We start from the raw sequence: 56,143 nt of genomic DNA, 5'->3' as shown, positions 1-56,143 counted from the left end.
AACCTTCAGGTGCCTTGGCATCCGGGCTCAACAGGCCGTGACTGATGGCTTTGGTACACATGAAATCGTGGTCGACATAGCCGCCCCACAAATCTTCCGGCCCTCTGACGTTAAGCTGCAATGCCGAGGCCGGCCCGACCAGGGTTTGAGTGGGCAGCAAATACAGCTCGCGACCGGCATGGACCTGAGGGTCGTAACTGCCACCAAACTTGAGCCCCAATATCTGCGCCAGCCAGCGGGCCAAAGCGCGGTTGGTTTCAACTTCGTGCTGGGGTGCACCTGCACGCGTGGAGTGTGCGATCACCAGTTTCTTGCGATTTGTCGGGGTCATGCGTTCCCCTTGGCTATCCCACCTTGTGTGTAGCGGGAAAGCTGCAGGGATCAGGCCAACGCCGCTTTGGGATGGTTGGTATTTAAATCAATACGTTGCGCGAAAGGCGATGGCAGTTAGCCTGTTTTATTCTGCACGACGAGGGGTTAAACCCACGGCGTTCTGCACGATTCAAACGCCAAACCGGGCACGGTAGTCGCTGGGGGCCAGGCCGGTAATCTTCTTGAAGATTGCGCGAAAAGCGCTGGGGTCCTGATAACCCACGGTCCAGGCGATGTGGTCGATCGTGCTGTTGGTGAACTCCAGCATCTGCCGGGCCTTGCCGACCCGCAGATGCTGGCAGTACTCGGTGGGTTTGAGCCCCGTCGCACTGCGAAAACGCCGTAAAAACGTGCGTTCTTCCAGGTTCGCCTCCTGCGCCATCGCCGCCACCGAAACATCCACGGCGCCGCTGGCTTGCAACCAATGTTGGATCTTGAGGATCGCACTGTCACCGTGCCTTAAAATCGGCGCAAAGTTGCTGCCGCACTGGCTGGCGCTGTCACTGTGTTCGATCACCAGAAACCGCGCAGTGTCGGCTGCGACACTGGGGCCCATCAGCCGGTCGACCAGGCGCAGGCCCAGTTCGGACCAGGCCATCAGCCCGGCGGTGGTGATCAGGTCGCCGTCATCGACGATGGGTTTATCCGCTTCCAGACGCACTGCCGGGTAACTGGCCGCAAAGGCTTGCGAGGACGACCAGTGAGCGGTGGCGCAGCGCCCGTCCAACAGGCCGCTGCGCGCCAGCATGATTGAGCCGATGCACACACCGCCAAGCACCGTACCGGCGCCATGCTGCCGGCGGATCCACTCCAGCAGCGCGGGCGGCGCCTGGTCTTCGGTGAACTCGCCAATCGACGGCGGTACCAGCAGAGCCATCATCGGTTGGTCCGGCCCTGGGTGGCTGTCGAACACACGCGCAGGCGTGCCGTGGGCGTCCACCTGCCAGTGACTGACCCGCAGCAGCGGCAGTTGCGCAGCTTGATGCTCGGCGGCGATGCGATTGGCGACCCCGAACAGGTCGGTCAGCCCATGCACTGCAGCCAGTTGCGCGCCCTGATAGATCAATACACCCAGTTCGAGCGTCGCGCGTTCCACGGCCATTGTCAGTTTTCCCCCTGTTATTGTCGGTGCGGCCAATTCTCAACCTTGGCGCCAGCTAAGATACTGGGCCCATCAACCCATCACGAGGCAATACACATGGCCAAGCAAGCGCTCATCCTAATCGATATCCAGAACGACTACTTCCCCCAGGGCAAGTGGCCGCTTGACGGTGTGGAAGCCGCAGCGGACAAGGCGGCGCAGGTGCTACAGGCCTTTCGACAGGCTGGCGATGCGGTGATTCATGTACGCCATGAGTTTGAAGGCGACGATGCGCCGTTCTTCACACCCGGCTCCGAAGGTGCTCGCCTGCATGACAAGGTGTTGAACCAGGGTGACGAACCGGTAGTGCTCAAGCATTTTGTGAATGCGTTTCGCCAAACCAACCTGCGCGAGTTGCTGGAGCAGCGCAGCATCACCGATCTGGTGGTGGTCGGCAGCATGAGTCATATGTGTGTGGATGCTGTGGTGCGGGCGGCGGCGGACCTGGGCTATAAGGTCACGGTGATCCATGACGCTTGCGCTACCCGCGATCAGGAATTCAACGGCCAGGTGATCCCGGCGGCGCAGGTGCATGGGGCGTACATGGCGTCGTTGGCATTTGGCTATGCCGGTGTAGTGTCGGCGCAGGAATATTTGCAGGCTTAAGCGGCGGCCGCGTGACCGCCACTTAAGCCGATTGCGTTAGCGTGTGGCGATGATGAACAGGCGCGGAAAGGGCAGCAACACCGTGCCATCGGCCAGGGCTGGATAAGCCTGGGCAATTCGCGCCTGGTATTGCTGCAGGAAGGCGGCCTTTTCGTCGTCGGTCAACGGCGCAAGAAACGGCCGCAATGCCGACGCCTTGAACCACTCCACCACCGCCGCATGATCCGCCAACGGGTGCTGGTAGGTGGTGCGCCACACATCCACCGTGCTGCAATGCTTGCTCAGCAACTCATAGTAGTAACTGGCGGTGTGCCGCTCATTGTGTTTGACCGCGCCGATCTTCGCCGACCATGGCCCGTCGCCCGCCACTTCGCGGGCCAACCGGTGGGCGGGTTCGTCGAGATTGTCCGGCGTTTGCACCGCCAGCGTACCGCCGGGGTTCAATTGTTTGACCAGGTGCGGATAGAGCACGGCGTGGTCTGGCAGCCATTGCAGGGACGCGTTTGCCAGGATTACGTCGAATGTTTGCGCGGGGTTCCAGGCGCCGATATCTGCCAGCTCAAAGCTCAGCGCCGGCAGGCGTTTGCGGGCATCGGCCAACATATCATCGGAGCTGTCCAGCCCGGTGACGCGCGCCTGGGGGAAACGCTCGGCCAACACCGCCGTGGAGTTGCCCGGCCCGCAGCCCAGGTCGACGGCTGTGCGCACGTTGGTTTCGGGAATCGCCGCTACCAGGTCGCGGACCGGGCGAGTGCGCTGTTGTTCGAACAGGGTGTACTGCTTGGCGGACCAGGTCATCGCGGCGTTCCTTCTTCTTAAAGAGGGCTACAGCCTAAATCGTGTGACCCCTGAGAACAAATGCCGCCGAGTGAGCACACAGCCACTTAAAACCCAGAGGGCTGAGGCTGCCATTGTTGCGTGGTGAGGGGGTTGTCCAACTCCATCTGTATCAACTGGCCAACGGTTTGCCCGACCTTTTGCACGGCTATCTCAACCTTGCGTGTGGGAGGGTTGGCGAAGTTCAGCCGGATGCAATTACGGTACTTTCCAGCTGCCGAGAAAATATTACCGTTGGCCACCTGAACATCCTGTGCTTCCAACAGCCGATTAAGCGCGTAGGTATCGAACTCCCCGGGCAGCTCGACCCACAGCGTAAAGCCACCCTGAGGCTGGCTGACCCGGGTCCCCGCCGGGAAGTAGCGGTTGACCCACTCACTCATCAAATCGCCGTTGCGCTTGTACTGCTTGCGCATACGCCGCAGGTGCAGTTGGTAGTTACCCTTGGCGATAAATTCGGCGACGGCCAGTTGCGGTTGGGTGACGGTGGCACCCGAACCGATGAATTTCATATGCAGCACCTGGGGCAGATAGCGCCCCGGGGCGATCCAGCCGACGCGCAGGCCAGGGGCCACGGTCTTGGAAAACGAACTGCACAACACCACACGGTTGTCTTCATCGAAGGATTTGAGTGAGCGTGGCCGCGGATAGCGATGCGACAGGTCACCGTAAATATCGTCTTCGATGATCGGGATGTCGAAGCGCTGGGCCATGCGGATCAGCTTGAGCTTGCGCTCGTCGGGCATGATGTAGCCCATCGGGTTGTTACAGTTGGCGGTCAACTGGATCACCTTGATCGGCCACTGCTCCAGGGCCATCTCCAGGGCTTCCAGGTTGATGCCGGTCACCGGGTCGCTGGGGATCTCCAGCGCCTTGAGTCCGGCCGCCTTGAGGATCTGCATCATCCCGTAGTAGCTCGGCGAGGCGATCGCGACGATATCGCCGGGTGCGCAAATCGCACGAATTGCGGTGGAAAGTGCTTCCTGACAGCCGCTGGTGACAACCAGGTCGGCCGGGGTCAGGCGGACACCCGCATCGATGGACAGCCGGGCGATCTGTTCGCGCAACGCCAATACACCCTGAATGTGGCTGTATTGCAGGCTGGCATTATCACTGCGCCGACTGATACGGGCCATGGTGGTCAGCAGTGGCTTGAGGGTCGGCACGCTGATGTCCGGCATTCCGCAGCCCAGTTGTACGATATCGGCGCTTTGATCCAGGCGTATCAGCTCCTGAACCATGTCCCACTGGGAAATATCCACCGGACGCAGGACGGGTCGCCCCATCTGCGGCAAAGGCGCCACACGCCGGTCCGACGGCACGAAATAGCCCGACTTGGGGCGCGACACCGCCAACCCCGAACATTCCAATACACGGTAAGCCTGTTGCACGGTGGTCAGGCTGACGCCGTGCTCATGGCTGAGGGTGCGTACAGATGGCAAACGCTCACCGGGCCCATACAGGCCTTGTTCGATGCGGCTGCTGATGAATTCGGCGAGGTTCAGATAAAGAGTCATAGGCCCGACTGTAGCTTCTGATCTGTCGCTTAAGAAGGTACAGATTGGCCTTTTTTTGAAAAATTTTTAGCGTGAAAACCTAATCTGTATTCAAAATATTGAGTTCTGCTGTATCTGCAATACACATCGACGCCTTGGGATGATAGGTCCCATAACAGTGCACGAGACCTTGGACAAGGTTGATACAAAGTAGTCACAAAATAGAAAAGCAGCACTGTACGTACCAAATTTTCAGAAATGCCCTACAAAACAAACGCCTGACAAACCCACAGGTGTTTGAATCTGCCCAGCGAATAATGGATCAAGCGCTATGACGACAAGGATGACGCTCACACCGCAGATGGCCGAGTACGAACAGAAATTCACCGATGCCGGTGAGGTTCGATGGCTACCCTACTTGATGTACTTCCATCCTACTGATCATGCTTCCCCCGTGGTCAATACCGATTCATCCGGCTTTCGCTACTCCGAGTCATTGGGCACCCGCTACTCGGTGGTCGATGGCGTCAAGGGCAATGGCCCGGTACGCCTGTTGGCGGGCAGTTCCACCGTCTTCGGCATTGGCGCAAGCGCCGACAACTGGACCCTGGCTTCACGCCTCACGCACAACGATTCCCGCGGCCAGCGCTGGATCAATTTCGGCGGCCGCAGTTTCAACTCTACCCAGGAACTGGTGCTGTTTACCCTGAACCGGCATCACCTGCCCAAGGTCGATGAAATCGTGTTGTTTTCCGGTTTCAACAACCTTGGCCTGGCACGTCAGCCTCACCACTATCGGGGCGAGCACGGCGCGTTTTTCAACTGCCATCAATTTTTCGATGCCTTGACGCCCCAGCAGCCGGCCGCCAGCAACTGGAGCCTGTCGAATCTGTTCGGCAAGCCTCAAGAGCCCGAGCAGCCCGCACCGCCGTCGATGCAGGAACAGATCGACTACGCCGCCAACCTGACCTTGCAGCACCTGGATATCTGGCGCGCCCTGGCCGCCGACATGGGTGCGAAACTGACGTTCATCCTGCAACCGCTCGCCGGCTGGGTGCGCGAGACCGGCAGCCATGAGGAAGAGCAACTGTTTGCCGAACTCGACCAGCTCGGCAATTTCACCGAGGTGTATGGCGACATCCTGCAAACCTCGGTTCGCGAAGCCTACGCCCAGCGCCTGCGCGACGGGGCCCGGGCCATGGGCGTGGGGTTTGTCGATATCACACCGTTGTTGGCAGAGGCACTGAAGCCGCAGGACTGGCAGTTCGTTGATCGCATCCACTTCACCGATGCCGGCAATGACCTGGTTTCAAAACTTATTCTCGATGTCACCCGCTAAAAGGACTTGCACATGAAATCCATCAAGAAGTTTTTCCAGCGCCTGTTTGGAAAAAAGAAGAAGAAACCTGACTCCTCCATTTATCCGATGTTCTGACGCAGCACTGGAAGGTAATGGCTATGGATGGCTCGATTCCAACACGCATCGCCGCGCACGACAGGTGGCGCGAACTCTATCGTTTGGCGCTGGACCCTGAATGTTTTCTGGATGCGGAGTATCTCGACAACCTGCTGGGTGACGATGTCGAGCCGGTGCAGTTGCCGCTGCTGTCCCAGCGGATCGACGCGTGGCAGTCGCAGCAAGCGTCGGCGTACGCCGGTGCCGCCACCGCTGCCGTCGAACAGCACAACGCCCGCGCTTTTGCCCAGGCGTTGGCGGTGTATTCGGCACCGATGGCCTCGGTGCTGGGCTGCTGGCTGCAGGGCCTGAGCGCGCCTGGTGTATTTGAAGACCCCGCGCAATTGCGCCTGATGCAACTGTTTGCCCATGACATCGGCGTCGGCTACCCGAACGCGTCGCGCGCCCATCACTTCAACGCACTGCTGGGCCAGCTACAACTGACCGCCTACGCCTTGGCCCCGGCGCAACTGGCGACCCTGCCGGACCTGCATGACGACGCGTTCGAACTGCCCGCGGTGCTGCTGGCCCTGAGCCGACGCAGCGATGCCTATGGTGATGAACTCTGCGGTGTCGATTGGGCCCTGCGCACCGTCGGTTTATGCCCGGGCTGGGCCGCCATGGGCCAGCTTGAGGAGTTGGCGCTGGAACCGGGTCGGCTGGACCTGAGTGCGTCATTCCCCGGCCTGGAGCCGGCTTCGTTGCGCCATATCAGCCAATGGGTCGCGCACCGCATCATCGAGCAGGGCGAAGAGCGCCAGGCCCGTCTGCTGCGTGGCGCCAATTGGTTGTTCGGTGCGCTGCAACGCTGGAATGCGCAGCTGTATAACGCCTCGCTGACCGCCACCTCGCCCCGGCAAGCCATGGCGCATTTGATGCAACGCCTGGCCCGGGTGGGCGCGGTGTATCACCAGAATTATTTGATTGAAGGGCGCAGCCTGGCGCTGTGGATCGAAGAAGCGCAGCACGACCCGTTGCCCCTGCTGGATGTGCTGTCACGCAGCCGCCTGATCGTGCCTGGCAACTCGAAAAAAAGCCTGCTGGTCACCAGCCTGGTGGCACCGACCGGGCGCATGTTCCGTATCTTCAGCGAGGCAGACCTGGGCGTGATTCGCCAGTGGATCGACTGGTTGCCCCAGGCCGGCGCCACACCGCAACTGCCACGCCAGCCAATCGACAGTGCCACCACTGAGCCCCGCCCGCACACAGCCAGCCCCGCCGACACCGGCCACTGGCCCAAGAACCTGCGCGAGGCCTATTTTGTCTTGCAGGGGCGCGCACTGCAGCCGGCCACCCGCCAGTTTGCCCAGGCCTATGTGAGCCGTTGGCTTGAGCGTTCGCGCCAATCGCTGAAGACGTCCGAGCGCCAGTTGCCGGAGCAGTGGGGTCCCAATGTGCTGCGCGCCTGGTTGCTGGACAAGCATGACCAGAACGGCCAGCAGTTCGATGACAGTGACCCGGCGCAAATGCCCAGCCGCGAAGAAATTATCGAGTCGACCCTGCAACTGGCGCCGCTGACGCTGATCGACGGTGCCTGGCTGCAAGGCTTTACCGACCTGGGGCTGGCGTCTTCCCATGTGGGCTACACCCTGTTCCAAACCTACTGGGATGAATTGGGCAACGGCATCGAGGCGCTCAATCACCCGAAAATTTATCGCGACGGCCTGCGCGACATGGATTTCGAACTGGCGCCCACCGGTAGCCGTGAATTTGCCGACGACCCGCGCCTGGATGAGGACTCCTTCCGCCTGCCGGTGTATTGGCTGTGCCTGGGCAAACTGCCGGTGACGTTCATGCCTGAAGTACTCGGCATGAACCTGGCGATGGAGCTCTCCGGCGTGGGCGGCAGCTATCGCTCGGCGCGGCGCTTTTTACGGCACTACGGGTTCAGCACGGCGTTCGTCGACCTGCACAACACCATCGATAACGTCTCGACCGGGCATTCGGCCTGGGCTGCCGACGCCATTGATGCGTACATGCGCGCGTTGACCAGTGCCGAGCAGGTCGCTGCGCAATGGCAGCGCGTGCGCGTGGGCTATGAGTCCCTGGCGCCGATGCCGGGCAAGTGGAGTTCGATGTTGCGGCGCTTGCGCCTCTCATCGGCCGGCAATGTACTCCCGCGCCCGACCCGCACAGCGGCTTCAAAAGGCTATCTGCATCACTTGCCGATCACGCGGCAGGTGTTGCTGCAAACCCACGAACAATAACGCCACGAGGAGCAATTATGTCTTTGGTAGAAGTGCATAACGAATGGGACCCCCTCGAGGAAATGATCGTGGGTATCGCCCATGGCGCACGCGTGCCGCGGCCGGACAAGGGCCTGTTCGCCCTCGACTACAGCGAGCACCACGACTCGCCCAATGAGATTCCGTCAGGACCTTACCCCGAACAACTGGTTGAAGAAGCACAGGAAGACCTGGACGCCTTTGCCGCGTTCCTGGTCGGCCATGGCGTGACCGTGCGCCGGCCCAAAGAGACTTATCACGCGGCACTGTTCGGCACCAGCGACTGGAAAACCGACGGCGAATACAACTACTGCCCAAGGGATGTGCTGCTGCCGATCGGCAAAACCATCATTGAAGCGCCGATGGCCTTGCGCAGCCGTTACTTCGAACCTTTTGCCTACCGCGAACACCTGCAGGCGTACTTCGCCAGCGGCGCCAACTGGATTTCTGCGCCCAAGCCGGAACTGCCCGACAGCACCTACCGGGTCAACCCCCGTGAAGGCTCGATCATCGCCAACGATGAGCCGATTTTCGATGCCGCCAACGTGCTGCGCATGGGCCGCGACATTCTTTACCTGGTCTCACGCAGCGGCAATCGCATGGGCTACGAGTGGCTCAAGCGCGTGCTGGGCGACCAATATCGCGTGCACGCCCTCAGCGGGTTCTACGACGGTACGCACCTGGACACCACCATCACCCTGGTGCGCCCGGGGCTGGTGGTGTTGAACCCCGAGCGCATCGGCAAGGATCAGGTACCCGAAGTGTTCAAACACTGGGACATCATCTGGGCCCCCGACATGGTGGACACCGGTTACTGCTGGTCGTACCCGCGTGCCTCTATTTGGCAGGGCATGAACTTCATCATGGTCAACCCGTCGCTGGCGGTGATCAATGACCAGCAAGTCCCGCTGATTCGCGCACTGGAAAAACACGGCATCGATGTGGCACCGCTGAAGATGCGCCACGCGCGCAGTTTGAGCGGCGGTTTCCATTGTGTGTCCGTGGACATTCGTCGACAGGGCACGCTGGAAGATTACCGTTGAGCAGGGCATGACCATGCAGGCACTGGATTACTACTCGATCGTGCTGTTCGTGATCGCTACCTGCGTCACGCCAGGCCCGAACAACGTGATGTTGATGTCGTCCGGCGCCAATTTCGGCATTGGCCGTACCCTGCGCCATGTGGCGGGTATCAACATCGGTTTTCCGCTGATGCTGGTGGCAGTCGGGTTGGGGGCCGGGGCGGTGTTCCGCCAGTACCCGTGGTTGCATGATGGCTTGCAGGTGGTCGGCGCTTTGTACTTGTTATTCCTGGCGTATCAGATTGCCAGTGCCCCCACCACCGACCTGGGTGACCAATCAGGCAAGCCTTTGGGGTTCACCGCCGCGGCACTGTTTCAGTGGGTCAACCCCAAAGCCTGGGTGATGGCGGTGGGCGCAGTGCTGGCCTACACCTCGCCCCTGGGCTCATACACGGTGCAGGTGTTTCTGATTGCGCTGCTGTTTTTTGTATTCGGTTCACCGTGTTCGATGGTTTGGGTGTTTTTCGGGCAGTACCTGCGGCGCTTCCTGACCCAGCCGCAACGTTTGAAGGCGTTCAATATCACCATGAGCCTGGTGCTCGTGGTGTCTTTGATCCCGGTTCTACGAAGCCTGCCATTCGCGCAATGGTGGTCTTGATACGCAGAGAAAGGTTGCCCACACGCCAGCAGTTCGATTGGCGGGCGACTCCATGGATTGGCGAAATGTGACGAGGATGCACAGTTAAATGGCTAATTATGTTTTAGGGATTTCTGCCTTCTACCACGACAGTGCTGCCGCCCTGGTCAAGGACGGCGTGCCCGTCGCTGCCGCCCAGGAAGAGCGCTTCACCCGCGTGCGCCACGACCCGGCGTTCCCGGCCCAGGCGATTGCCTATTGCCTGGACGCCGAGGGCATCAGCCTGGATGACCTGCAGGCGGTGGTTTACTACGAAGACCCCCAGGAAAAATTCTCTCGGGTGATTTCGTCGTTTGCCAGCGGTGGTATCGGCGGCGCACGTACGTTCATCAATGCGATGCCAGAATGGATTCGCTGGAAGTGGAACGTGCTTAAGTTCGTCGACGAGCAATTGGACATTCTGGGCCGGGGCAAGGCGCCACGCACCCAGGCCTCCCAGCATCACCGTTCCCACGCGGCGGCGGCGTTTTACCCGTCACCGTTCAAGAACGCGGCGGTATTGTGCATCGACGGCATCGGCGAATGGCATTCGACCACCATCTGGCACGGTCAGGGCTCCAGCCTTGAGCTGAAAAACTCGATTTCCTACCCTCATTCCGTGGGTTTGCTGTATTCGGCCATGACCTACTATTGCGGGTTCAAGGTCGACTCCGGGGAATACAAACTGATGGGCCTGGCGCCCTACGGCCGACCGATCTATGCCGACAAGATTCGCGACGAGCTGATCAATATCCGCGAGGACGGTTCGTTCACCCTGAACATGAAGTACTTCGAGTACCTGCGCGGTGAGCGCATGGTCGGCGAAGCGTTTGAAGAACTGTTCGGCGGGCCGATCCGACAACCCGAAAGCCCGATCTCACAGCGCGAGTGCGACCTGGCCGCGTCGATTCAAAAAGTCACCGAGGAAGTGGTGCTGGGCCTGGCCACTGCCGCGGTCAAACAGACCGGCGAGCGCAATCTGTGCCTGGCCGGTGGCGTGGCCTTGAACTGCGTGGCCAACGGCGTGCTCAGCCGCTCGGGGCGTTTTGATTCGATCTGGATTCAGCCGGCGGCCGGTGATGCCGGTTGCGCCCTGGGGGCGGCGCTGGACTTTGCCGTCAAGCACAGCGGGCGCCCGCACCTGGAAGGTGGCAAGTCTGATGCCATGAGCGGCAGCCTGCTGGGCCCGGGCTTTGGCGACGAAGAAATCGCCCGGTTTCTGCTGGAAAACCACTACCCCTTCACCCGCTATGACGACGCCGGTTTGTATGACCAGGTTGCCAGTCGCCTGGCCGAGGGCGCGGTGGTGGGTTGGTTCCAGGGCCGCATGGAGTTTGGCCCACGGGCCCTGGGCGCGCGTTCCATTCTGGGTGATGCGCGCAACCCAGAGATGCAGCGCACCATGAACCTGAAGATCAAATACCGCGAGTCGTTCCGCCCGTTTGCCCCGGCCGTGCTGGCCGAGGACGCCGGTAACTATTTCGACATCTGCGAAAAAAGCCCTTACATGCTGATGGTCGCGCCGGTCACCGACTCGATCAAATCCCAGCAGTCGCGGCAAGAAGGCGGCCCGGAGCGCGGCCTGGGCAGCATCAACAACATTCGCTCGCAATTGCCGGCGGTGACCCACGTCGACCTGTCGGCACGGGTGCAAACGGTGACCGAGGAAAACAACGCACCGTTCACCTACCTGCTGCGCAGTTTCAAGGAGCGCACGGGCTGCTCGGTGCTGGTTAACACCTCGTTCAACGTGCGCGGTGAGCCGATCGTGTGCAAGCCCGAGGAAGCGTACGCCTGCTTCATGCGCACCGAAATGGACGTACTGGTTTTGGGCCGTTACGTGCTGGAGCGCCCCGGCCAACCGGCCTTCGTCGAGGCTGTGGATTGGCGCAGCGAGATCCCGCTGGATTGACCCTTACCTTTAACTCAATGGAGCTTTTACCGTGCTGAGATTTCTTGCGTTTCTGATGTTTATCGTCGTGTTGCTGCCCATCGGGCTGACGCGTTCGGTGTTCCATTCCTCACGTTTCGGGCGGCGCTTTCATCAGGCTCCGACGGCTTGGGATCACGCTGTGAGTAAACGCTAACGCCCATCGCCTGAGGAACTGCGTCCATGTCAAAAGTGATCTATAAAAACCTCAACAGCTCACCGATCCTGGCGGTCGGCGGGAGCGGGGTTTGGCTTGAGGATGCAACCGGCAAACGCTACCTGGACACCTGCGGCGGTGTCGCAGTGTCGAGCCTGGGCCACGGGCATCCGCGCATCGCCGCAGCATTGGAGCGCGAAGCGAAGAAACTGGCCTGGGCCCATGCGGGCAGCTTCACCACCGCTGCCGCCGAGGAGCTCGCCGAGCGCCTGGTGGCAGCCAGTGGCGGCCTGGCGCGTGCGCAGTTCCTGTCCGGCGGCTCGGAGGTGATGGAGCTGGCGATGAAAATCGCTTACCAGTACCAGTGCGAGCGCGGCTTGCCCGACAAGTCAGTGTTCATCTCCCGCCAACAGAGCTATCACGGCAGCACGCTGGGTACTTTGAGCATCTCCGGCAACCCGCAGCGCCAGTCGGTGTTCGGTCGACTGTTTGCACCCGCCGAGTTCGTCTCGCCCTGCTACGCCTATCGTGATCAACAGCCCGACGAGAGCCAGGAGCAGTACGCCACGCGCCTGGCCGATGAGCTGGACGCCAGGATTCGTAGCCTGGGCAGTGAAAATGTAGCCGCGTTTTTTGCCGAGACCGTGGTGGGCTCCACCAACGGCGCGGTGCCTGCGGTGCCCGGTTATTTTCGCAAGATCAAAGCGGTGTGCGAGCGTCACGACGTGCTGCTGATCCTCGATGAGGTGATGGCCGGCATGGGGCGTACCGGGCAGCTGTTCGCCTATGCCGACGACGGCATCGTGCCGGACATGGTTGCGGTCGGCAAAGGCCTGGCGGCGGGCTATATGCCGATCTCGGCGTTGTTGATCAGTGACCGGATACATTCAGTGATGGCCCGTGGCTCGGGTGTGCTGGGCAACGGCCAAACCCATGTCAACCACCCGCTGGCCTGTGCCATTGCCCTGGAAGTGCAGCAAGTCATCGTCGAAGAAGATCTGCTGAAACAAGTGCGCCAACGCGGTGAGCAACTACGCGCCTGGCTCAGGGAAAGCCTGGCTGACCTGGATATTGTCGGCGATGTGCGCGGGCGCGGATTGTTCGTGGGCGTCGAGTTTGTCGAGAGCCGAGCCACCAAGGCCCCGTTCAGGAGCGGCGGCGCGTATGCCGCGGCCCTCAAGCAAGAGGCGCTGCAACGCGGCCTGCTGATTTATCCCGGCAGCGGCACAGTGCAAGGCACACAAGGCAATCATGTGCTGTTCGCACCGCCGTTTATCACCAGCGAAGGTGAGCTGGGGCAAATGGTCGAGCGCTTCAGTGCAGTGGTCAGGGCTGTCGCGTACTAACGATCGAGCGGGCTTACCGGGGGACGGTCGTTGTCACCCACATTCGCTGGAAAGGGAGAAATGAAGATGCAGACGATCGAACCATCCAAGGACAAAGTCCTGCTGTCGGTGTGCACCATGGACTGGTGTGATCACGGTGTGGAATTCGCCAAGACCGTGTTCTCCAACCTTGAGGTGTTTTGCTGGGACCCGGGCGATCCCTACCCTTATCACCTGGATGATTGGGAAGGCGACTGGATCATCTCCTACCGTGGCGACTTCATCTTCCCGCAGAGCATCTACAAGAATGCCCGCAAAGGCGCGATCAACCTGCACCCGGCGCCCCCTAAATATCGGGGCCTGGGCAGTCAGCATTACGCGATCTACTACAACGATGAAACCTACGGCTCGACCTGTCATCACCTGGCCCCTTCGGTGGACAGCGGGCAGATCATCGATGTGGCGCGCTTCAACGTCGCGCCCGCCGAAACGGCTTCCTCGCTGCGCCTGCATGTGGGTGCCTATTGCCTGCAGCAGTTCATTCACCTGCTCACCGACTACATCCTGCCGGGGCGGCCATTGCCGGTCTCACCGGAGAATTGGGGCGAGCGCCTGTACAAGCAATCGGAACTCAAGCCCTGGATGGAGAAGATTCGCGCCCAGGAGCCGGATCATCGTTGCTTCAAGTAGCTTTTTTGACCATCACTTCAAGCCGCGCTGGCTTGAAGTGCTCACTGCGCGCTGGCGCCACGGGTATGAGTGCACCTATGTTTGAGTTTTCAAGTTTTGCAGCGGCACTGGGGGTCTACGTGATCGGCACCGCCAGCCCGGGCCCAGGCAACCTGGCCATCGCCAACACCTCCTTGAACTACGGGCGTACGCCGGGCCTGGCGCTGGCGGCGGGGGTTATCTCCGGGTCGTTGTGCTGGGGCGCGATGACCGCTGCCGGCGTGTCGGCGCTGCTGATGTCCAACACCCAGATCATCCTGTGGCTGAAGGTGTTCGGCGCCTGCTACCTGTTCTTCCTGGCCTGGAAGTCGGTGCGCAGTGCGCTGGCGCATAACGCCACGACGGTGGCCAAAGCGCGAGCAAAACAGACGCGTAACCTGGGCTTTTATCTACAGGGGCTGGGCATCCACCTGACCAACCCCAAGGCGGCCTTGACCTGGTTCACCGTGACCACCGTGGGCCTGAGCGTCAACGCACCGGCCTGGGCCAGTTTTGTGCTGGTGGCGGCCTGTGCGTTGTTGGGTTTCCTGATTTTCTGCACCTATGCCCTGGCGTTTTCCGCCCACTCGGCAGAACCGTTTTTTGCCCGAACCCGTAAGTCGTTCGGGCTGATTTGTGCAGCGTTCTACTCGATGGTTGCCATCGGGTTTCTCAGCTCGCTGCTCTGACTTCAACTTTACGTGGCCACAGTGCACCTGTACCCGCGCTACCCGGGTGGCAGGTAACGCGCTAAAGCCCGTTTCCAGGAAAATCCCATGTCCTTGTCGTTTGATTTGATGCTGGCGTTTGCTTTATTTGCGTTTGTCACGTCCGTCACCCCGGGCCCCAATAACGCCATGCTGCTGGCCTCGGGGGTTAATTTCGGCTTCCAGCGCACCATCCCGCATATCCTCGGCATCAGCTCCGGGTTTCTGGTGCTGGTATTGGCGGTGGGGCTTGGACTGGGCGCGGCGTTTACAGCCTATCCGGTGCTCTATACGATCCTGCGCTATGCCGGCGCGGCTTACTTGCTGTACCTGGCGTGGAACATCGCCTGCTCAGGCCCGGCGTCCGAAGACACCCAAGGCAAGGGCAAGCCTCTTGGGTTCTGGGGCGCGGCGGCGTTTCAATGGGTCAATCCCAAGGCATGGGTGATGGCAATCGGTGCAATCAGCACCTACACACCATTGCAGGGCTACACCATGAACGTGGTGATCATCGCGACGGTCTTCGCGCTGATCAACGCGCCGAGCGTGGGGGTTTGGGCTGGGTTTGGCAGTGTATTACGCAACGTGCTACGCAACCCGCGCTGGTTACGCGTGTTCAACTTCGGCATGGCGGCGTTGCTGGTGATCTCGCTGTATCCGTTGCTGCAGCAGACGGGCTGAGTTCCGGCGCTGTATTTTTTTGCGTCACAGGAGTCTGCGCGCATAAAAAAAGCGAAGCCAAATATGGCTTCGCTTTTTTATGCATTACGTTCTGAAAACTGCGGCTCCTCAGAACGGAATATCGTCATCAAAGCTGTCGAAATCCTGAGCCGGTTGCGGCGCAGCCTGTTGTGGCGCCGGGCGCGACTCACGCTGTGGCTGCTGGGTTGGCTGCGGACGCGACTGCGGTGCACGCGGTGCCGAGTTGGACATGCCGCCCTGGCCCTGTTGGTCGCCCTGTGGACGGCCACCCAGCAGTTGCATGGTGCCTTGCATGTCGACCACGATTTCGGTGGTGTAACGCTTGATGCCGTCTTTTTCCCACTCGCGGGTTTGCAGCTTGCCTTCGATGTAAACCTGCGAACCTTTACGCAGGTATTCACCGGCGATCTCTGCGACCTTGCCGAACATCGACACGCGGTGCCATTCGGTTTTCTCGACCTTCTGGCCGGTCTGCTTGTCGGTCCACTGTTCGCTGGTCGCCAGACTCAGGTTGGTCACGGCATTACCGTTAGGCAAGTAGCGAACTTCGGGATCCTGGCCGCAAGTACCGACCAATATGACTTTGTTAACCCCACGGGCCATAACGTTCTCCTAGGCTGGGCGCGCTGTCGGCACTGGGTTGACCAGTTGCTCAAGCGTCGCGCGATCCAATAATTCGGTGTCCAATTTGATGTAAATGGCCGCCTCTTCAGCGACCACGACTGCATCCGTTACCCCTACGACGGCCTTCAGGCGCTCTACCAGACCGGCCTCGCGGATCGCCTCGGGCGATAGCGGCAAACGCAGACTTGTGACGTAGGGAGGTTCGCGCATGGTAACAGCAAAGACCAGCCAAAGTGCAGCCAGCCCGGCGCATCCGAGGAAGACAACCGACAAACCGCCATGCTGGAACATCCAGCCACCCATGATGCCGCCTAACGCCGAGCCGAGGAACTGGCTGGTGGAATATACCCCCATGGCCGTACCCTTGCCGCCGGCCGGTGAAACTTTACTGATCAGCGACGGCAGCGACGCCTCCAGCAGGTTGAACGCGGTGAAAAACACCACCGTGCCGATGACCAGTGCTCGCAGGCTATCGCCGAACTGCCAGAAGAATAGTTCAGTGAGCATCAATGTCGCGACGGCGCCGAGTAAAACTCGTTTCATTTTGCGTTTTTTCTCGCCATAGATGATGAACGGGATCATGGCGAAGAACGAAATCAGCAGCGCGGTGAGGTAGACCCACCAATGCTGTTCCTTGGGCAGGCCGGCTTTTTCCACCAGGGCCAGAGGCAAGGCGACGAAGCTGCACATCAGCATGGCGTGTAATACGAAGATACCCAAATCCAGACGCAGCAGGTCCGGATGCTTGAGTGTCGGCAGCAGCGCCTGGCGTGCGACGCCGGACTCACGGTGCTGCAGCGTGCCGGTAGAGCGCGGCACCATAAAGGCTACGATCACGATCCCGACCAGCGCCAGGCCGCCGGTGGCCAGAAACAAACCGTGCAGGCCAAAAGCACTGGTCAGCAACGGGCCGACGACCATGGCCACGGCGAACGACAGACCGATGGTCATGCCGATCATGGCCATGGCCTTGGTGCGGTGCTGTTCGCGGGTCAGGTCCGACAACAACGCCATCACCGCGGCGGAAATCGCCCCGGCGCCTTGCAGGATGCGTCCGGCGATCACGCCCCAGATCGAATCGGACTGGGCCGCAAGCACACTGCCAAGGGCGAACACGATCAAGCCAAGATAAATCACCGGGCGACGGCCAATGCGGTCGGAAATAATCCCGAACGGGATCTGAAAAATCGCCTGAGTCAGGCCATAGGCACCAATCGCCAGGCCGATCAACGCGGGGGTCGCGCCTGCGAGATCCATTCCATAGGTCGCCAGCACCGGCAACACCATAAACATGCCCAGCATACGGAAGGCGAACACCAGGGCCAGACCGCTTGCCGCTCGGGTCTCGCCGCTACTCATGCGTTCGCTGTGGGGATCGTGCATGGAAAAACCTCATGTGAACCGGCGGCGATTCTACCAGTCCCATCGATTGAGAGGGTATATGCGGCGCTTTGCCGCGCAGCTTTCATCTAAGGCTGCAAGCGGCCTTTTGACAGTGTATATTCATCCAGTCTTTAGCCGTATACTCCGGCATTATTTACGCCCGCCGTGCGAGGCCATCTTGGACAAGATCCTGATTCGTGGGGCTAGAACCCACAACCTGAAGAACATCGACCTGACCCTGCCCCGGGACAAACTGATCGTCATCACCGGTTTGTCCGGCTCCGGCAAGTCGTCCCTGGCGTTCGACACGCTGTATGCCGAAGGTCAGCGTCGCTATGTGGAATCCCTGTCGGCCTACGCCCGGCAGTTCCTGTCGATGATGGAAAAGCCCGACGTCGACACCATCGAAGGCTTGTCGCCGGCCATTTCCATCGAGCAGAAGTCCACCTCCCACAACCCGCGCTCCACTGTGGGCACCATTACCGAAATCTACGACTACCTGCGCCTGCTTTATGCACGCGTGGGTATTCCGCGCTGCCCGGACCACGATATTCCCCTGGAAGCCCAGACCGTCAGCCAGATGGTCGACCTGGTACTGGCCCAGCCGGAAGGCGCCAAGCTGATGCTATTGGCCCCGGTCATTCGCGAGCGCAAGGGCGAACACCTGTCGGTCTTCGAAGAGCTGCGCGCCCAGGGTTTTGTACGTGCGCGCATTAACGGCAAGCTCTACGAGCTGGATGAAGCGCCCAAACTCGACAAGCAGAAAAAGCATTCCATTGATGTGGTAGTCGACCGCTTCAAGGTACGCGCCGACCTGCAGCAGCGTTTGGCGGAGTCGTTCGAGACCGCGCTGAAGCTGGCTGACGGCATTGCCCTGGTGGCGCCGATGGATGACGAGCCGGGCGAAGAAATCATCTTCTCTGCGCGTTTCGCCTGCCCGATCTGTGGCCATGCCATCAGCGAGCTGGAGCCCAAGCTGTTTTCCTTCAACAACCCGGCCGGTGCCTGCCCGACGTGCGATGGCCTGGGCGTGAAGCAATTCTTCGATATCAAGCGCCTGGTCAATGGCGACCTGACCCTGGCCGAGGGGGCAATACGCGGCTGGGACAGGCGTAACGTCTACTATTTCCAGATGCTCGGGTCATTGGCCTCGCACTACAAGTTCAGCCTGGAAGTGCCGTTCAACCAACTGCCGGCAGACCAGCAAAAAGTCATTCTGCATGGCAGCGGTTCGCAGAATGTCGACTTCAAGTACCTGAACGACCGGGGCGACATCGTCAAGCGCTCACACCCGTTCGAAGGCATCGTGCCGAATCTGGAGCGTCGCTACCGCGAGACCGAATCGGCCAGCGTGCGTGAAGAGCTGGCAAAATTCCTCAGCACCCAGCCTTGCCCGGATTGCCGTGGCACGCGCCTGCGCCGTGAGGCACGGCATGTGTGGGTGGGCGAAAAAACCTTGCCGGCCGTGACCAACCTGCCAATCGGCGATGCATGTGAATACTTTGGCGTGCTCAAGCTCACCGGGCGTCGTGGGGAAATTGCCGACAAGATCCTCAAGGAAATTCGCGAGCGCCTGCAGTTTCTGGTCAACGTTGGCCTGGACTACCTGTCGCTGGACCGTAGCGCCGATACCTTGTCGGGCGGCGAAGCACAGCGAATCCGCCTGGCCAGCCAGATTGGCGCCGGCCTTGTTGGCGTGTTGTATATCCTCGATGAGCCGTCGATTGGCTTGCACCAACGGGATAACGATCGCCTGCTGGGCACGCTGAAACACCTGCGCGATATCGGCAATACCGTGATCGTGGTCGAGCATGATGAAGACGCTATCCGCCTGGCGGACTACGTGGTCGATATCGGCCCGGGTGCGGGCGTGCATGGTGGTCACATTGTTGCAGAAGGCACGCCTGCCGAAGTGATGGCGCATCCTGATTCGTTGACCGGTAAGTACCTGTCTGGTCGAGTGAAGATCGAAGTGCCCGCCAAGCGTACGCCGCGCAATAAAAAGATGGCGCTGCACCTCAAGGGCGCGCGAGGGAACAACCTGCGCAATGTTGACCTGGAGATTCCGCTGGGCCTGCTGACCTGCGTGACCGGTGTGTCCGGTTCGGGCAAGTCGACGCTGATCAACAACACCTTGTTCCCACTGAGTGCCACCGCCCTGAACGGCGCGACCACTCTGGAAGCTGCGGCCCACGACAGCATCAAGGGCCTGGAGCATCTGGACAAGGTCGTCGACATCGACCAGAGCCCGATTGGACGCACACCGCGCTCCAACCCAGCCACCTACACCGGCCTGTTTACGCCTATCCGCGAGCTGTTCGCTGGCGTACCCGAGTCGCGCTCACGGGGTTATGGGCCGGGCCGGTTCTCGTTCAACGTCAAGGGCGGGCGCTGTGAAGCCTGCCAGGGCGATGGCTTGATCAAGGTGGAGATGCACTTTCTGCCGGACATCTACGTGCCTTGCGATGTGTGCAAGAGCAAGCGCTACAACCGTGAAACCCTTGAGATCAAGTACAAGGGCAAGAGCATCCATGAAACCCTGGAGATGACCATCGAGGAAGCTCGGGAGTTCTTCGACGCGGTGCCGGCGCTGGCGCGCAAGCTGCAAACGTTGATGGATGTGGGGCTGTCGTACATCAAGCTGGGGCAGTCGGCGACCACGCTGTCGGGTGGCGAGGCGCAGCGGGTCAAGCTGTCTCGCGAACTGTCCAAGCGCGATACCGGCAAAACCTTGTACATCCTCGATGAGCCGACCACCGGTCTGCACTTCGCGGATATACAACAATTGCTCGACGTGTTGCACCGCCTGCGAGACCACGGCAATACCGTGGTGGTGATTGAGCACAACCTTGATGTGATCAAAACTGCTGACTGGCTGGTGGACCTGGGGCCGGAAGGCGGTTCCAAGGGTGGACAGATCATTGCAGTGGGCACCCCGGAGCAGGTCTCCGAAATGCCACAGTCGCACACCGGTTACTACTTGAAACCGTTGCTGGAGCGCGACCGGGCCTGACTTTTCCGGGCCCAATAAAAAGCCCCTGTCACTTTGCGGTGACAGGGGCTTTTTTACAGCCGGGAATCAGAACTGCGATTGCAGGTAATTCTCCAGGCCAATCAACTTGATCAGGCCCAACTGCTTTTCCAGCCAGTAGGTGTGATCTTCTTCGGTGTCGTTCAACTGTACCCGCAGTATTTCCCGGGTAACGTAGTCGTTGTGTTGCTCGCAAAGCTCGATACCCTTGCAGAGCGCTGCGCGAACTTTGTACTCAAGACGAAGATCGGCAGCGAGCATGTCCGGCACCGTGGTCCCCACATCCAGATCGTCAGGACGCATACGCGGCGTGCCTTCGAGCATCAGGATACGGCGCATCAGTGCGTCGGCGTGCTGTGCCTCTTCTTCCATCTCATGGTTGATACGTTCGTAGAGCTCGGTAAAGCCCCAGTCTTCGTACATACGCGAATGGATGAAATATTGGTCACGAGCTGCCAGTTCGCCCGTCAGCAACGTGTTGAGGTAATCGATTACGTCGGGGTGACCTTGCATCGCCCTACATCTCCCTGCTTGAAAGACTGTAGTTTGAACCATGATGACTTGAAGGTCACGGGATCAACGGCAGAAAAGTGAAGATTTCCGCAGAAAAGTAGCTGAAATAACGCAAAAACCGCCCAAATGAGGGCGGTTCTGCTTATCGTTTAGAGTCAGTTAAGCGATACACCCAATGCCTTTGCGATTGCTTCTCCATAAGCCGCGTCGGCCTTGTAGAAGTGCTGCAATTGACGCTGGACCACATCGCTGGAAACGCCTGCCATCGCACCAGCAATATTATTGGTCAGCAGGGCTTTCTGCTCATCGTTCATCAAGCGGAACAGCGCACCTGCGTGGCTGTAATAATCAGTATCTTCCCGGTGATCGTAACGATCAGCGGCGCCGCTCAGGGCCAATGCCGGCTCAGCGTACTGCGGGGCTTGCTTGGGCGCATCGGCATAGCTGTTTGGCTCGTAGTTGGGCGCCGCACCGCCATTACTGCCGAAGGCCATCGAACCGTCACGCTGGTAGCTGTTAACCGGGCTACGCGGCGCGTTTACAGGCAATTGCTGGTGGTTGGTGCCGACACGGTAGCGATGGGCATCTGCGTAGGCGAACACTCGACCTTGCAACATACGGTCGGGTGACAGGCCAACGCCTGGAACCATGTTGCTTGGACCAAATGCGGCCTGCTCCACTTCAGCGAAGTAGTTCTGCGGATTACGGTTGAGCTCCAGCTCGCCCACTTCGATCAACGGGAACTCTTTCTGCGACCAGGTCTTGGTCACGTCAAACGGGTTCTCGTAATGAGCGTTTGCTTGAGCCTCAGTCATGATCTGGATGCAGACGCGCCATTTCGGAAAATCACCGCGCTCGATCGCACCAAACAGATCACGCTGGGCGTAGTCAGGATCGGTACCTGCCAGGCGCGCAGCCTCGGCCGGTGCCAGGTTCTTGATGCCTTGCTTGGTCTTGTAGTGCCACTTAACCCAGTGACGTTCGCCCTTAGCGTTGATCAGACTGTACGTGTGGCTGCCGAAGCCGTGCATGTGACGATAGCCGTCCGGGATGCCACGGTCCGAAAACAGAATGGTGACCTGATGCAGCGCCTCTGGTGAGTGCGACCAGAAGTCCCACATCATCTGCGCGCTTTTCAGGTTGCTCTGCGGCAGGCGTTTCTGGGTGTGGATAAAATCCGGGAATTTCAGCGGATCACGAATAAAGAACACAGGGGTGTTGTTACCCACGATGTCCCAGTTGCCCTCTTCGGTATAGAACTTCAGAGCAAAGCCACGTGGATCACGTTCGGTGTCAGCAGAACCGCGCTCACCGCCCACAGTGGAGAATCGCAGGAATGTCGGCGTTTGCTTGCCTACAGATTCGAACAGCTTGGCGCTGGTGTACTGGGTGATGTCCCGGGTGACTGTGAACGTACCGTAGGCGCCCGATCCTTTGGCGTGCACGCGACGCTCAGGGATGTTTTCACGGTTGAAGTGAGCGAGCTTCTCGATCAGGTGGAAATCGTCGAGTAACAACGGACCACGAGGGCCCGCGGAACGGGAGTTCTGGTTATCCGCAACGGGAGCACCGCTGGCGGTGGTAAGGACTTTATTCTGGCTCATGCTCAATCTTCCTCAGGTCGGACTTGGAACTGCCGGCTAATCGGCTTGGAGGGAGTATTGATCATCAACACCATGCCTACAAATTCATTAAATTGTAGGCATCGATAGAGAATAACTAACAACACTCCGTTCGCTATAGTGCAGCGCCCGGCCTATGGAAGCTTGTATAAGTTGCGCTTTTGTTACGCGCACAAAAAACCGGGCGCTAGGCCCGGTTTTTCGTTGCAGCTTGTCGTCTTACTCGGCGCTTACAGCTTCGCCGGCAGTAGCACGATCAACCAACTCGACGTACGCCATAGGCGCGTTGTCGCCAGCGCGGAAACCGCACTTGAGGATGCGCAGGTAGCCACCCTCACGGGTAGCGTAACGCTTGCCCAGGTCGTTGAAGAGCTTACCAACGATAGCTTTCGAACGAGTACGGTCGAAAGCCAGACGGCGGTTAGCCAGGCTGTCTGTCTTGGCCAAAGTGATCAGCGGCTCAGCAACGCGACGCAGTTCTTTAGCTTTCGGCAGTGTAGTTTTGATCAGCTCGTGCTCGAACAGCGACACCGCCATGTTTTGGAACATGGCCTTGCGGTGCGAGCTGGTACGGCTCAGGTGACGACCACTTTTACGATGACGCATGGTTCATTCCTTACCAAACTCACGTTCGGTGATTACGACGATCAGGCAGTCGCCTTGTCGTCCTTCTTAAGACTTGCAGGCGGCCAGTTGTCGAGGCGCATGCCGAGGGACAGACCGCGGGAGGCCAGAACGTCCTTGATTTCAGTCAAGGATTTCTTGCCCAGGTTCGGAGTCTTCAACAGTTCTACTTCGGTACGCTGAATCAGGTCGCCGATGTAGTAAATGTTTTCCGCCTTAAGGCAGTTAGCCGAACGTACAGTCAGTTCCAGATCGTCAACCGGGCGAAGCAGGATCGGATCGATCTCGTCTTCCTGCTCGATTACCACTGGTTCGCTGTCACCTTTGAGGTCGACGAACGCAGCCAACTGCTGTTGCAGAATGGTTGCAGCGCGGCGGATAGCCTCTTCAGGATCCAGGGTACCGTTGGTTTCCAGATCAATAACCAGCTTGTCCAGGTTAGTACGCTGCTCGACACGGGCGTTTTCCACCACGTATGCGATACGGCGAACCGGGCTGAACGAAGAGTCAAGCTGCAAGCGACCAATGCTGCGGCTTTCGTCTTCATCGCTCTGACGCGAGTCGGCCGGTTCATAACCACGACCACGAGCTACGGTGAGCTTCATGTTCAGGGCGCCGTTAGACGCCAGGTTAGCGATTACGTGATCGGGGTTAACGATCTCGACATCATGATCCAGCTGAATATCGGCAGCGGTAACCACCCCCGAACCCTTCTTCGACAAGGTCAGCGTAACTTCGTCACGGCCGTGCAGCTTGATAGCCAGACCTTTAAGGTTCAACAGGATTTCAATTACGTCTTCCTGTACACCTTCGATGGCGCTGTACTCGTGGAGCACACCGTCAATCTCGGCCTCGACTACTGCACAGCCGGGCATTGAGGACAACAGGATGCGGCGCAGCGCGTTGCCCAGGGTGTGGCCAAAACCACGCTCGAGAGGCTCGAGAGTAATTTTGGCGCGGGTTGGACTGACAACCTGCACATCAATGTGGCGGGGTGTCAGGAACTCATTTACCGAAATCTGCATGGATGCACCTATTTTCTAGCCCTTACTTGGAGTAGAGCTCGACAATCAGGCTTTCGTTGATGTCGGCGGACAGATCACTGCGAGCAGGAACGTTCTTGAAAACGCCCGACTTCTTCTCAGTGTCTACTTCTACCCATTCTACGCGGCCACGTTGGGCACACAGATCGAGAGCTTGGACAATGCGAAGTTGGTTTTTAGCTTTCTCGCGAACTGCGACCACGTCACCAGCACGAACCTGGTAGGACGGAACGTTTACGGTCTGACCGTTAACGCTGATCGACTTGTGCGATACCAGCTGACGGGATTCGGCACGAGTCGAACCAAAGCCCATACGGTATACAACGTTGTCCAGACGGCATTCGAGCAGTTGCAGCAGGTTTTCACCGGTTGCACCTTTCTTGCCAGCAGCTTCTTTGTAGTAGCCGCTGAACTGACGCTCGAGAACGCCGTAGATACGACGGACCTTCTGCTTTTCACGCAGTTGGGTGCCGTAATCGGACTGGCGACCGCGGCGTTGGCCGTGGATACCAGGTGCTGCTTCAATGTTGCACTTCGATTCGATCGCGCGCACGCCGCTCTTCAGGAAGAGATCGGTGCCTTCGCGACGAGCGAGTTTGCATTTTGGACCAATGTAACGAGCCATTCTTTACAATCTCCTGGATTACACGCGGCGCTTCTTCGGCGGACGGCACCCGTTGTGCGGGATTGGCGTCACGTCGGTGATGCTGGCGATCTTATAGCCACAGCCGTTCAAAGCACGGACAGCAGACTCACGACCTGGACCTGGACCTTTGACGTTAACGTCGAGGTTTTTCAGGCCGTATTCCAGCGCAGCTTGACCAGCACGTTCAGCAGCTACTTGAGCAGCAAACGGGGTGGACTTGCGGGAACCGCGGAAACCCGAACCACCGGAGGTAGCCCAAGAAAGCGCGTTACCTTGACGGTCGGTGATGGTCACGATTGTGTTGTTAAAAGATGCATGGATGTGGGCGATGCCATCAACCACTGTCTTTTTAACTTTTTTACGAGGACGAGCAGCAGGTTTTGCCATGATAATTTTCCTGTCGATTCGCTGGGGCGATTACTTGCGGATCGGCTTACGCGGACCTTTACGGGTACGCGCGTTAGTCTTGGTACGCTGACCGCGTACTGGAAGACCACGACGATGACGCAGACCGCGATAGCAACCGAGGTCCATCAAACGCTTGATTTTCATGTTGATTTCGCGACGCAGGTCACCTTCAGTGGTGAACTTCGCCACTTCGCCACGCAGCTGTTCAATCTGCTCGTCGCTCAGATCCTTGATCTTAGCGGCTGGGTTTACCCCAGCAACTGCGCAAATTTTCTGCGCAGTAGTGCGACCAACACCATAGATGTAGGTCAGCGAGATAACAGTGTGCTTGTTATCTGGAATGTTAACGCCTGCAATACGGGCCATTCAGTGGGACTCCAATTGACAGCTACCTACGCCCCGGAAGCCAAGAAATAGGGCGCGAGATAATATCGCTGTAATAACAAATAATCAACCCGGCAGCGCACTAGCTGCCGGGCTTCAAGCGGATCACACTCAGCCTTGGCGCTGTTTGTGACGCGGTTCCGCGCTGCAAATTACTCGAACAACACCTTCGCGGCGAATAATCTTGCAGTTACGGCACAGCTTTTTCACCGATGCACGAACTTTCATCACCAACTCCTCGAACCTTATGGGGTACTCAGCGCAACATGCCGCTGCCGTAGCCCTTCAGGTTGGCTTTCTTCATCAGGGATTCGTACTGGTGCGAAACGAGGTGCGATTGTACTTGGGACATGAAGTCCATCACAACCACGACCACGATCAGCAACGAGGTCCCGCCAAGGTAGAACGGAACGTTTGCCGCAACCACCAGGAACTGGGGCAACAGACACACGGCCGTCATATATAGAGCACCGAACAGGGTCAAACGAGTCAAAACGCCATCAATGTAGCGTGCAGACTGCTCACCTGGACGGATGCCCGGAATAAAGGCACCGGACTTCTTCAGGTTTTCCGCTACGTCTTTCGGATTGAACATCAACGCCGTATAGAAGAAGCAGAAGAAAATAATCCCTGCACTAAACAGCAGAATATTCAACGGCTGACCAGGAGCGATCGACTGAGAGAGGTCCTGCAGCCAGCCCATATTTTCAGACTGACCAAACCAGGTACCCAACGAAGCCGGAAACAGCAAGATGCTGCTCGCGAAAATTGCCGGAATAACACCGGCCATATTCACTTTCAGCGGCAAGTGGCTGGTCTGCGCAGCAAAAACCTTACGGCCCTGCTGACGCTTGGCGTAGTGAACAGCAATACGACGCTGGCCACGCTCAATGAACACCACAAAACCGATAATCGCTACTGCCAGCAAACCGATGGCAACCAGGGCGAAGATATTGATATCACCCTGACGCGCAGACTCGAAAGACTGCCCGATTGCTCTCGGAAGACCGGCGACGATACCTGCGAAAATCAACATCGAGATACCGTTGCCAACACCACGCTCAGTAATCTGCTCACCCAGCCACATCATGAACATCGCACCAGCCACAAACGTGGATACCGCGACGAAATGGAAGCCAAAGTCACCAGTGAACGCAACGCCCTGCCCTGCCAAGCCAACGGACATGCCGATAGCTTGAACCAGGGCGAGGACGACAGTGCCGTAGCGGGTGTACTGGCTAATCTTGCGACGGCCAGCTTCACCTTCCTTCTTCAACTGCTCCAGCTGCGGGCTGACGGCTGTCATCAGTTGCATGATGATCGATGCCGAAATGTACGGCATGATCCCCAGTGCAAAGATGCTCATCCGCTCCAGCGCACCGCCGGAAAACATGTTGAACAAGCTAAGAATGGTCCCCTCATTCTGTCGAAACAGGTCTGCGAGTCGGTCCGGGTTGATACCTGGAACCGGGATGTGTGCGCCTATTCGGTAGACGATAATCGCCAGGAACAGAAAACGCAGACGAGCCCAAAGTTCAGACATACCGCCTTTGCCGAGCGCTGAGAGAGCACCTTGCTTAGCCATTTATTCCTCGAACTTGCCGCCAGCTGCTTCGATAGCCGAACGCGCACCTTTGGTGGCGCCGATTCCCTTGCCGATAGTGACAGCGCGAGTCACTTCACCGGACAGCATGATTTTCACACGCTGTACGTTGACGTTGATCACGTTGGCATCTTTCAGGGTCTGCACAGTAACGATGTCGCCTTCCACTTTAGCCAGCTCGGACAGACGCACTTCTGCGCGGTCCATGGCTTTCAGGGATACGAAACCGAACTTAGGCAGGCGACGATGCAGCGGCTGTTGACCGCCTTCAAAGCCTGGAGCGATGGTGCCACCGGAACGGGAGGTTTGACCCTTGTGGCCACGGCCACCAGTCTTACCCAAACCGCTACCGATACCACGGCCCGGACGATGCTTTTCGCGACGGGAACCCGGCGCTGGACTCAGATCATTGAGTTTCATCGATTAACCCTCTACACGCAGCATGTAGTAAGCCTTGTTGATCATCCCGCGATTCTCGGGAGTATCCAGGACTTCTACAGTGTGACCGATGCGACGCAGACCCAAACCTTTAACACACAGTTTGTGGTTAGGGATGCGGCCGGTCATGCTTTTGATCAGCGTTACTTTAACGGTAGCCATGATCAGAAGATCTCCTTGACAGTCAGACCACGCTTGGCAGCGATGGACTCAGGAGATTGCATAGCCTTCAGACCCTTGAAAGTGGCGTGAACCACGTTTACCGGGTTAGTCGAGCCGTAGCACTTGGCCAGAACGTTCTGAACGCCAGCAACTTCGAGGACAGCACGCATAGCGCCGCCAGCGATGATACCGGTACCTTCAGAAGCAGGCTGCATGTACACCTTCGAAGCGCCGTGAGCGGACTTCATTGCGTACTGCAGAGTGGTGCCGTTCAGATCAACCTGGATCATGTTGCGGCGAGCAGCTTCCATTGCCTTCTGGATCGCGGCAGGCACTTCACGTGACTTGCCACGGCCGAAGCCAACACGCCCTTTACCATCACCCACCACGGTCAACGCGGTGAAAGTGAAGATACGGCCGCCTTTAACGGTTTTGGCTACGCGGTTAACTTGAACCAGCTTCTCAATGTAGCCTTCGTCGCGCTTTTGGTCGTTATTTGACATAACTTAGAACTCCAGCCCAGCTTCACGAGCAGCATCAGCCAGCGCTTTCACGCGACCGTGGTACTTGAAGCCAGAGCGGTCGAAAGCCACTTGCGAGACGCCAGCGGCCTTAGCACGCGTAGCGACCAGCTGGCCAACCTTTGTGGCCGCGTCGATGTTGCCAGTGGCACCATCACGCAGTTCTTTATCCAAAGTCGAGGCGCTTGCCAGGACTTTGTTGCCGTCGGCCGAGATGACCTGGGCGTAGATGTGCTGCGACGAGCGGAACACGCAGAGACGCACGACTTCGAGTTCGTGCATTTTCAGGCGTGCTTTGCGAGCGCGACGCAGTCGAGTAACTTTTTTGTCGGTCATTTGCTATGCCCTACTTCTTCTTGGCTTCTTTACGACGGACGACTTCGTCCGCGTAGCGCACACCTTTGCCTTTGTACGGCTCTGGTGGACGGAAGTCGCGGATCTCAGCGGCCACTTGACCTACCAGCTGCTTGTCGATGCCCTTGATCAGGATATCGGTCTGGCTAGGAGTCTCAGCAGTGATGCCCGCTGGCAGTTCGTAATCCACTGGGTGCGAGAAGCCAAGGGCAAGGTTCAAAACCGTGCCTTTTGCTTGCGCTTTGTAACCAACACCGACCAGCTGGAGCTTGCGCTCGAAGCCTTGGCTTACGCCTTGGACCATGTTGTTTACCAACGCACGCGTGGTACCGGCCATTGCGCGAGTTTGTTGATCGCCATTGCGAGCAGCGAAACGCAGCTCACCAGCTTCTTCAACGATCTCAACGGACGAATGGATGTTCAGTTCAAGAGTACCCTTGGCACCCTTCACCGAAAGCTGTTGGCCTGCGAATTTGACTTCGACACCGGCTGGCAGCTTAACGGGGTTCTTAGCGACGCGAGACATGCTTATCCCCCCTTAGAACACAGTGCAAAGAACTTCGCCGCCGACACCGGCAGCGCGCGCAGCACGATCCGTCATCACACCTTTGTTGGTGGAGACGATAGACACGCCCAGACCGCCACGAACTTTCGGCAGATCTTCAGCGGACTTGTACTGACGCAGGCCTGGACGGCTAACGCGCTTCACTTCCTCGATGACCGAACGGCCTTCGAAGTACTTCAGCTCGATGGACAGCAGTGGTTTGATTTCGCTGCTGATCTGATAACCCGCAATGTAGCCTTCGTCTTTCAGGACTTTGGCAACAGCTACCTTCAACTTGGAAGATGGCATGCTTACGACGGACTTTTCAGCCATCTGGGCATTACGGATACGAGTTAGCATGTCCGCTAACGGGTCCTGCATACTCATGGGCTAGACGCTCCTAATACAAAAAAATTAGCCTTGCGGCTACATATGTCGCCGAGAATCTCCGAGCACAAAAAACACGGGCTCAGGCGAGCCGCGTATTTTAGACATACTCCAGAAATGAAACAAGCCCCAAAAGGGGCTTGATCCAGATTCAAGGTCACCGGCGGTCAGTATCTTGCGATTCCGACCACCTGGACGTTGAAAGTACTTACCAGCTGGCTTTAACCAGACCTGGTACGTCACCACGCATTGCCGCTTCACGCAGTTTGTTACGGCCAAGGCCGAACTTGCGGTAAACGCCGTGTGGACGACCGGTCAGGCGGCAGCGGTTACGCATGCGCGAAGCGCTTGCGTCACGTGGCTGCTTCTGCAGAGCAACTGTAGCTTCCCAACGCGCTTCTGGACTTGCGTTCAGATCAACGATGATTGCTTTCAGTGCTGCACGCTTCTTGGCGTACTTGGCAACCGTGAGCTGACGCTTCAGCTCGCGGTTTTTCATGCTCATCTTGGCCATGGTCCTACTCCAATCAGTTGCGGAACGGGAATTTGAACGCACGCAGCAGAGCGCGGCCTTCATCATCGTTCTTGGCAGTGGTGGTCAGGGTGATGTCCAGACCGCGGAGAGCATCGATCTTGTCGTAGTCGATTTCCGGGAAGATGATCTGCTCTTTAACGCCCATGCTGTAGTTACCACGACCATCGAAGGACTTGGCATTCAGGCCGCGGAAGTCGCGGACCCGAGGCAGGGAGATCGACAGCAGACGATCCAGGAATTCGTACATACGCTCACGGCGCAGAGTCACTTTGACGCCGATCGGCCAACCTTCACGGACTTTAAAGCCAGCGATGGATTTCCGAGCGTAAGTCACAACGACTTTTTGACCGGTGATCTTTTCCAGGTCGGCAACAGCGTGCTCGATGACTTTTTTGTCGCCGATCGCTTCGCCCAGACCCATGTTCAGGGTGATTTTGGTGACGCGCGGAACTTCCATCACGTTCCCGAGCTTAAGTTCTTCCTTAAGCTTAGGGGCGATTTCCTTCCGGTAAATCTCTTGTAGTCGTGCCATGGTCTAATCTACCTAGCAGTGTTCAAGCATCAACCGCTTTTTGGGTCGACTTGAAGACACGAATTTTCTTACCGTCTTCTACTTTGAAACCAACGCGGTCAGCCTTGTTGGTTTCGCCGTTGAAGATGGCGACGTTAGAAGCATCCAGCGGAGCCTCTTTCTCGACGATACCGCCCTGCACGCCCGACATCGGGTTAGGCTTGGTATGACGCTTGACCAGGTTCAGACCACCGATAACCAGACGGTTATTAGCGAGAACCTTAAGCACCTTACCGCGCTTACCTTTGTCTTTGCCGGCGATCACGATGATCTCGTCGTCACGACGAATCTTTTGCATGTCGGATCTCCTTACAGCACTTCTGGGGCGAGCGAGACGATCTTCATGAACTTCTCAGTACGAAGTTCACGGGTCACTGGCCCAAAGATACGGGTGCCGATCGGCTCTTGCTTGTTGTTCAGAAGAACAGCAGCGTTGCCATCAAAGCGGATAATGGAGCCATCAGCACGACGTACGCCGTGACGAGTGCGGACTACAACAGCAGTCATCACTTGGCCTTTTTTCACTTTACCGCGAGGAATTGCTTCCTTGACGGTAACTTTGATGATGTCACCGATACCAGCGTAACGACGATGGGAGCCACCCAGCACCTTGATGCACATAACACGGCGAGCGCCGCTGTTATCGGCCACATCGAGCATGGATTGAGTCTGAATCATATAATTTCTCCGACCCCTAGTCCTTAGACTTCCACAGCGCGTTCGAGAACATCAACCAGTGCCCAAGACTTGGTCTTGGCCATCGGACGAGTTTCACGAATAGTGACTTTGTCGCCGATGTGGCACTGATTGGTTTCGTCGTGCGCGTGCAGCTTAGTCGAACGCTTAACATATTTACCGTAGATCGGGTGCTTAACGCGACGCTCGATCAAAACGGTGATGGTTTTGTCCATCTTGTCGCTGACAACACGGCCAGTCAGCGTACGGACAGTCTTTTCGGCTTCAGCCATGATCACTTACCTGCCTGCTGGTTGAGCACAGTCTTCACGCGAGCGATGTCACGCTTAACTTGCGAGAGCAGATGAGACTGCCCCAACTGGCCAGTTGCTTTCTGCATACGCAGATTGAACTGGTCGCGCAGCAGGCCGAGCAGTTGCTCGTTCAGCTGCTGTGCGGATTTTTCACGAAGTTCATTCGCTTTCATCACATCACCGTCCGTTTAACAAAGGAGGTGGCGAGCGGCAGCTTTGCAGCAGCCAGGGCGAAAGCCTCACGCGCCAGCTCTTCAGAAACACCCTCGATTTCATACAGGACTTTGCCTGGCTGAATCTGGGCTACCCAGTATTCCACGTTACCCTTACCTTTACCCATCCGAACCTCGAGAGGTTTTTTGGAGATCGGCTTGTCCGGGAATACACGGATCCAGATCTTGCCGCCACGTTTTACGTGACGGGTCAGAGCACGACGCGCTGACTCGATCTGACGAGCGGTGAGACGACCACGAGCTACAGACTTCAGCGCGAACTCGCCGAAGCTGACTTTGCTACCGCGCTGAGCCAGACCACGGTTGTGGCCTGTCATCTGCTTGCGGAACTTCGTACGCTTAGGTTGCAACATTTGGCGTACCCCTTACTTAGCAGCTTTTTTACGAGGCGCTGGTGCTTGTGGTTTCAGTTCTTCTTGGCGACCACCAATTACTTCGCCTTTGAAGATCCAAACCTTTACACCGATCACACCGTAAGTGGTGTGAGCTTCGTAGTTGGCATAGTCGATGTCGGCACGCAGGGTGTGCAGTGGCACACGACCTTCGCGATACCATTCAGTACGTGCGATTTCAGCACCGCCGAGACGACCGCTCACTTGGATTTTGATGCCTTTGGCACCAATGCGCATGGCGTTCTGTACGGCGCGCTTCATAGCGCGACGGAACATTACGCGACGCTCCAGCTGCTGAGCTACGCTCTGCGCAACCAGCATACCGTCGAGCTCCGGCTTGCGGATCTCTTCGATATTGATGTGCACAGGCACACCCATTTGCTTGGTCAGGTCCTGACGCAGTTTCTCAACATCTTCACCTTTCTTCCCGATAACGATACCTGGACGAGCGGTGTGGATGGTGATACGTGCAGTTTGGGCCGGACGATGGATATCGATACGGCTTACGGACGCGCTTTTTAGTTTGTCTTGGAGATACTCACGCACCTTCAGATCAGCGAACAAATAGTCCGCATAAGTCCGACCGTCTGCGTACCAGACGGAGGTGTGCTCCTTGACGATTCCCAGGCGAATGCCAATGGGATGTACTTTCTGACCCATCTCTTCGACTCCGTTACTTGTCAGCAACCTTGACAGTGATATGGCAAGACCGCTTGACGATGCGATCAGCACGGCCTTTGGCACGCGGCATGATGCGCTTCAGCGAACGCCCTTCGTTGACGAAAACGGTGCTGACCTTCAGGTCATCAACGTCTGCGCCTTCGTTATGCTCGGCGTTGGCTACGGCCGACTCCAGCACTTTCTTCATGATCTCGGCGGCTTTCTTACTGCTGAAAGCCAACAGGTTGAGCGCTTCGCCCACCTTCTTCCCGCGGATCTGGTCGGCGACCAAGCGGGCTTTCTGGGCGGAGATTCGAGCGCCCGACAACTTAGCGGCTACTTCCATTTCCTAACCCCTTAACGCTTGGCTTTCTTGTCTGCCACGTGCCCACGATAAGTGCGGGTACCGGCGAACTCGCCCAGTTTGTGGCCGACCATGTCTTCGTTAACGAGAACTGGGACGTGTTGACGACCGTTGTGTACTGCGATGGTCAGACCGACCATTTGTGGCAGGATCATCGAACGACGCGACCAGGTTTTAACTGGTTTGCGATCGTTCTTTTCCGCCGCCACTTCGATCTTCTTCAGTAGGTGAAGATCAATAAAAGGACCTTTTTTCAGAGAACGTGGCACTGTCGTATCCCTCTATTTACTTGCGACGACGGACGATCATTTTGTCGGTACGCTTATTACCACGAGTCTTCGCGCCCTTAGTCGGGAAGCCCCATGGCGATACCGGATGACGACCACCAGAGGTACGACCTTCACCACCACCGTGTGGGTGGTCAACCGGGTTCATGGCAACACCACGAACGGTTGGGCGAACGCCACGCCAGCGTTTGGCACCAGCTTTACCCAACGAACGCAGGCTGTGCTCGGAGTTCGAGACTTCGCCCAGGGTCGCACGGCATTCAGCCAGTACTTTACGCATCTCACCAGAACGCAGACGCAGGGTCACGTAGACACCTTCACGAGCGATCAGCTGAGCCGAAGCACCAGCGGAACGAGCGATTTGCGCGCCTTTACCTGGCTTCAATTCGATGCCGTGTACGGTGCTACCAACTGGAATGTTACGCAGTTGCAGAGCATTGCCCGGCTTGATCGGTGCCAAAGCACCTGCGATCAGCTGGTCGCCAGCACTTACGCCTTTAGGGGCGATGATGTAGCGACGCTCGCCATCTGCGTACAGCAGCAGAGCGATGTGAGCAGTACGGTTTGGATCGTATTCAATACGCTCGACAGTGGCAGCGATGCCATCTTTGTCGTTGCGACGGAAATCGACCAGACGATAATGCTGCTTATGGCCACCACCGATGTGACGAGTGGTAATGCGACCATTGTTGTTACGACCACCAGACTTCGATTTTTTCTCGAGCAGCGGTGCGTGAGGAGCGCCTTTATGCAGCTCCTGGTTGACCACCTTGACCACAAAACGGCGGCCAGGGGAAGTCGGTTTGCATTTAACGATTGCCATGATGCACCCCTTCCTTACTCAGCACTGCTGCTGAAATCGAGATCTTGGCCTGGCTGAAGGGAGATAACTGCCTTCTTCCAGTCATTACGCTTGCCCAGACCGCGAGCAGTGCGCTTGCTCTTACCCAGAACATTCAGGGTAGTAACACGCTCTACTTTCACGCTGAACAGGCTTTCGACGGCCTTCTTGATTTCCAGCTTGGTTGCGTCAGTTGCAACCTTGAAAACGAACTGGCCTTTCTTGTCAGCCAGAACCGTAGCCTTTTCGGAAACGTGCGGGCCAAGCAGAACTTTAAATACGCGTTCCTGGTTCATCCCAGCAGCTCCTCGAATTTCTTCACGGCCGACACGGTGATCAACACCTTGTCGTATGCGATCAGACTAACTGGATCGGAACCTTGCACGTCACGGACATCAACGTGTGGCAGGTTGCGAGCAGCCAGGTACAGGTTCTGATCAACAGCTTCAGACACGATCAAAACATCGGTCAGGCTCATGTTGTTCAGTTTGCCCAGCAGATCTTTGGTTTTTGGACTTTCAACAGCGAAGTCCTGAACCACGACCAGACGATCAGTACGCACGAGTTCAGCAAGGATGGAGCGCAGAGCTGCGCGGTACATCTTCTTGTTGAGCTTCTGAGAGTGATCCTGTGGACGAGCTGCGAAAGTGGTACCGCCGCCACGCCAGATTGGGCTACGGATAGTACCGGCACGAGCACGGCCAGTGCCTTTCTGACGCCAAGGGCGCTTACCGCCACCACGTACGTCGGAACGGGTCTTTTGCTGCTTGCTACCTTGACGGCCGCCGGCCATGTAGGCCACGACTGCTTGGTGAACGAGCGTCTCGTTGAATTCGCCGCCAAATGTCAGTTCGGAAACTTCGATCGCTTGAGCGTCATTTACATTTAATTGCATGTCAGCTTCCCCTTAACCGCGAGCCTTGGCCGCTGGACGTACAACCAGGTTGCCGCCAGTAGCGCCAGGAACAGCACCCTTGACCAACAACAGATTGCGTTCAGCGTCGACGCGCACTACTTCGAGGGACTGCACGGTCACGCGCTCAGCGCCCATATGACCGGACATTTTTTTGCCCTTGAATACACGACCAGGAGTCTGGCACTGGCCAATAGAGCCCGGGACGCGGTGGGAAACGGAGTTACCGTGAGTGTTGTCTTGACCACGGAAATTCCAACGCTTGATCGTACCCTGGAAGCCTTTACCCTTGGACTGACCGGTTACATCAACCAGTTGACCAGCGGCGAAGATTTCAGCGTTGATCAGATCGCCAGCCTGGTAGTCGCCGTCTTCAAGACGGAACTCCATAACAGTACGACCAGCTGCAACGTTTGCTTTAGCGAAGTGACCTGCTTGAGCAGCAGTCACGCGCGAAGCACGACGCTCGCCGACAGTGACTTGCACTGCACGATAGCCATCGGTTTCTTCAGTTTTGAACTGGGTGACGCGATTCGGTTCGATCTCAATGACCGTGACCGGAATGGAGACACCTTCTTCGGTGAAAATACGGGTCATACCGCATTTACGACCGACTACACCAATAGTCATGTTGTAAACCTCATGAGTGTACGGGGCTTTCACCCGCTATGGCCGCCCATTTCAGAGCGTTACACGACTAAGACCCAAGTCTTAGCCGAGGCTGATCTGTACTTCCACACCGGCCGCCAGATCGAGCTTCATAAGTGCATCAACGGTTTTATCCGTTGGCTGGACGATGTCCAGTACGCGCTTATGAGTACGGATCTCGTACTGGTCACGCGCGTCTTTGTTGACGTGCGGGGAGACCAGAACGGTGAACCGCTCTTTACGGGTAGGCAGTGGAATTGGACCACGCACTTGAGCACCAGTACGTTTCGCGGTTTCCACGATTTCCTGGGTGGATTGGTCGATCAGGCGATGGTCAAAAGCCTTCAACCTGATACGGATTTGCTGATTTTGCATTGGATTTCAGACTCCGGCTGCTATTCCCACCGGGCGCAATACGCCCGTTAAAAGGAGGCGCAATTCTATAGACGCCCTAGATAGGTGTCAACCCAATAAAAAAGGCCCCCGCTAAGCGGGGGCCTTCTCAAAACATCAAAGCTCACTCGAAAGAGAGATTACTCGATGATTTTAGCTACAACGCCAGCACCAACGGTACGGCCGCCTTCACGGATTGCGAAGCGCAGACCGTCTTCCATTGCGATGGTTTTGATCAGGGTAACAGTCATTTGAATGTTGTCACCTGGCATTACCATTTCAACGCCTTCTGGCAATTCGCAGTTACCGGTCACGTCAGTAGTACGGAAGTAGAACTGTGGACGGTAGCCCTTGAAGAACGGAGTATGACGGCCGCCTTCTTCTTTGCTCAGAACGTAAACTTCTGCGGTGAACTTGGTGTGCGGCTTGACCGAACCTGGCTTAACCAGAACCTGGCCACGCTCAACGTCGTCACGCTTGGTACCACGCAGCAGAACGCCGCAGTTCTCGCCAGCACGACCTTCGTCGAGCAGTTTGCGGAACATTTCAACACCGGTGCAGGTGGTGACAGTAGTGTCACGCAGACCAACGATTTCCAGTGGATCCTGAACGCGAACGATACCGCGCTCGATACGACCAGTCACAACAGTACCGCGACCAGAGATCGAGAATACGTCTTCGATTGGCATCAGGAACGGCTTGTCGGTCAGACGAACTGGTTCTGGGATGTAGCTGTCCAGAGTTTCAACCAGTTTACGAACGGCAGTGGTGCCCATTTCGTTTTCGTCATTGCCTTCCAGAGCCATACGAGCAGAACCGATGATGATCGGAGTGTCGTCACCTGGGAAGTCGTAAGTGCTCAGCAGATCGCGCACTTCCATCTCAACCAGTTCCAGCAGCTCAGCGTCGTCTACCAGGTCAGCCTTGTTCAGGAAAACCACGATGTACGGAACGCCAACCTGGCGGGACAGCAGGATGTGCTCACGGGTTTGTGGCATCGGACCATCAGCGGCCGAGCAAACCAGGATCGCGCCGTCCATCTGGGCAGCACCAGTGATCATGTTCTTCACATAGTCAGCGTGACCTGGGCAGTCAACGTGAGCGTAGTGACGAATAGTCGAGTTGTACTCAACGTGCGCGGTGTTGATGGTGATACCACGAGCTTTTTCTTCTGGTGCGCTGTCGATCTTGTCGAAGTCAACACGAGCCGAACCGAAAACTTCGGAGCAGACGCGAGTCAGAGCAGCGGTCAGAGTGGTTTTACCGTGGTCAACGTGGCCGATGGTGCCAACGTTTACGTGCGGTAGGGAACGATCAAATTTTTCTTTAGCCACGACAATTAACTCCTTGCCTAAAGGACTGAATCAGCCTTGTTTTTTGGATACAGTTTCAGCGATGTGCGCCGGAGCTGTGTTGTATTTTTTGAATTCCATAGAGTAGCTTGCGCGACCCTGGGACATGGAGCGAACGTCGGTCGCATAACCGAACATCTCACCCAACGGAACCTCGGCGCGAATCACTTTGCCGGAAACCGTGTCTTCCATACCCAAGATCATGCCGCGACGACGGTTAAGGTCGCCCATGACATCACCCATATAGTCTTCAGGTGTAACAACTTCTACCGCCATGATTGGCTCAAGCAACTCACCACCGCCCTTCTGGGCCAGTTGCTTGGTTGCCATGGAAGCAGCCACCTTAAACGCCATCTCGTTGGAGTCGACGTCGTGGTAAGAACCGTCAAAAACGGTTGCTTTCAGGCCGATCAGCGGATAGCCGGCAACAACACCGTTCTTCATCTGCTCTTCGATACCCTTCTGGATAGCAGGGATGTATTCCTTAGGAACAACACCACCTACTACTTCGTTCACGAATTGCAGACCTTCCTGACCTTCGTCAGCAGGAGCAAAACGGATCCAGCAGTGACCGAACTGACCACGACCGCCGGATTGACGAACGAACTTGCCTTCGATTTCGCAGTTCTTCGTGATGCGCTCACGATAGGAAACCTGAGGCTTACCGATGTTGGCTTCGACGTTGAACTCACGGCGCATCCGGTCAACCAGGATGTCCAGGTGCAGCTCGCCCATGCCAGAGATGATCGTTTGACCAGTCTCTTCATCAGTTTTGACGCGGAAAGATGGATCTTCCTGAGCAAGCTTGCCCAGAGCGATACCCATTTTTTCCTGGTCATCCTTGGTTTTAGGCTCTACGGCAACCGAGATAACCGGCTCCGGGAAGTCCATGCGAACCAGGATGATTGGCTTGGCAGCGTCGCACAAAGTTTCACCAGTGGTGACGTCCTTCATGCCGATCAGGGCCGCGATGTCACCAGCGCGTACTTCCTTGATCTCTTCACGGGCGTTTGCGTGCATTTGCACCATACGACCCACGCGCTCTTTCTTGCCTTTAACCGAGTTGATCACGCCGTCGCCGGAGGCCAACACGCCCGAGTAAACGCGGACGAAGGTCAAAGTACCCACGAATGGGTCGGTAGCGATCTTGAACGCCAGAGCCGAGAACGGCTCGTTGTCGTCAGCATGACGCTCCATCTCTTCTTCCTCGTTATCAGGGTTGGAACCCTTGATAGCAGGAATGTCGGTTGGAGCAGGCAGGTAGTCGATAACGGCGTCGAGAACCAGGGGAACACCCTTGTTCTTGAACGAGGAACCGCAAACAGCCAAGACGATCTCACCAGCGATAGTACGCTGACGCAGAGCGGCCTTGATTTCCACGTTGGTGAGTTCTTCACCTTCGAGGTATTTGTTCATCAGCTCTTCGCTGGCTTCGGCTGCAGCCTCAACCATGTTGTTGCGCCACTCGTCAGCCAGCTCCTGAAGCTCTTCAGGGATAGGCTTGCGAACAGGAACCATACCTTTGTCGGAATCATTCCAGTAAACAGCTTCCATGTTGATCAGATCGATCTGACCCTGGAAATTGTCTTCGGAACCGATAGCCAACTGGATAGGCACCGGAGTGTGACCCAGACGCTGCTTGATCTGACCGATCACGCGCAGGAAGTTGGCACCAGCACGGTCCATCTTGTTTACATAAACAAGACGTGGAACGCCGTACTTGTTGGCTTGACGCCATACGGTTTCCGACTGAGGCTCAACACCCGAGGTGCCGCAGAACACAACGACAGCGCCGTCGAGTACGCGCAGGGAACGCTCAACTTCAATGGTGAAGTCTACGTGGCCCGGGGTATCGATTACGTTGAAGCGATGCTCGTCTTTGTACTGCTTCTCGGAACCTTTCCAGAAGGCGGTAATAGCAGCAGAAGTAATGGTAATACCACGCTCCTGCTCCTGAACCATCCAGTCTGTGGTCGCGGCGCCGTCATGCACCTCGCCCATTTTGTGACTTTTGCCGGTGTAAAACAGTACGCGCTCGGTGGTGGTGGTTTTACCAGCATCCACGTGAGCGACGATACCGATGTTACGGTAGCGGCTAATCGGAGTAGTACGAGCCATAAAGCCCTCGCAAAATTAGTGAAGCTAAAATTAGAAGCGGTAGTGCGAGAAAGCTTTGTTGGCTTCAGCCATACGGTGCACGTCTTCACGCTTCTTAACAGCAGCACCTTTACCTTCAGCAGCGTCCAACAGTTCGCCGGCCAAACGCAGAGCCATAGACTTCTCGCCGCGCTTACGGGCGAAGTCTACCAACCAGCGCATTGCCAGAGCGTTACGACGGGACGGGCGAACTTCAACCGGAACCTGGTAAGTAGCACCGCCTACACGGCGCGACTTCACTTCGACCAGCGGAGCGATGGCGTCGAGAGCTTTCTCGAAGATTTCCAGGGGGTCGCTGTTCTTGCGTTCTTTAACCTTTTCCAGCGCGCCATAAACGATACGCTCGGCAACGGCTTTCTTGCCGCTTTCCATCACGTGGTTCATGAACTTGGCCAGAATTTGGCTTCCGTATTTTGGATCGTCAAGCACTTCGCGCTTGGCTGCTACGCGTCTTCTTGGCATGGATAAGCCCTCAAACGGTCTTCAGGTTCGCTCGGAATCGGTGCCCTTTCGGGACGCCTCCGACCTTACTCTTATCGACTCAGAAAATAAGATGATTCAGGTTTACAAAAAGCCTACTACTTAGGCTTCTTGGTACCGTACTTCGAACGACCCTGGTTACGACCTTTAACGCCGGAAGTATCCAAGGAGCCACGTACGGTGTGATAACGAACGCCTGGCAAGTCTTTTACACGACCGCCACGGATCAGTACCACGCTGTGCTCTTGCAGGTTGTGGCCTTCACCGCCGATGTACGAGGAAACCTCGAAACCGTTGGTCAGACGCACACGGCATACTTTACGCAGTGCCGAGTTAGGTTTTTTCGGCGTGGTGGTATACACACGGGTGCATACGCCACGACGTTGCGGGCAGTTCTGCAGCGCAGGTACGTCGGATTTCTCGACGATACGCTTACGCGGCTGACGTACCAGCTGGTTGATAGTTGCCATCTACTAGCTCCACTGTTGTCTTGCGACGCTATTGTCTTGCAAGAAAAGCAAAATGGCAGGAACGAATTCCCGCCAAATTTAGGGGTACAAGAGTCTAAAGAGGATCTTGTCCCCAGTCAAGGCAAGGCCCCGACCTCCCCTCGCGTCGAAGCGGGGCAAAAATGCCTCGATCCGACGAACGGGAGTGTCAGGGCCCAGACTCATCTATCGCAGAACTCAGTTACCGCTTGAGTTCAGCGCTTCGGTCAGTGCAGCTTCCACTTCACTGGCGCTTACGCGCAGCGGCTTGTCAGCATCACGGCGACGCTTACGCTCGCTGTGATAAGCCAAACCGGTACCCGCCGGGATCAGACGACCCACGACTACGTTTTCTTTCAGGCCGCGCAGGTAATCGCGCTTGCCGGTTACCGCTGCTTCGGTCAGCACGCGAGTGGTCTCCTGGAAGGAGGCCGCCGAGATGAACGACTCAGTGGACAACGACGCCTTGGTGATACCGAGCAACACGCGAGTGAACTTGGAGACAAATTTCTCTTCGTTCGCCAGGCGCTCGTTTTCTACCAGTACGTGAGTCAGTTCCATCTGGTCGCCCTTGATGAAACTGGAATCGCCGGATTCAGCGATTTCAACTTTACGCAGCATCTGACGCAGGATGGTCTCGATGTGCTTGTCGTTGATCTTCACGCCCTGCAGACGGTAAACGTCCTGGATCTCGTTAACGATGTACTTGGCCAGCGCACTCACACCCAGCAGACGCAGGATGTCGTGTGGATCGCTCGGGCCGTCGGAGATAACTTCGCCGCGGTTTACCTGTTCGCCTTCGAACACGTTCAGGTGACGCCACTTCGGAATCAGCTCTTCATACGGATCGCTACCGTCGTTCGGGGTAATGACCAGACGGCGCTTGCCCTTGGTCTCTTTACCGAACGCGATGGTGCCGCTGACTTCAGCCAGAATCGACGCTTCTTTCGGACGACGAGCTTCGAACAAGTCGGCAACACGCGGCAGACCACCGGTGATGTCACGGGTCTTCGAAGTTTCTTGCGGGATACGCGCGATAACATCACCGATCGCGATCTTCGCACCATCCGCTACACCGACCAGGGCGTTGGCTGGCAGGAAGTACTGAGCGATTACGTCAGTGCCTGGCAGCAACAGGTCCTTGCCGTTGTCGTCGACCATCTTCACGGCTGGACGGATGTCTTTGCCGGCAGCTGGACGATCTTTGGCGTCGAGTACTTCAATGTTGGTCATACCGGTCAATTCGTCAGTCTGACGCTTGATCGTGATGCCTTCTTCCATGCCCACGTAGGTCACGGTACCTTTCATTTCGGTAACGATTGGGTGAGTGTGCGGATCCCACTTGGCCACGATTGCGCCAGCGTCGACCTTGTCACCTTCTTTAACCGAAATCACAGCACCGTACGGCAGCTTGTAACGCTCGCGCTCACGACCGTAGTCATCAGCGATTGCCAACTCACCGGAACGGGACACAGCAACCAGGTGGCCATCCACTCGCTCAACGTGCTTGAGGTTGTGCAGACGGACGGTACCGCCATTCTTAACCTGAACACTGTCGGCTGCGGAGGTCCGGCTTGCCGCACCACCGATGTGGAACGTACGCATGGTCAGCTGGGTACCCGGCTCACCGATGGACTGGGCAGCGATAACGCCGACCGCTTCACCGATGTTCACCTGGTGACCACGAGCCAAGTCACGGCCGTAGCACTTGGCGCAGATGCCGTAGCGGGTTTCGCAGCTGATCGGCGAGCGAACGATCACTTCGTCGATGCTGTTGAGTTCGATGAACTCGACCCACTTCTCATCCACCAGGGTACCGGCAGGAACGATAACTTCCTCGGTGCCTGGCTTGAATACGTCACGGGCAATAACACGACCCAATACGCGCTCACCCAGCGGCTCTACAACGTCACCGCCTTCAATGTGCGGAGTCATCAGCAGGCCGTGCTCGGTGCCGCAATCGATCTCGGTTACAACCAGATCTTGTGCAACGTCTACCAGACGACGAGTCAGGTAACCGGAGTTAGCGGTTTTCAACGCGGTATCCGCAAGACCCTTACGAGCACCGTGAGTAGAGATGAAGTACTGAAGTACGCTCAAACCTTCACGGAAGTTAGCAGTGATCGGCGTTTCGATGATGGAACCGTCCGGCTTGGCCATCAGGCCACGCATACCGGCGAGCTGACGGATCTGCGCAGCAGAACCCCGTGCGCCCGAGTCGGCCATCATGTACATCGAGTTGAAGGACTCCTGGTCAACTTCGTCGCCGTGACGGTCGATGACTTTCTCTTTCGAGAGGTTGGCCATCATCGCCTTGGAAACTTCGTCGTTCGCCTTGGACCAAAGGTCGATCACCTTGTTGTACTTCTCGCCCTGGGTTACCAGGCCGGAGGCGTACTGGCTCTCGATCTCTTTCACTTCGTCAGTAGCAGCACTGATGATGCGAGCTTTTTCATCCGGGATAACGAAGTCGTTAACGCCGATGGAGACGCCGGAGATAGTCGAGTAAGCGAAACCTGTGTACATCAACTGGTCAGCGAAGATAACGGTCTCTTTCAAACCAACCACGCGGTAGCACTGGTTGATCAGCTTGGAGATCGCCTTTTTCTTCATCGGCAGGTTGACGACGTCATACGACAGACCTTTTGGCACAACCTGGTACAACAGCGCACGGCCGACAGTGGTGTCGACGATACGGGTGTTGCTCACGCTGCCGCCGTCACGGTCGTTGACGGTTTCGTTGATCCGCACTTTGACCTTGGCGTGCAGTGCGGCTTCGCCGGCACGGAACACACGGTCAACTTCTTGCAGGTCAGCGAACACACGACCTTCGCCTTTGGCGTTGATCGCTTCACGAGTCATGTAGTACAGACCCAATACAACGTCCTGCGACGGAACGATGATTGGCTCACCGTTGGCTGGCGACAGAATGTTGTTGGTCGACATCATCAACGCACGCGCTTCCAACTGGGCTTCCAGTGTCAGCGGTACGTGCACGGCCATTTGGTCGCCGTCGAAGTCGGCGTTGTACGCGGCACAGACCAGAGGATGCAGCTGGATAGCCTTACCTTCGATCAGTACTGGTTCAAACGCCTGGATACCCAGACGGTGAAGGGTCGGTGCACGGTTGAGGAGAACCGGGTGTTCGCGAATCACTTCGGCGAGAACGTCCCAAACTTCGGGCAGTTCGCGCTCGACCATTTTCTTGGCCGCTTTGATGGTGGTCGCCAGACCACGCATTTCCAGCTTGCCGAAGATGAATGGCTTGAACAGCTCAAGTGCCATCTTCTTGGGCAGACCGCACTGGTGCAGACGCAGGGTCGGGCCTACGGTAATTACCGAACGACCGGAGTAGTCAACACGCTTACCGAGCAAGTTCTGACGGAAACGACCTTGCTTACCCTTGATCATGTCAGCCAGGGATTTCAGAGGGCGCTTGTTGGAACCGGTGATAGCGCGACCACGACGACCGTTGTCGAGCAAGGCATCCACAGCTTCCTGCAACATACGCTTTTCGTTGCGCACGATGATGTCCGGAGCGGACAGATCAAGCAGGCGCTTCAAGCGGTTGTTACGGTTGATCACGCGGCGGTACAGGTCGTTGAGGTCGGACGTCGCGAAACGACCACCGTCCAACGGCACCAGCGGACGCAGGTCTGGCGGCAGAACCGGCAGAACGGTCAGCACCATCCACTCTGGCAAGTTGCCGGAACCCTGGAAGGCTTCCATCAACTTCAGACGCTTGGACAGTTTCTTGATCTTGGTTTCGGAGTTGGTTTGCGGAATTTCTTCGCGCAGACGACCAATCTCGTGTTCCAGGTCGATAGCGTGCAGCAGCTCGCGGACAGCTTCGGCACCCATGCGGGCATCGAAATCGTCACCGAACTCTTCCAGCGCTTCGAAGTACTGCTCGTCGTTCAGCAGCTGACCCTTTTCAAGGGTGGTCATGCCTGGATCGATAACGACATAGCTCTCGAAGTAGAGAACACGTTCGATATCACGCAGGGTCATGTCCATCAGCAAGCCGATACGGGACGGCAGCGATTTCAGGAACCAGATGTGGGCAACCGGCGAAGCCAGTTCGATGTGCGCCATGCGCTCACGACGAACCTTGGCCAGCGCAACTTCAACGCCGCACTTCTCGCAGATCACACCACGGTGCTTCAAGCGCTTGTACTTACCGCACAGGCACTCGTAATCCTTTACCGGGCCAAAGATCTTGGCGCAGAACAGGCCGTCACGCTCGGGTTTGAACGTACGGTAGTTGATGGTTTCCGGCTTTTTAACTTCACCGAACGACCACGAACGGATCATCTCAGGCGATGCCAATCCAATACGGATGGCGTCGAACTCTTCGACTTGACCCTGGTTTTTCAGCAAATTCAGTAGGTCTTTCAAGGCCTTTCCTCCTGGCGGAGCAGAGAGCGGGCCAAACGGCCACGCTCTCGATTCGCGTCACGTGTTATTCGGTTTCCAGATCGATATCGATGCCGAGGGAACGAATTTCTTTGATCAACACGTTGAAGGACTCGGGCATGCCCGGCTCCATACGGTGATCGCCGTCCACGATGTTTTTGTACATCTTGGTACGACCGTTCACATCGTCCGACTTCACTGTGAGCATTTCTTGCAGAGTGTATGCAGCACCGTATGCTTCCAGTGCCCAGACCTCCATCTCCCCGAAACGCTGACCACCGAACTGAGCCTTACCACCCAGCGGCTGCTGGGTAACCAGGCTGTACGAACCGGTAGAACGAGCGTGCATCTTGTCGTCTACCAAGTGGTTCAGCTTCAGCATGTACATGTAGCCAACAGTAACCGGGCGCTCAAACTTGTTGCCGGTACGGCCGTCGAACAGCTGCATCTGGCCGCTTTCCGGCAGGTCTGCCAGTTTCAGCATGGCCTTGATTTCGCTTTCCTTGGCACCGTCGAACACCGGGGTAGCCATTGGAACGCCGCCGCGCAGGTTCTTCGCCAGATCCAGGATTTCCTGGTCGGAGAAGGTGTCCAGCTCTTCGTTGCGACCGCCGATCTCGTTGTAGATCTCGTGCAGGAACTTGCGCAGGTCTGCGACCTTGCGCTGCTCTTCGATCATACGGTTGATCTTCTCGCCCAGACCTTTGGCCGCGAGGCCCAGGTGGGTTTCAAGGATCTGACCAACGTTCATACGCGAAGGTACGCCCAACGGGTTGAGGACGACGTCGACCGGGGTGCCATTGGCATCGTGCGGCATGTCTTCAACCGGCATGATCACGGAGACCACACCCTTGTTACCGTGACGACCGGCCATCTTGTCGCCCGGTTGGATGCGGCGACGGATTGCCAGGTAAACCTTGACGATTTTCAGCACGCCTGGAGCCAGGTCATCGCCCTGCTGCAGTTTGCGCTTCTTGTCTTCGAACTTGTCGTCCAGCAGACGGCGGCGATCAACGATATAGGCCTGGGCCTTCTCAAGCTGCTCGTTCAGAGCGTCTTCAGCCATGCGCAGTTTGAACCACTGGCCGTGCTCAAGACCGTCGAGAATTTCGTCGGTGATGTCCTGACCTTTCTTCAGACCTGCGCCGCCTTCAGCCTTGTGGCCTACCAGAGCGGAACGCAGACGTTCGAAGGTCGCGCCTTCAACGATACGGAACTCTTCGTTCAGGTCCTTGCGAATCTCGTCGAGCTGGGTCTTCTCAATGGACAGTGCACGAGCATCACGCTCAACGCCGTCACGGGTGAAGACCTGTACGTCGATGACAGTACCCTTGGTACCGGTAGGTACACGCAGGGAAGTGTCTTTAACGTCGCTGGCTTTTTCACCGAAGATGGCACGCAGCAGCTTCTCTTCCGGCGTCAGTTGAGTCTCGCCTTTCGGAGTGACCTTACCGACCAGGATGTCGCCAGCGCCAACTTCAGCACCTACGTAAACGATACCGGCTTCGTCCAGCTTGTTCAGTGCAGCTTCACCCACGTTCGGGATGTCTGCAGTGATTTCCTCTGGCCCAAGCTTGGTGTCACGCGCCACACAGGTCAGTTCCTGGATGTGGATCGTGGTGAAGCGGTCTTCTTGAACCACACGCTCGGACAGGCAGATGGAGTCTTCGAAGTTGAAGCCGTTCCATGCCATGAACGCGATGCGCATGTTCTGACCCAGAGCCAGCTCACCCATGTCGGTGGACGGGCCGTCGGCCATGATGTCGCTACGCTGAACGCGATCACCCTTGCTCACCAGCGGACGCTGGTTGATGCAGGTGTTCTGGTTCGAGCGGGTGTATTTGGTCAGGTTGTAGATGTCGACACCGGCTTCGCCAGTTTCTACTTCGTCATCGGCAACACGAACCACGATACGGCTGGCATCAACGGAGTCGATCACGCCGCCACGACGAGCCACGACGCAAACGCCGGAGTCACGCGCTACGTTGCGCTCCATGCCGGTACCTACCAACGGCTTGTCAGCACGCAGGGTCGGTACAGCTTGACGCTGCATGTTGGAACCCATCAACGCACGGTTGGCGTCATCGTGTTCCAGGAACGGGATCAGCGACGCTGCAACCGACACTACCTGCTTCGGAGAAACGTCCATCAAGGTGACGTCTTCCGGCGCCTTGACGGTGAACTCGTTCAAGTGACGAACAGCTACCAGCTCGTCGATCAGGACTTTCTTGTCGTTCATCGTGGCCGAAGCCTGAGCGATCACGTGATCAGCTTCTTCGATGGCGGACAGGAACACGATCTCGTCGGTGACCAGAGCGTCTTTCACCACACGGTACGGGCTTTCGAGGAAGCCGTACTGGTTGGTGCGCGCATAAGCGGCCAGGGAGTTGATCAGACCGATGTTCGGACCTTCCGGCGTTTCGATCGGGCAAACACGACCGTAGTGCGTCGGGTGTACGTCACGAACTTCAAAGCCAGCACGCTCACGGGTCAGACCGCCCGGGCCCAGTGCGGATACACGGCGCTTGTGGGTGATCTCGGACAGAGGGTTGTTCTGGTCCATGAACTGGGAAAGCTGGCTGGAACCGAAGAACTCTTTCACCGCCGCAGCCACTGGCTTGGCGTTGATCAGGTCTTGCGGCATCAGGCCTTCGCTTTCAGCCATCGACAGACGCTCTTTGACCGCACGCTCAACACGCACCAGGCCAACGCGGAACTGGTTCTCGGCCATTTCGCCTACGCAGCGAACACGACGGTTACCCAAGTGGTCGATGTCATCGACGATGCCTTTGCCGTTACGGATGTCGACCAGGGTCTTCAGTACCGCAACGATGTCTTCCTTGCACAGCACGCCCGAACCTTCGATCTCGGTACGACCGATACGACGGTTGAACTTCATCCGGCCGACCGCAGACAGGTCATAGCGCTCAGGGCTGAAGAACAGGTTGTTGAACAGGGTTTCGGCAGCGTCTTTGGTTGGAGGCTCACCAGGACGCATCATGCGATAGATCTCGACCAGCGCTTCCAATTGGTTGCTGGTGGAGTCGATCTTCAGTGTGTCGGAGATGAACGGACCGCAGTCGATATCGTTGGTGTACAGGGTCTCGATGCGAACAACCTGGGCCTTGGCGATTTTGGCCAGGATCTCGGTGTTCAGCTCGGTGTTGCACTCAGCCAGGATTTCGCCTGTAGCCGGGTGAACGATGACCTTGGCGGTAGTGCGACCCAGAACGTAGTCCAGAGGCACTTCCAGCTCTTTGATACCGGCTTTTTCGATCTGGTTGATGTGGCGCGCAGTGATACGACGGCCAGCCTCAACGATGACCTTGCCTTTTTCATCCTGGATGTCCAGGACGGCAATTTCACCACGCAGACGCGAAGCGATCAGTTCCAGCTTGAGGGTTTCATCCTTCAGGCTGAATACGTTGGTGGTATAGAAAGCGTCCAGCACTTGCTCAGTGGTATAGCCGAGCGCGCGCAGCAGTACCGAGGCCGGCAGCTTGCGACGACGGTCGATACGCACGAACACGCAGTCTTTCGGGTCGAACTCAAAGTCCAACCACGAACCGCGGTACGGAATGATCCGCGCGGAGTACAGGAGTTTGCCGGAGCTGTGCGTCTTGCCGCGGTCGTGGTCGAAGAACACGCCCGGGGAACGGTGCAGCTGGGAAACGATTACACGCTCGGTACCGTTGATAACGAAGGTACCGTTCTCAGTCATCAATGGGATTTCGCCCATGTAGACTTCTTGCTCTTTGATGTCCTTGATCGCTTTGTTCGACGATTCTTTGTCGAAAATGATCAGACGGACTTTTACCCGCAAAGGTACGGCGTACGTAACGCCACGCAACACGCATTCTTTGACATCAAATGCCGGTTCGCCCAGGCGATAACCGACGTACTCCAGCGCAGCATTGCCGGAGTAGCTGATGATCGGGAAAACGGATTTGAAGGCCGCATGCAGGCCCACGTCGCGGAACTGATCTTTGGTCGCTCCCGCCTGCAAGAATTCACGATACGAATCCAGCTGGATAGCCAGAAGGTACGGGACATCCATGACGTCCGGCAACTTGCTAAAGTCCTTGCGGATACGTTTTTTCTCAGTATATGAGTAAGCCATCAGCGTTCCCCAGCTTGGTCACCTGCTTGTTTGGCCCCTCCGACGGGAGCAGCCAGAAAATCTTGCAAACCCCATGGTTTGCACCACCGCTTCGGGTGGCTACAGCGCGTTAATGGCGGCGACCGAGTCGACAGCCAAGAACGGAAAAAGGCCGGTGGCAAGAGCCACCAGCCATCAGCCTTCAGCTTAACGCTTGGGCTGGAGACGCAAGGTCGATGCTTACTTCAGCTCGACTTTAGCGCCTGCTTCTTCCAGAGTAGCTTTGGCTTTGTCAGCTGCGTCTTTGGCAACAGCTTCCAGAACCATGGCAGGAGCGCCGTCAACTACAGCCTTGGCTTCTTTCAGGCCCAGACCGGTCAGTTCACGTACTGCCTTGATCACGTTTACTTTCTTCTCGCCAGCTTCGGTCAGCATGACGTTGAATTCGGTTTGCTCTTCAACAACAGCAGCAGCAGCAGCTGGGCCAGCGGAAGCAGCGGCAGCGGAAACGCCGAATTTTTCTTCGAAAGCTTTGATCAGCTCAACAACCTGCAGAACCGACATTTCAGCTACGGCGTTGAGGATATCGTCTTGGGAGATAGACATTGCTGTATTTCCTGAATTGGGGGACGGCCTACGCGGCCATCGAAATAAACAAAAATACGCGAGAGAATTTGCTCAGCCTTAGGCTGCGGCAGCTTCTTTTTGCTCGCGAACTGCAGCCAGAGTACGAGCCAGCTTGCTGGTAGCGCCTTGAATCACGCTCATCAGCTGCGAAATGGCTTCGTCGCGGGTCGGCAGTGTTGCCAGTACGTCGATTTGGTTAGCTGCGAGGAACTTGCCCTCGAACGCAGCTGCCTTGATCTCGAACTTATCCTGACTCTTGGCGAACTCTTTGAACAAACGGGCAGCAGCGCCCGGATGATCCTTGGAGAATGCGATCAGAGTCGGGCCAGTGAACACGTCGTTGAGAACACTGTATTCAGTGTCAGCAACGGCGCGCTTGAGCAGGGTGTTACGTACAACACGTACGTATACGCCAGCTTCACGAGCCTCTTTACGGAGTCCGGTCATAGCGCCTACTGTCACACCACGGGCATCAGCCACGACAGCGGACAGAGCAGCTTTGGCAGCCTCGTTGACTTCAGCGACGATGGCCTTCTTGTCTTCGAGATTAATTGCCACGGGTTTAACTCCTGCTTGTTACCGTTTCATCTGGCCGAGGCCGGATGTCGTTTTGGTGTCTGATTCGGTAAGGAACCGGGAGCACCATCTGCGTAGGCTTGTTGGTTTAAGACTTGCGTCGCCTACGGTCTTGGATAGCCCCCGCCAGGCAGGGACCCCAATCTTTCAATTGGCGCAATCGCTTGCGCCAACTTGTGTCTTATACGTCCAGCGAGCCTTGGTCGATGACCAGACCTGGGCCCATAGTGGTGCTCAGGGTAACGCGCTTGACGTAGATACCTTTCGAGGAAGCTGGCTTGATACGCTTCAAATCAGCGATCAGAGCTTCAACGTTTTCCTTCAGCTTGACGGCGTCGAAGCCGACTTTGCCAACGGAGGTGTGAATGATGCCGTTTTTGTCGGTGCGATAACGAACCTGACCAGCCTTTGCGTTTTTAACCGCGGTAGCTACGTCTGGCGTTACGGTGCCGACTTTAGGGTTAGGCATCAGGCCGCGTGGACCCAGGATCTGACCCAACTGACCTACAACGCGCATTGCATCCGGGGAAGCAATAACGACGTCATAGTTCAGGTCGCCGCCTTTCATTTCGGCAGCCAGGTCATCCATACCAACGCGATCAGCGCCGGCAGCCAGAGCAGCTTCAGCTGCCGGGCCTTGGGTGAAGACAGCAACACGTACAGTCTTGCCAGTACCGTGTGGCAGCACAGTAGCGCTACGAACGACCTGGTCGGATTTACGTGGGTCAACACCCAGGTTCACAGCAACGTCAACAGACTCGCTGAACTTGACAGTCGACAGCTCGGTCAGCAGGGCAGCAGCGTCTACGAAGTTGTAAGACTTGCCTGCTTCAATTTTGCCGGCGATAGCCTTTTGGCGCTTGGTCAGCTTAGCCATTACACACCCTCCACGTTAAGGCCCATGCTACGAGCAGAACCGGCGATGGTACGCACGGCTGCATCCATATCAGCTGCAGTCAGATCCGCGTTTTTGGTTTTCGCGATTTCTTCCAGCTGAGCACGAGTTACGGTGCCAACCTTAACGGTGTTCGGACGAGCGGAACCGCTAGTCAGACCAGCAGCTTTCTTCAACAAAACCGAAGCCGGGGTCGACTTGGTTTCGAAAGTGAAGCTACGGTCGCTGTATACAGTGATGATCACTGGAGTCGGCAGACCTGGCTCAAGACCCTGAGTACGGGCGTTGAAGGCCTTGCAGAATTCCATGATATTCACGCCGTGCTGACCCAGAGCTGGACCGACGGGTGGGCTAGGGTTGGCCTGAGCGGCCTTCACTTGCAGCTTGATGTAAGCGGTAATCTTCTTGGCCATGAGGCACTCCAATTACGGGTTCAAACGCCTAAAAAGGCTCCCCGGTTACTTGCGCGTTTATCCCAGTGACGACAAAACCCCACAGCCTAAGGCTGTGGGGTTGGGATGCTTTTTCAGCTAGACCTTCTCGACCTGGCTGAACTCCAACTCTACCGGAGTAGAGCGACCGAAAATGAGCACTGCCACTTGGATCCGGCTCTTTTCGTAGTTAACTTCTTCGACGGTGCCATTGAAATCAGCGAAAGGACCATCGGTAACACGAACAACCTCACCCGGCTCGAACAACGTCTTCGGCTTGGGCTTGTCACTACCGTCAGCAACACGACGCAGAATTGCTTCCGCCTCTTTGTCAGTGATCGGAGCAGGCTTATCAGCGGTACCGCCAATGAAACCCATGACACGAGGAGTGTCCTTGACCAAGTGCCAAGTACCTTCATTCATGTCCATCTGTACCAGCACGTAGCCAGGGAAGAACTTACGCTCACTCTTGCGCTTCTGGCCATTCCGCATTTCAACCACTTCTTCAGTGGGAACCAGAATTTCGCCGAAGCCATCTTCCATGCCTGCCAGCTTTACGCGCTCCAGCAAAGAGCGCATAACATGCTTCTCGTAACCCGAGTAAGCATGCACAACGTACCAACGCTTAGCCACGGGACACCCTTAGCCAACAATCAAGGAAACAAGCCAGCCGAGCAGGGAATCGAGCCCCCACAACAGCAACGCCATAACCAGAACAACAGCCACGACAATCAATGTGGTCTGCGTGGTTTCTTGGCGAGTCGGCCAAACGACTTTACGAATTTCGGTGCGAGCTTCCTTTACCAGGACCGCGAAAGACTTGCCTTTAGCTGTCTGCAGGCCTACAAAGGCAGCTACAGCAGCAAGGGCCAGCAATGCGAGAACACGGTACAGGATCGGCGAAGCAGAATAGTACTGATTGCCAACAACGCCTACGACCACCAAGGCGACTACAGCGAGCCACTTGACCAGATCGAAACGAGAGCTTTGAGCTTCAGCCTTAGGAGTCATCTATGAAGATCCTGTGAAAAGAAAGCCAGACACACCACGTGAATCTGGCAGGTCAGGAGGGAATCGAACCCCCAACCTACGGTTTTGGAGACCGTCGCTCTGCCAATTGAGCTACTGACCTAAAACAAATCAGGCCGACCATTATGCAGGCCTGAAAAAGACTTTACAACAACCAACCCCAACAGACTTGAAATCACCTGACAATCACAGCCAGACACAACACGATACAAGCCGAGGCAGCTGTTAAAACAAAGGCAGATATTTTCATATCTGCCTTGTTATATGGAGCTCTTGAGCGGATTTGAACCGCTGACCTCACCCTTACCAAGGGTGTGCTCTACCAACTGAGCTACAAGAGCAAAACACCTCGCACAACCTGCAAACTTGGAGCGGGTAGCGGGAATCGAACCCGCATCATCAGCTTGGAAGGCTGAGGTTCTACCACTAAACTATACCCGCGGAGCTTGCAGCTCACGCTAAAAATGGTGGAGGGGGAAGGATTCGAACCTTCGAAGTCGTAGACGTCAGATTTACAGTCTGATCCCTTTGGCCGCTCGGGAACCCCTCCTAAGCGAGCCGGCATTCTACATCACGCCGGCCTTCTGTCAAGCATTTTCTCATTAAAAATATGAGGTTAGCTGCGTTGACCTTCGTTTCGCACTGAAGTCTTTAAAGCTCTTCACTGCGAAGCGGGCGCCATTCTATGCAAACTATTCGAGAGTTGCAATGCCTTCGCACAGCATTATTTTATGTTTTAACTCATTGAATTCATTAGCAAGGCTTTCGAACGGCAGATCATCAGCCAAGCGCCGACTCTCAGGCGCTACACGCAACCAGTAACCCGAGGCCTCAGGCGCGCTCAACAATTGAAGCTTTACCCTTATATCCAGGCTCATCAGCCGCTGCTCGACAGTGAGCGCCTGGTGACGATCGGAGAAGCCGCCAATGTACAGACAGGTGCTTTGTGCTTCAGCTCCCCTTGCTCGATCACGCCGGGTCACAGTGTCTGCAGACTCACTCAGGAGCCGAATATCTTGCTGCGTCCCACGATAAAGACTCAATGGCGTAACGTCCTTGGCACGCAACGGAGCCTCTTGCTGATGCCAGACGTAGTAGAAAGCATTGAGGACAAGTAAAAGCAAAAACAGCCAGCGCATAATCACCTCAGGACAAAGGACACGCCATTGCCAAACCAACAAACACAAGGTCCGGGATCAAACGAGCCTGAGGCGCAGCATCCCTGACCAGGTCGGCATCCCCACCCGTCAAGAAGACAGTGAATTCTTCACCCCAATAGCCTCGCGCCAATTCAAGCTGGGTCAACACGAACCCTCTCAACATAAGCGTACAACCACGTTCGACAGCCTCTACGGTCGTCCGCCCAGGAGAGAGACGCTCCAGGGCTCTCTCAGCCGCTGCGTCGTCATAACGTATCTTGCGCGTATGGGTTCGCAACTGGTTGCGCATAAGCGGCAAGCCAGGGCAAATAAACCCACCCAAGTGCTGACCATCAACATCGATAAAGTCTGCGGTCGCCGCTGTACCGAAATCGAGCACTACGCACGCGCCGGACGCCAACTTGTATGCACCCAGCATGGCCAACCAACGATCAAGCCCAAGCCGCTCAAACTCTTCGTAGCCATTGCGCACCCCCGCCATTTCCCTCGCAGAACCCGCACAAGATACGGTAACGCCAAAGGCCTCCACCAATGCCGCTACTAGCTTATCGGTCTCCTCAAGCGCTCGAACACTCACTAACCGACAACGCGTGAGCAGAAGACCAGGAAGCGCTATTAGACTTTCAATCAAAGCGTCATCCGAGCCCACCACGCCTTCTGCGCTAATACGTGCATTACTCGCCTCAAGCACACGCCACTTGATGAAGCTGTTTCCACAGTCGAGCTCAAGAATCATCACGCAACCTCAGGCTTAACTCACCGCCGCTGTATATTTTCTCGATGCCGTCGACATCCAAACGCAACGCACCCTGATGATCCACACCCAACACCACCCCATCAATCTGGGTGACACCCGCAACGAGTGACACAGGCTTGCCCTGCCACAAGTGATGCTGCTCCCACTCATCTTGCAGCCCGGCAAAACCCTCAGCCTTGTGTCGGTCCAGATAGCTTTGCAATTGCCCCCCCAGACGCGCCACCAGCTGGTTGCGATCAATAGCAGAACCAGTCTCGAGCTGCATCGAAGTCCACTGCTGATCCACATCATCGGCTTTCTGCATATTCACATTGATGCCTATCCCCAGGACAACGTGACAGATATCTGCAGGATCTCCCACCAGCTCAAGCAAAATGCCAGAAATTTTCTTGCGGCCGACCAAGACGTCGTTCGGCCATTTCAAAGCCGCGCCCTGCACACCGGACTCACGCAACGCCTGCATAACTGCCAAGCCAACTACGAGACTCAACCCCTCCAACTGTCGCAGACCACCTTCAATGCGCAGTACAAGGCTGTAGTAGACATTCTGCGCAAACGGACTGACCCATTTCCGACCACGCCTCCCCCTACCAGCCGTCTGCTGCTCCGCCAGCACGACAAAGGGCGCTTCGCAGCCTGAGTCAACAAGCCGTAAAGCTTCTGCGTTAGTGGAGTCGATGGAATCGAAAATATGAACAGGCCAGGTTAAAGAGGCCGCATTCAGGGAGATTTGCTCTGAACTCAAGAAAACCAATGGCGCAGCCAATTGATACCCACGACCTCGGACCTTATGAATGGGCAACCCCAACTCTGCCTCAAGATGCTGAAGCTGCTTCCACACAGCGCTGCGACTGACGCCCAGGGCGGAGCCAAGCGCTTCTCCAGAATGGAATCGACCGTCTTTCAGTAGTTTCAACAACATCAGCATGCAAATATCGCCTCACAATGAGGCACGCATAATAGCCATGCGTAAGGTCATTGCATAGAAACGCGGGGCGTTTGCACTTAGGACATGAGCGATGGTTTTTCGACCGCCCAAAACAAAACCCCTGTTTGCGTTAGCAAACAGGGGTTTCGGAATTTAATCTTGACGATGACCTACTCTCACATGGGGAAACCCCACACTACCATCGGCGATGCATCGTTTCACTGCTGAGTTCGGGATGGGATCAGGTGGTTCCAATGCTCTATGGTCGTCAAGAA

General features: G+C 56.9%; 62 protein-coding genes, 4 tRNA genes and 1 rRNA gene (1 of these 67 cut by a window edge). 11 read left to right on the top strand and 56 right to left on the bottom strand.

Going from position 1 to position 56,143, the window contains the following annotated elements:
- Both TX23_RS24885 and TX23_RS24880 read right to left on the bottom strand, forming a co-directional pair.
- Positions 1-331, bottom strand: partial view of a DUF3182 family protein gene (locus TX23_RS24885; protein WP_057704443.1) — the 5' portion only. 779 nt of this gene lie to the left of the window's left edge; the window shows 331 of its 1,110 coding nt (coding positions 1-331); its start codon is at positions 329-331; the stop codon falls past the left edge of the window.
- A gap of 171 nt (positions 332-502) precedes the next feature.
- Entirely contained in the window at positions 503-1,474 is a 972-nt protein-coding gene (locus tag TX23_RS24880; RefSeq protein ID WP_057704442.1) for a GlxA family transcriptional regulator, read from the bottom strand.
- Between the two features lie 96 nt (positions 1,475-1,570).
- On the opposite strand from TX23_RS24880, the gene TX23_RS24875 reads away from it, so the two are divergent.
- Entirely contained in the window at positions 1,571-2,119 is a 549-nt protein-coding gene (locus tag TX23_RS24875) for a cysteine hydrolase family protein (RefSeq protein ID WP_057704441.1), read from the top strand.
- 36 nt (positions 2,120-2,155) lie between these two features.
- Here TX23_RS24875 and tam read toward each other — a convergent pair whose 3' ends face one another.
- Positions 2,156-2,917, bottom strand: a complete 762-nt coding sequence (gene tam, locus TX23_RS24870; protein WP_057704440.1) for a trans-aconitate 2-methyltransferase — start codon at positions 2,915-2,917, stop codon at positions 2,156-2,158.
- 86 nt (positions 2,918-3,003) lie between these two features.
- Positions 3,004-4,473, bottom strand: coding sequence for an aminotransferase-like domain-containing protein (locus TX23_RS24865; protein ID WP_057704439.1), 1,470 nt, complete (start codon positions 4,471-4,473; stop codon positions 3,004-3,006).
- A gap of 310 nt (positions 4,474-4,783) precedes the next feature.
- On the opposite strand from TX23_RS24865, the gene TX23_RS24860 reads away from it, so the two are divergent.
- The 9 genes from TX23_RS24860 to TX23_RS24820 all read left to right on the top strand — a co-directional run bounded on the left by TX23_RS24860 (position 4,784) and on the right by TX23_RS24820 (position 15,339).
- Positions 4,784-5,791, top strand: coding sequence for an SGNH/GDSL hydrolase family protein (locus TX23_RS24860; RefSeq protein WP_057704438.1), 1,008 nt, complete (start codon positions 4,784-4,786; stop codon positions 5,789-5,791).
- Positions 5,792-5,910: 119 nt separating this feature from the next.
- Complete coding sequence (locus tag TX23_RS24855) at positions 5,911-8,115, top strand: iron-containing redox enzyme family protein (RefSeq protein ID WP_057704437.1); 2,205 nt, start codon at positions 5,911-5,913, stop codon at positions 8,113-8,115.
- A 17-nt stretch (positions 8,116-8,132) separates the two neighbouring features.
- Complete coding sequence (locus tag TX23_RS24850) at positions 8,133-9,176, top strand: inosamine-phosphate amidinotransferase 1 (protein ID WP_057704436.1); 1,044 nt, start codon at positions 8,133-8,135, stop codon at positions 9,174-9,176.
- Between the two features lie 13 nt (positions 9,177-9,189).
- On the top strand, positions 9,190-9,813 hold the full coding sequence (locus TX23_RS24845) for a LysE family translocator (protein WP_032881200.1): 624 nt from the start codon (positions 9,190-9,192) through the stop codon (positions 9,811-9,813).
- 88 nt (positions 9,814-9,901) lie between these two features.
- Complete coding sequence (locus TX23_RS24840; RefSeq protein ID WP_057704435.1) at positions 9,902-11,743, top strand: carbamoyltransferase family protein; 1,842 nt, start codon at positions 9,902-9,904, stop codon at positions 11,741-11,743.
- A 201-nt stretch (positions 11,744-11,944) separates the two neighbouring features.
- The gene (locus TX23_RS24835; RefSeq protein ID WP_057704434.1) at positions 11,945-13,264 is read left to right on the top strand and encodes an aspartate aminotransferase family protein; all 1,320 of its coding nucleotides are present in this window, start codon (positions 11,945-11,947) and stop codon (positions 13,262-13,264) included.
- Between the two features lie 66 nt (positions 13,265-13,330).
- On the top strand, positions 13,331-13,933 hold the full coding sequence (locus tag TX23_RS24830) for a formyltransferase family protein (protein ID WP_057704469.1): 603 nt from the start codon (positions 13,331-13,333) through the stop codon (positions 13,931-13,933).
- Positions 13,934-14,010: 77 nt separating this feature from the next.
- The gene (locus TX23_RS24825) at positions 14,011-14,640 is read left to right on the top strand and encodes a LysE family translocator (RefSeq protein WP_005791901.1); all 630 of its coding nucleotides are present in this window, start codon (positions 14,011-14,013) and stop codon (positions 14,638-14,640) included.
- 87 nt (positions 14,641-14,727) lie between these two features.
- On the top strand, positions 14,728-15,339 hold the full coding sequence (locus TX23_RS24820) for a LysE family translocator (RefSeq protein ID WP_057704433.1): 612 nt from the start codon (positions 14,728-14,730) through the stop codon (positions 15,337-15,339).
- Positions 15,340-15,447: 108 nt separating this feature from the next.
- Here the strand turns inward: TX23_RS24820 and TX23_RS24815 are convergent, their stop codons facing one another.
- The gene (locus TX23_RS24815) at positions 15,448-15,963 is read right to left on the bottom strand and encodes a single-stranded DNA-binding protein (RefSeq protein ID WP_057704432.1); all 516 of its coding nucleotides are present in this window, start codon (positions 15,961-15,963) and stop codon (positions 15,448-15,450) included.
- 9 nt (positions 15,964-15,972) lie between these two features.
- The gene (locus TX23_RS24810; protein WP_005791905.1) at positions 15,973-17,367 is read right to left on the bottom strand and encodes an MFS transporter; all 1,395 of its coding nucleotides are present in this window, start codon (positions 17,365-17,367) and stop codon (positions 15,973-15,975) included.
- Positions 17,368-17,545: 178 nt separating this feature from the next.
- Between TX23_RS24810 and uvrA the strand changes: the two genes are divergently transcribed.
- A complete protein-coding gene (gene uvrA / locus TX23_RS24805) occupies positions 17,546-20,380 on the top strand; it encodes an excinuclease ABC subunit UvrA (RefSeq protein ID WP_014720150.1) in 2,835 nt (944 codons plus the stop codon).
- A gap of 66 nt (positions 20,381-20,446) precedes the next feature.
- Here the strand turns inward: uvrA and bfr are convergent, their stop codons facing one another.
- The 50 genes from bfr to rrf all read right to left on the bottom strand — a co-directional run bounded on the left by bfr (position 20,447) and on the right by rrf (position 56,141).
- Positions 20,447-20,911, bottom strand: a complete 465-nt coding sequence (gene bfr, locus TX23_RS24800; protein ID WP_003176400.1) for a bacterioferritin — start codon at positions 20,909-20,911, stop codon at positions 20,447-20,449.
- A gap of 155 nt (positions 20,912-21,066) precedes the next feature.
- Positions 21,067-22,515 carry a catalase gene (locus TX23_RS24795; RefSeq protein ID WP_057704431.1) on the bottom strand — a complete coding sequence of 483 codons (1,449 nt, stop codon included), beginning with the start codon at positions 22,513-22,515 and terminating at the stop codon, positions 21,067-21,069.
- Positions 22,516-22,752: 237 nt separating this feature from the next.
- On the bottom strand, positions 22,753-23,139 hold the full coding sequence (rplQ, locus tag TX23_RS24790) for a 50S ribosomal protein L17 (RefSeq protein WP_003176402.1): 387 nt from the start codon (positions 23,137-23,139) through the stop codon (positions 22,753-22,755).
- A 41-nt stretch (positions 23,140-23,180) separates the two neighbouring features.
- Positions 23,181-24,182 (bottom strand): DNA-directed RNA polymerase subunit alpha, encoded by a 1,002-nt coding sequence (locus TX23_RS24785; RefSeq protein WP_003176403.1) that lies wholly within the window; start codon positions 24,180-24,182, stop codon positions 23,181-23,183.
- A gap of 22 nt (positions 24,183-24,204) precedes the next feature.
- Positions 24,205-24,825 (bottom strand): 30S ribosomal protein S4, encoded by a 621-nt coding sequence (gene rpsD, locus TX23_RS24780; protein WP_003176404.1) that lies wholly within the window; start codon positions 24,823-24,825, stop codon positions 24,205-24,207.
- An 18-nt stretch (positions 24,826-24,843) separates the two neighbouring features.
- Entirely contained in the window at positions 24,844-25,233 is a 390-nt protein-coding gene (gene rpsK / locus TX23_RS24775; protein ID WP_002555466.1) for a 30S ribosomal protein S11, read from the bottom strand.
- A gap of 30 nt (positions 25,234-25,263) precedes the next feature.
- Complete coding sequence (gene rpsM, locus TX23_RS24770; RefSeq protein WP_003194635.1) at positions 25,264-25,620, bottom strand: 30S ribosomal protein S13; 357 nt, start codon at positions 25,618-25,620, stop codon at positions 25,264-25,266.
- A gap of 129 nt (positions 25,621-25,749) precedes the next feature.
- Complete coding sequence (gene rpmJ, locus TX23_RS27630; protein WP_002555468.1) at positions 25,750-25,866, bottom strand: 50S ribosomal protein L36; 117 nt, start codon at positions 25,864-25,866, stop codon at positions 25,750-25,752.
- A 28-nt stretch (positions 25,867-25,894) separates the two neighbouring features.
- Positions 25,895-27,223, bottom strand: a complete 1,329-nt coding sequence (gene secY, locus TX23_RS24765) for a preprotein translocase subunit SecY (protein ID WP_003194637.1) — start codon at positions 27,221-27,223, stop codon at positions 25,895-25,897.
- Complete coding sequence (gene rplO / locus TX23_RS24760; RefSeq protein ID WP_003176407.1) at positions 27,224-27,661, bottom strand: 50S ribosomal protein L15; 438 nt, start codon at positions 27,659-27,661, stop codon at positions 27,224-27,226. It abuts the gene before it with no gap.
- Positions 27,662-27,664: 3 nt separating this feature from the next.
- On the bottom strand, positions 27,665-27,841 hold the full coding sequence (gene rpmD / locus TX23_RS24755) for a 50S ribosomal protein L30 (protein ID WP_003186033.1): 177 nt from the start codon (positions 27,839-27,841) through the stop codon (positions 27,665-27,667).
- A 2-nt stretch (positions 27,842-27,843) separates the two neighbouring features.
- Positions 27,844-28,344 carry a 30S ribosomal protein S5 gene (rpsE, locus tag TX23_RS24750; protein WP_003176409.1) on the bottom strand — a complete coding sequence of 167 codons (501 nt, stop codon included), beginning with the start codon at positions 28,342-28,344 and terminating at the stop codon, positions 27,844-27,846.
- Positions 28,345-28,347: 3 nt separating this feature from the next.
- On the bottom strand, positions 28,348-28,698 hold the full coding sequence (gene rplR / locus TX23_RS24745) for a 50S ribosomal protein L18 (RefSeq protein WP_003186037.1): 351 nt from the start codon (positions 28,696-28,698) through the stop codon (positions 28,348-28,350).
- A gap of 10 nt (positions 28,699-28,708) precedes the next feature.
- Entirely contained in the window at positions 28,709-29,242 is a 534-nt protein-coding gene (rplF, locus tag TX23_RS24740; RefSeq protein ID WP_003194640.1) for a 50S ribosomal protein L6, read from the bottom strand.
- A 12-nt stretch (positions 29,243-29,254) separates the two neighbouring features.
- Complete coding sequence (gene rpsH / locus TX23_RS24735; protein ID WP_003176413.1) at positions 29,255-29,647, bottom strand: 30S ribosomal protein S8; 393 nt, start codon at positions 29,645-29,647, stop codon at positions 29,255-29,257.
- 208 nt (positions 29,648-29,855) lie between these two features.
- On the bottom strand, positions 29,856-30,161 hold the full coding sequence (gene rpsN, locus TX23_RS24730) for a 30S ribosomal protein S14 (protein WP_003176414.1): 306 nt from the start codon (positions 30,159-30,161) through the stop codon (positions 29,856-29,858).
- A gap of 13 nt (positions 30,162-30,174) precedes the next feature.
- Positions 30,175-30,714, bottom strand: coding sequence for a 50S ribosomal protein L5 (gene rplE / locus TX23_RS24725; protein WP_003194642.1), 540 nt, complete (start codon positions 30,712-30,714; stop codon positions 30,175-30,177).
- A gap of 22 nt (positions 30,715-30,736) precedes the next feature.
- On the bottom strand, positions 30,737-31,051 hold the full coding sequence (rplX, locus tag TX23_RS24720; protein WP_003176416.1) for a 50S ribosomal protein L24: 315 nt from the start codon (positions 31,049-31,051) through the stop codon (positions 30,737-30,739).
- A gap of 11 nt (positions 31,052-31,062) precedes the next feature.
- Entirely contained in the window at positions 31,063-31,431 is a 369-nt protein-coding gene (rplN, locus tag TX23_RS24715; protein ID WP_002555479.1) for a 50S ribosomal protein L14, read from the bottom strand.
- Between the two features lie 23 nt (positions 31,432-31,454).
- A complete protein-coding gene (rpsQ, locus tag TX23_RS24710; RefSeq protein ID WP_003194644.1) occupies positions 31,455-31,721 on the bottom strand; it encodes a 30S ribosomal protein S17 in 267 nt (88 codons plus the stop codon).
- 2 nt (positions 31,722-31,723) lie between these two features.
- On the bottom strand, positions 31,724-31,915 hold the full coding sequence (gene rpmC, locus TX23_RS24705; RefSeq protein ID WP_002555481.1) for a 50S ribosomal protein L29: 192 nt from the start codon (positions 31,913-31,915) through the stop codon (positions 31,724-31,726).
- Complete coding sequence (rplP, locus tag TX23_RS24700; protein WP_003176421.1) at positions 31,915-32,328, bottom strand: 50S ribosomal protein L16; 414 nt, start codon at positions 32,326-32,328, stop codon at positions 31,915-31,917. The genes rpmC and rplP overlap by 1 nt, the downstream gene beginning before the upstream one ends.
- A gap of 12 nt (positions 32,329-32,340) precedes the next feature.
- Positions 32,341-33,027: a 30S ribosomal protein S3 gene (gene rpsC, locus TX23_RS24695; RefSeq protein WP_003176422.1), complete on the bottom strand. Its 687-nt coding sequence runs from the start codon at positions 33,025-33,027 to the stop codon at positions 32,341-32,343.
- Between the two features lie 13 nt (positions 33,028-33,040).
- Positions 33,041-33,373 carry a 50S ribosomal protein L22 gene (gene rplV / locus TX23_RS24690; RefSeq protein ID WP_003103908.1) on the bottom strand — a complete coding sequence of 111 codons (333 nt, stop codon included), beginning with the start codon at positions 33,371-33,373 and terminating at the stop codon, positions 33,041-33,043.
- 11 nt (positions 33,374-33,384) lie between these two features.
- The gene (gene rpsS / locus TX23_RS24685; RefSeq protein ID WP_002555486.1) at positions 33,385-33,660 is read right to left on the bottom strand and encodes a 30S ribosomal protein S19; all 276 of its coding nucleotides are present in this window, start codon (positions 33,658-33,660) and stop codon (positions 33,385-33,387) included.
- Positions 33,661-33,676: 16 nt separating this feature from the next.
- A complete protein-coding gene (rplB, locus tag TX23_RS24680; protein WP_003186055.1) occupies positions 33,677-34,501 on the bottom strand; it encodes a 50S ribosomal protein L2 in 825 nt (274 codons plus the stop codon).
- A gap of 14 nt (positions 34,502-34,515) precedes the next feature.
- Positions 34,516-34,815 carry a 50S ribosomal protein L23 gene (gene rplW / locus TX23_RS24675; protein WP_002555488.1) on the bottom strand — a complete coding sequence of 100 codons (300 nt, stop codon included), beginning with the start codon at positions 34,813-34,815 and terminating at the stop codon, positions 34,516-34,518.
- Positions 34,812-35,414 (bottom strand): 50S ribosomal protein L4, encoded by a 603-nt coding sequence (gene rplD / locus TX23_RS24670; RefSeq protein ID WP_003176424.1) that lies wholly within the window; start codon positions 35,412-35,414, stop codon positions 34,812-34,814. The genes rplW and rplD overlap by 4 nt, the downstream gene beginning before the upstream one ends.
- Before the next feature lie 12 nt (positions 35,415-35,426).
- A complete protein-coding gene (gene rplC, locus TX23_RS24665) occupies positions 35,427-36,062 on the bottom strand; it encodes a 50S ribosomal protein L3 (RefSeq protein ID WP_003194649.1) in 636 nt (211 codons plus the stop codon).
- 81 nt (positions 36,063-36,143) lie between these two features.
- Complete coding sequence (gene rpsJ / locus TX23_RS24660) at positions 36,144-36,455, bottom strand: 30S ribosomal protein S10 (protein ID WP_003186070.1); 312 nt, start codon at positions 36,453-36,455, stop codon at positions 36,144-36,146.
- Between the two features lie 158 nt (positions 36,456-36,613).
- On the bottom strand, positions 36,614-37,807 hold the full coding sequence (tuf, locus tag TX23_RS24655; RefSeq protein ID WP_005791980.1) for an elongation factor Tu: 1,194 nt from the start codon (positions 37,805-37,807) through the stop codon (positions 36,614-36,616).
- A gap of 30 nt (positions 37,808-37,837) precedes the next feature.
- Positions 37,838-39,943 carry an elongation factor G gene (gene fusA, locus TX23_RS24650; RefSeq protein WP_003194651.1) on the bottom strand — a complete coding sequence of 702 codons (2,106 nt, stop codon included), beginning with the start codon at positions 39,941-39,943 and terminating at the stop codon, positions 37,838-37,840.
- A 30-nt stretch (positions 39,944-39,973) separates the two neighbouring features.
- A complete protein-coding gene (gene rpsG / locus TX23_RS24645; RefSeq protein WP_002555493.1) occupies positions 39,974-40,444 on the bottom strand; it encodes a 30S ribosomal protein S7 in 471 nt (156 codons plus the stop codon).
- Between the two features lie 116 nt (positions 40,445-40,560).
- Positions 40,561-40,932 carry a 30S ribosomal protein S12 gene (gene rpsL / locus TX23_RS24640; RefSeq protein ID WP_002555494.1) on the bottom strand — a complete coding sequence of 124 codons (372 nt, stop codon included), beginning with the start codon at positions 40,930-40,932 and terminating at the stop codon, positions 40,561-40,563.
- A 216-nt stretch (positions 40,933-41,148) separates the two neighbouring features.
- On the bottom strand, positions 41,149-45,348 hold the full coding sequence (gene rpoC / locus TX23_RS24635; RefSeq protein ID WP_005791982.1) for a DNA-directed RNA polymerase subunit beta': 4,200 nt from the start codon (positions 45,346-45,348) through the stop codon (positions 41,149-41,151).
- 64 nt (positions 45,349-45,412) lie between these two features.
- Positions 45,413-49,486, bottom strand: coding sequence for a DNA-directed RNA polymerase subunit beta (gene rpoB, locus TX23_RS24630; RefSeq protein WP_019819139.1), 4,074 nt, complete (start codon positions 49,484-49,486; stop codon positions 45,413-45,415).
- Positions 49,487-49,705: 219 nt separating this feature from the next.
- On the bottom strand, positions 49,706-50,071 hold the full coding sequence (gene rplL / locus TX23_RS24625; RefSeq protein ID WP_005791984.1) for a 50S ribosomal protein L7/L12: 366 nt from the start codon (positions 50,069-50,071) through the stop codon (positions 49,706-49,708).
- A gap of 78 nt (positions 50,072-50,149) precedes the next feature.
- On the bottom strand, positions 50,150-50,650 hold the full coding sequence (gene rplJ, locus TX23_RS24620; protein WP_003232405.1) for a 50S ribosomal protein L10: 501 nt from the start codon (positions 50,648-50,650) through the stop codon (positions 50,150-50,152).
- Between the two features lie 199 nt (positions 50,651-50,849).
- On the bottom strand, positions 50,850-51,545 hold the full coding sequence (gene rplA / locus TX23_RS24615) for a 50S ribosomal protein L1 (protein ID WP_003176434.1): 696 nt from the start codon (positions 51,543-51,545) through the stop codon (positions 50,850-50,852).
- The gene (gene rplK, locus TX23_RS24610) at positions 51,545-51,976 is read right to left on the bottom strand and encodes a 50S ribosomal protein L11 (RefSeq protein ID WP_003176435.1); all 432 of its coding nucleotides are present in this window, start codon (positions 51,974-51,976) and stop codon (positions 51,545-51,547) included. The genes rplA and rplK overlap by 1 nt, the downstream gene beginning before the upstream one ends.
- A gap of 117 nt (positions 51,977-52,093) precedes the next feature.
- Positions 52,094-52,627 (bottom strand): transcription termination/antitermination protein NusG, encoded by a 534-nt coding sequence (nusG, locus tag TX23_RS24605; protein WP_003176436.1) that lies wholly within the window; start codon positions 52,625-52,627, stop codon positions 52,094-52,096.
- A gap of 9 nt (positions 52,628-52,636) precedes the next feature.
- The gene (secE, locus tag TX23_RS24600; RefSeq protein WP_003194658.1) at positions 52,637-53,005 is read right to left on the bottom strand and encodes a preprotein translocase subunit SecE; all 369 of its coding nucleotides are present in this window, start codon (positions 53,003-53,005) and stop codon (positions 52,637-52,639) included.
- Between the two features lie 45 nt (positions 53,006-53,050).
- Positions 53,051-53,126: transfer RNA gene (locus TX23_RS24595), tRNA-Trp, on the bottom strand.
- 162 nt (positions 53,127-53,288) lie between these two features.
- Positions 53,289-53,364, bottom strand: a tRNA-Thr gene (locus TX23_RS24590).
- 26 nt (positions 53,365-53,390) lie between these two features.
- Positions 53,391-53,464 (bottom strand) — tRNA-Gly (locus TX23_RS24585).
- Positions 53,465-53,488: 24 nt separating this feature from the next.
- Positions 53,489-53,573: transfer RNA gene (locus TX23_RS24580), tRNA-Tyr, on the bottom strand.
- Positions 53,574-53,715: 142 nt separating this feature from the next.
- Positions 53,716-54,162: a hypothetical protein gene (locus TX23_RS24575; protein ID WP_057704430.1), complete on the bottom strand. Its 447-nt coding sequence runs from the start codon at positions 54,160-54,162 to the stop codon at positions 53,716-53,718.
- 7 nt (positions 54,163-54,169) lie between these two features.
- Entirely contained in the window at positions 54,170-54,919 is a 750-nt protein-coding gene (locus TX23_RS24570; protein ID WP_057704429.1) for a pantothenate kinase, read from the bottom strand.
- Entirely contained in the window at positions 54,909-55,868 is a 960-nt protein-coding gene (birA, locus tag TX23_RS24565; RefSeq protein ID WP_057704428.1) for a bifunctional biotin--[acetyl-CoA-carboxylase] ligase/biotin operon repressor BirA, read from the bottom strand. Before birA ends, TX23_RS24570 begins: the two co-directional genes overlap by 11 nt.
- A gap of 157 nt (positions 55,869-56,025) precedes the next feature.
- Positions 56,026-56,141, bottom strand: a 5S ribosomal RNA gene (gene rrf / locus TX23_RS24560).
- Between the last annotated feature and the right edge of the window lie 2 nt (positions 56,142-56,143).

The sequence above is a fragment of the Pseudomonas paralactis genome, from assembly GCF_001439735.1.
In the GTDB taxonomy this organism is placed as follows: domain Bacteria; phylum Pseudomonadota; class Gammaproteobacteria; order Pseudomonadales; family Pseudomonadaceae; genus Aquipseudomonas; species Aquipseudomonas paralactis.
This window is presented reverse-complemented; position numbering and strand designations above follow the sequence as displayed.

Bases quoted from the DNA above. Each gene is read 5' to 3' on its own strand.
- rplO (WP_003176407.1), bottom strand. From the start codon at position 27,661: ATGAAACTCAATGATCTGAGTCCAGCGCCGGGTTCCCGTCGCGAAAAG.
- rplV (WP_003103908.1), bottom strand. From the start codon at position 33,373: ATGGAAGTAGCCGCTAAGTTGTCGGGCGCTCGAATCTCCGCCCAGAAA.
- TX23_RS24575 (WP_057704430.1), bottom strand. From the start codon at position 54,162: ATGCGCTGGCTGTTTTTGCTTTTACTTGTCCTCAATGCTTTCTACTAC.
- TX23_RS24795 (WP_057704431.1), bottom strand. From the start codon at position 22,515: ATGAGCCAGAATAAAGTCCTTACCACCGCCAGCGGTGCTCCCGTTGCG.
- TX23_RS24830 (WP_057704469.1), top strand. From the start codon at position 13,331: ATGCAGACGATCGAACCATCCAAGGACAAAGTCCTGCTGTCGGTGTGC.
- rpsH (WP_003176413.1), bottom strand. From the start codon at position 29,647: ATGAGTATGCAGGACCCGTTAGCGGACATGCTAACTCGTATCCGTAAT.
- TX23_RS24855 (WP_057704437.1), top strand. From the start codon at position 5,911: ATGGATGGCTCGATTCCAACACGCATCGCCGCGCACGACAGGTGGCGC.
- TX23_RS24810 (WP_005791905.1), bottom strand. From the start codon at position 17,367: ATGCACGATCCCCACAGCGAACGCATGAGTAGCGGCGAGACCCGAGCG.
- tam (WP_057704440.1), bottom strand. From the start codon at position 2,917: ATGACCTGGTCCGCCAAGCAGTACACCCTGTTCGAACAACAGCGCACT.
- secY (WP_003194637.1), bottom strand. From the start codon at position 27,223: ATGGCTAAGCAAGGTGCTCTCTCAGCGCTCGGCAAAGGCGGTATGTCT.
- rpsM (WP_003194635.1), bottom strand. From the start codon at position 25,620: ATGGCCCGTATTGCAGGCGTTAACATTCCAGATAACAAGCACACTGTT.
- rpmD (WP_003186033.1), bottom strand. From the start codon at position 27,841: ATGGCTACCGTTAAAGTAACGCTGATCAAAAGCATGACCGGCCGCATC.
- TX23_RS24835 (WP_057704434.1), top strand. From the start codon at position 11,945: ATGTCAAAAGTGATCTATAAAAACCTCAACAGCTCACCGATCCTGGCG.
- TX23_RS24860 (WP_057704438.1), top strand. From the start codon at position 4,784: ATGACGACAAGGATGACGCTCACACCGCAGATGGCCGAGTACGAACAG.
- rplA (WP_003176434.1), bottom strand. From the start codon at position 51,545: ATGGCTAAGCTGACCAAGCGCCAAAAGGCTATCGCCGGCAAAATTGAA.
- rpsE (WP_003176409.1), bottom strand. From the start codon at position 28,344: ATGTCAAATAACGACCAAAAGCGCGACGAAGGCTACATTGAGAAGCTG.
- rplC (WP_003194649.1), bottom strand. From the start codon at position 36,062: ATGACTATTGGTGTAGTCGGTCGTAAATGCGGTATGACCCGTATTTTC.
- secE (WP_003194658.1), bottom strand. From the start codon at position 53,005: ATGACTCCTAAGGCTGAAGCTCAAAGCTCTCGTTTCGATCTGGTCAAG.
- rplL (WP_005791984.1), bottom strand. From the start codon at position 50,071: ATGTCTATCTCCCAAGACGATATCCTCAACGCCGTAGCTGAAATGTCG.
- fusA (WP_003194651.1), bottom strand. From the start codon at position 39,943: ATGGCTCGTACTACTCCGATTAGCCGCTACCGTAACATCGGTATCGTC.
- rplQ (WP_003176402.1), bottom strand. From the start codon at position 23,139: ATGCGTCATCGTAAAAGTGGTCGTCACCTGAGCCGTACCAGCTCGCAC.
- TX23_RS24820 (WP_057704433.1), top strand. From the start codon at position 14,728: ATGTCCTTGTCGTTTGATTTGATGCTGGCGTTTGCTTTATTTGCGTTT.
- rplR (WP_003186037.1), bottom strand. From the start codon at position 28,698: ATGACCGACAAAAAAGTTACTCGACTGCGTCGCGCTCGCAAAGCACGC.
- rplN (WP_002555479.1), bottom strand. From the start codon at position 31,431: ATGATTCAGACTCAATCCATGCTCGATGTGGCCGATAACAGCGGCGCT.
- rpsC (WP_003176422.1), bottom strand. From the start codon at position 33,027: ATGGGTCAGAAAGTACATCCCATTGGCATTCGCCTGGGAATCGTCAAG.
- rpmC (WP_002555481.1), bottom strand. From the start codon at position 31,915: ATGAAAGCGAATGAACTTCGTGAAAAATCCGCACAGCAGCTGAACGAG.
- rplE (WP_003194642.1), bottom strand. From the start codon at position 30,714: ATGGCACGACTACAAGAGATTTACCGGAAGGAAATCGCCCCTAAGCTT.
- TX23_RS24865 (WP_057704439.1), bottom strand. From the start codon at position 4,473: ATGACTCTTTATCTGAACCTCGCCGAATTCATCAGCAGCCGCATCGAA.
- rpoB (WP_019819139.1), bottom strand. From the start codon at position 49,486: ATGGCTTACTCATATACTGAGAAAAAACGTATCCGCAAGGACTTTAGC.
- TX23_RS24875 (WP_057704441.1), top strand. From the start codon at position 1,571: ATGGCCAAGCAAGCGCTCATCCTAATCGATATCCAGAACGACTACTTC.
- rpsK (WP_002555466.1), bottom strand. From the start codon at position 25,233: ATGGCAAAACCTGCTGCTCGTCCTCGTAAAAAAGTTAAAAAGACAGTG.
- rpsD (WP_003176404.1), bottom strand. From the start codon at position 24,825: ATGGCTCGTTACATTGGTCCAAAATGCAAACTCGCTCGTCGCGAAGGC.
- birA (WP_057704428.1), bottom strand. From the start codon at position 55,868: ATGCTGATGTTGTTGAAACTACTGAAAGACGGTCGATTCCATTCTGGA.
- rplK (WP_003176435.1), bottom strand. From the start codon at position 51,976: ATGGCCAAGAAGATTACCGCTTACATCAAGCTGCAAGTGAAGGCCGCT.
- rplD (WP_003176424.1), bottom strand. From the start codon at position 35,414: ATGCAATTAAATGTAAATGACGCTCAAGCGATCGAAGTTTCCGAACTG.
- rpsL (WP_002555494.1), bottom strand. From the start codon at position 40,932: ATGGCAACTATCAACCAGCTGGTACGTCAGCCGCGTAAGCGTATCGTC.
- rplF (WP_003194640.1), bottom strand. From the start codon at position 29,242: ATGTCTCGCGTCGCTAAGAACCCCGTTAAGCTGCCAGCCGGTGTCGAA.
- TX23_RS24840 (WP_057704435.1), top strand. From the start codon at position 9,902: ATGGCTAATTATGTTTTAGGGATTTCTGCCTTCTACCACGACAGTGCT.
- TX23_RS24850 (WP_057704436.1), top strand. From the start codon at position 8,133: ATGTCTTTGGTAGAAGTGCATAACGAATGGGACCCCCTCGAGGAAATG.
- TX23_RS24815 (WP_057704432.1), bottom strand. From the start codon at position 15,963: ATGGCCCGTGGGGTTAACAAAGTCATATTGGTCGGTACTTGCGGCCAG.
- bfr (WP_003176400.1), bottom strand. From the start codon at position 20,911: ATGCAAGGTCACCCCGACGTAATCGATTACCTCAACACGTTGCTGACG.
- TX23_RS24825 (WP_005791901.1), top strand. From the start codon at position 14,011: ATGTTTGAGTTTTCAAGTTTTGCAGCGGCACTGGGGGTCTACGTGATC.
- TX23_RS24785 (WP_003176403.1), bottom strand. From the start codon at position 24,182: ATGCAGATTTCGGTAAATGAGTTCCTGACACCCCGCCACATTGATGTG.
- rpsG (WP_002555493.1), bottom strand. From the start codon at position 40,444: ATGCCAAGAAGACGCGTAGCAGCCAAGCGCGAAGTGCTTGACGATCCA.
- TX23_RS24880 (WP_057704442.1), bottom strand. From the start codon at position 1,474: ATGGCCGTGGAACGCGCGACGCTCGAACTGGGTGTATTGATCTATCAG.
- TX23_RS24845 (WP_032881200.1), top strand. From the start codon at position 9,190: ATGCAGGCACTGGATTACTACTCGATCGTGCTGTTCGTGATCGCTACC.
- rplB (WP_003186055.1), bottom strand. From the start codon at position 34,501: ATGGCAATCGTTAAATGCAAACCGACTTCCCCTGGCCGCCGTTTTGTG.
- rpmJ (WP_002555468.1), bottom strand. From the start codon at position 25,866: ATGAAAGTTCGTGCATCGGTGAAAAAGCTGTGCCGTAACTGCAAGATT.
- rplP (WP_003176421.1), bottom strand. From the start codon at position 32,328: ATGTTGCAACCTAAGCGTACGAAGTTCCGCAAGCAGATGACAGGCCAC.
- rplW (WP_002555488.1), bottom strand. From the start codon at position 34,815: ATGAACCAGGAACGCGTATTTAAAGTTCTGCTTGGCCCGCACGTTTCC.
- rplX (WP_003176416.1), bottom strand. From the start codon at position 31,051: ATGCAAAAGATTCGTCGTGACGACGAGATCATCGTGATCGCCGGCAAA.
- TX23_RS24570 (WP_057704429.1), bottom strand. From the start codon at position 54,919: ATGATTCTTGAGCTCGACTGTGGAAACAGCTTCATCAAGTGGCGTGTG.
- rpsN (WP_003176414.1), bottom strand. From the start codon at position 30,161: ATGGCCAAGATGAGCATGAAAAACCGCGAGCTGAAGCGTCAGCTCACG.
- rpsJ (WP_003186070.1), bottom strand. From the start codon at position 36,455: ATGCAAAATCAGCAAATCCGTATCAGGTTGAAGGCTTTTGACCATCGC.
- rpsQ (WP_003194644.1), bottom strand. From the start codon at position 31,721: ATGGCTGAAGCCGAAAAGACTGTCCGTACGCTGACTGGCCGTGTTGTC.